We start from the raw sequence: 57,671 nt of genomic DNA on the forward strand, positions 1-57,671 counted from the left end.
TGACAGTTGCATGTCGCCATCCCCTAAAACGGTATTTCAGAAGCAGACTCTTTGGAAAAAAATCGAGTCCTATTGAAAATATGAAAAGCTCTACATAAGTCTCAATCATCCGCTACTCAATTCCCACGCAGCGTTTCTTGTTTTCTTACTTTCCATATCCTAATACTCCTGTCCAAACCTTTGCTTATTTTACAATTCAGATAATGCATGCTCCCCCCTTCAATCTATAAAAACTGCCTTCTCTGGTTGTTTGTTGGTTCATCCAATCAAAAATTTGGGGTGATTAATTAGATAAACAGTGGTGAATGTGATTAAGAAGCGAGATTTGGCAGCCACATAACAACTTGCGGGAAATAGGTAATCAAGAAGAGTACCGCTAAAATTGCTAGATAGAACGGAATAAGCGGCTTGAGCATTTTTTCAGCCTTAACCCCGCCGACACTGGCTCCAACATACAGGCCGGTTCCTACAGGCGGTGTGATTGAGCCGACACACAGATTCATGATGGCAAAAAGTCCAAAATGAACAGGATCTACGCCAACACTGGTTACAACCGGCAGAAAAATTGGTGTGAAAATCAAGATTGCCGGACCTACATCCATAAACATTCCAACTAATAACAATACAATATTTACCAGCAGCAGTACTAACAGTTTATTTGTTGTCAGACCTAAAATCGCTGCACTAATTGCTTGAGGAATGCCGGTAAAAGCCATTGCAAAGGACATCATTGAAGATGTTGCCAATAAGAAAGCAATCGTTCCCGTTGTTAACACCGCATCCTTTAGCATTTTAGGAATGTCTTTCACCGTTACTGTTTTGTAGAAAAACATCGCAATGAGCAATGAATAGGCAACCGCAATTGCTGACGCTTCGATTGCGGTAAACAAACCTGTTAAGATTCCGCCGATAATAATAACAATCAGCATCACACTTGGCAGCGCTTCTTTCAGCACTGTGCCAACTGCTCCAATTTCAGAACGAGTAACTGTTTTATAGTTGTTTTTCTTAGCATGGATAAATGCAACAATCATAATTCCGATGCACCATAGAGCACCTACCAGATAACCGCCGAGAAACAATGAGGAAATCGATGCACCACTGGCAACCAGCGAATACATGATAAATGCTGTACTGGGCGGGATAACCATGCCTGTTGGTGCAGAAGCAATGTTCACTGCTGTTGCAAACTTCCGGTCATACCCAGCCTTTACCTGCTGAGGAATCAACACTCCGCCAATGGCTGTTGAAGCAGCAATCGCTGAGCTTGACATTGAACCGAACAGCGCATTACCTAAAACATTCGTATGTGCTAAGCCTCCTGGTACCCGACCGACAAACAACATGGCAAAATTAACGAGCTTTTCCGCTATTCCTCCACCATTCATAATAATTCCCGAGAGAACAAAGAACGGTATTGCGACCAACGAAAAGCTATTTAGACTGGACACCATTTTTTGAGCAGAAGTAAATACTGCAATATCAAATGGAACAACTAACAATAATGTGGCTATAGAAGAAACGGCGATACTGATTGCAATCGGCATTCCTAATATCAGCAGTATGGCAAAAACGATAAATAGTATTAAACCAGCTTCCAACGCCATCTTTTATTCCCCCTCCTGAACACTTTCTTCTACTGGTTTTTCCAGTAGATTCAATAAGCTGTAAATAAACATAATCACTCCCGATATTGGAACTGCCAGATAGACATAGCCCATCGGAATAGAAAGCGATGGCGAAATTTGTCCCATAGTTACTGTTACAGCTTTCCAGCCGCCGAATACCATGATAACTGCAGCAAACAACAAGAATAAAATTTGTACAACAATTTCTAAAAGACGTTTGTTGCCGCCCTTCAAATGATCACTTAGCAGCGTTACTGCTAAATGACTTCTTTTTCCCACTACATAAGCAGAGGCCAGCATCGACAGCCAAACTAGACCAAATCGAACAAACTCTTCGGTAATTGTATTAGGATTATTCAGCACAGTTCTGGCAAATACTTGATAGAGAACGACTAAAATCATAACTGCCAGCAGCACAGCTCCGAAAACCTCTAAACATTTATCTAAAATATTCCTTACCGTTTTCATAGTGACCTCCTAGTTCATTTCGTCTGCTACAGCACGAATTTTCTCGTATAAATCGCTGTAGTTTTTATCATTTTTGAATTGATCATGAAGCGGCTGAACGGCTTCCTGGAAAGGCGCACTGTCTACATCGTTATAAACCACACCATACTCTTCCTCGGCAATTTTTTTCTCTTCCTCAACCGCCTTTTTAAATACTTCTTTTTCAAATTCAGTGGATTCTTTAGCAGCTTCAACAACTGCTTCATACTGCGCATCTGTAAGACGTTCTTTCACATCATCATTCATGATTACAATATCCGGTACGCGAGTATGCTCATCATAAGAGTAATACTTCGCAACGCCGCCGTGTCCTGCTGTATATAGTACGAACTCATTATTTTCGGCGCCATTAATTAAGTTTGACTGCAATGAAGTATAAACTTCCGAACTGCCCATGGGAACGGGTGATCCGCCTAAGAGCTCCACCATCTTAATCGCTGTTTCACTTTGCATCACTCGAATCTTTTTCCCTTTTAAATCCTCAGGTGTATTCACAGGACCGCCTGTCATATAAAAGCTTCGCTGACCAGAGTCATAGTAGGTTAGACCAATGAATCCTAAGTCTTCAGTTGAGTGATAAATCTCATCCATGATTTCCTGATTCTCCATCACTTCAAAAAAGTGCTCTTCATTATCAAAGATGTAAGGTACAGCAAAGATTGAATAATCCTTTGAAAAGCTTTCCAGTGCAGAACCGCTAACCTTTGTAAAATCAATTCCGCCCGTTTGAGTCAGTTCAATCAGCTCAGTTTCCCCACCTAGCTGTCCATCGGGAAAATACTCAATACTTACTTCTCCGTTTGTTTTTTCTTCAACTAAGCGGCCAAATTCCTGCATAGAATCGATAACCGGCTGGCTGTTACTGGCATAAGCATACCGCAGCACAACCTTTCCATCGTCAGCTGCTTCGGATTGACTACAGCCGCTTAATGCTATCAGACCAGCTGTTGACAGCAGCAGCCCCGTAATAAGATGTTTCATTTTCATCATTTTTCCTCCTGTTTTTAGCAATAAGAAACAAGCAGTTCTGTCAGACACAGAATCGTCAATGACTGTCCATAAGGCATTGCTGTCATACCAATGTTGCGGTAGAAGTCCAAATCATCACCCATCCCTGTTCCGATTGAAACATGCTGAACTTCTCCTTTTTCATCAATCTCTTCTAATAGACCAGCCATCGCTTTATAAGCAACCGCTTCATAGTCACTGCTGATATAGCGTTTATGAACAGCTTTCAAAATACCATATGCAAAGCCGGCAGTCGCAGAGGATTCCAGATACGAATCAGGATCATTCAGCAATGTATGCCACAGTCCTGACTCATGCTGGTAGTCTGCAAGAGATGCTACCTGAGCGTTTAGTGTATTAATTAGGAAGGCTCTTAATCCATCTCCTTCAGGAAGCTCTAAAATTTCAATAATTTCAGGAATTGCAATCGTAATCCAGCAGTTACCTCTGGCCCACAATGCTTCGGCATAGTTATGATTGCCTTCAAAAGTCCATCCGTGATACCAAAGGCCAGTCTTTTTATCCATCAAATATTTGATGTGAATCAGAAACTGGTGCCTTGCCTCTTCCAAATAATGAGGGCGATTTAAGAGCTTACCAATTTTCGCCAGCGGCAGAACAGTCATCATCAACGTATCATCCCAAAGCTGATTAGTATTTGGGGGACCATAAGTCGCATGCTGCAGTCCGTTTTCGTTTGTTCTAGGCATATCATGCATGACCCATTCCGCCCATTGCTCCAAGTAAGGAACGTATTTAGGATCTTTCGTATCCTCATAGAGATAAGCCATCGTCAGCAGCGGAGCCATTGTGTTGACATTTTTAGGCGGTGCTCCTTCTTTCATGCGGGCATCAAACCAATCATTTACAACTTGTAAAGCCTTTTCATTTTTAGTAATCCGATAGTTCTTATAGATCCCATACAAGCCGACACCTTGAGGCCAGTTCCAAATTGTCCAGCTCTTATCATCAACCTTTAATCCATCAAAGTCCAATAGGAATTCTCCACTGTTATCTTTAATAGTTGTCAGATTTTCAATCATCAAATCAATTTTTTCTTCAACCGTTTCTTTCGGTACAAATAATTCCTGTTTAATAATCATCGCTGCATTAACTCCTTTTCGATTCTTTGTTCTATTATTACTCGAGTTTTTTCAAAGCGCTTTCAACACTAGGTATGTACTTAGTTTAACAAGTCAACAAAATTATTTATATAATAAAAATTGCTAAATTACTGTCAAAAATTGCATATAAAGCCTTTTCAGTGTATTTTTAGTGTATTATAGAAGCGGATACATTTTTGAAATAAGGGGGAGTTCATTTTGACAGACTCTAAATTGATCAATACTTCACTAGTAAATTCGATGATTTCCAATGACTATGAAGTCTTTCATGTTAAGGATTTTGTCATCCAAGAGAAAACGCTTTATCATTACCATGATTTTTATGAGATTCATTGTACCTTAATGGGTACAGCCGAATTTTATTTGGATGGTCAACAGTATCTTTTAAAACCAGGTTCGGTAATTTTTATCCACAACCTGGACCTTCACCGCATCGTCAAACAGAACTCTGATTTTTTTGAAAGAGTTTATATGTTTATTACGCCAAGCTTTCTAAAAAAACGCTCTAGTAAATATACGAATTTGGAGCGCTGTTTTCATCCAACTGGCCGTACAAAGAGCAAAATTATTCAGACTGATCCGGAAAAGCTGCGTTATTATCTTTCACTGATTGAAGCACCAGCAGATAAGAAAGAATATGGATTAGATTTAATGTATGAACAACAGTTTGTAAACTTTCTCATTTATTTGAACAAGCTGGTAATGAATGAGGAAAAAGAGGTTCAACCAAAACAGGCCACGGAAAATACCTTGATTGAAGACTTGATGAATTACGTCTCAGAAAATCTCAGCGAGCCTCTAACCTTGGACGATGTAGCAAAAGAATTTTTTGTCAGTAAATATTATATTTCCCGTACCTTTAAAAGCAGCACAGGTTTCACCTTTCATAATTATGTCTTAAAAAAGAAATTGCTCTATGCCAAGCAATTGTTAGTGACTTATAAGAATTCTAATGAGATTTATCTGCAGTGCGGCTTCAAATCTTATCCTCATTTTCTTAAATGCTTCAAAAAAGAATTTGGTATGACACCAAAAGAATTTTTGAAAAGGCATCATACTCAGGAAGTTGTGTTTTTTGATCATCATCAAGCATAATTAAGGTTAAAACAAGAGATTGCTTTCGGCATATATGAAAGTCTCTGTGAATAGGAAGGATCGTTTTAGATGAGTAAAAGGAAATCATAGAAATGATTGCTCAGATTTCTGTGAATCCCTCTTATTTTGTTGTGGAGTCTGTTTCTTCATTTATACGTTTACTTAGCTTCTTAATGGATAAAAAATTTACTGCTGCTGCTCTTTTTTAGACAGAATATCTATCTAAAGGAGTAGTTCTATAAAAAAACAGAGCTGTTTATTCCCTTCATTCACGCATATGAAAGGACAGCTCTGTCGATTTTATTTACTTAGGAATTTTTTTAGTTTCAGAAACATATTACTTAGAAAACCATTCATACATATTTTCTTTTACTTAGGTGATTAAAAGCTGATTATGGTTGTTTACCAATGTAAGCTAGAATACCGCCGTCTACATACAAAATGTGTCCGTTAACAAAGTCAGAGGCTTTCGATGCTAGGAATACAGCAGGCCCAGCAAGATCATCCGGTGTACCCCAGCGAGCTGCCGGCGTCCGGCCAACAATAAATTGGTCGAAAGGATGACGAGAACCATCCGCTTGCTCCTCACGCAACGGTGCTGTTTGCGGTGTTGCAATGTAGCCTGGGCCAATGCCGTTACATTGAATATTATACTCACCATACTCAGAAGCAATATTCTTTGTCAACATTTTCAGGCCGCCTTTAGCAGCTGCATACGCACTAACTGTTTCCCGTCCTAACTCACTCATCATTGAGCAGATGTTGATAATCTTGCCGCTGTTTTGCTCCATCATTCCCGGAAGAACAGCTTTAGACATAATGAAAGGACCATTCAAATCAATATCAATGACTTGACGAAAATCTGCAGCTTCCATTTCATGCATTGGTGTACGCTTAATGATACCAGCGTTGTTTACCAGAATATCGATAACGCCAACTTCTTCTTTAATTTGTTTAACCATTGCCTGAACCTGTTCTTCATTGGTTACATCGCAAACATAACCTTTTGCATCGATTCCGACTTTTTTATAATTTTCAATCCCGTCATTAACTGATTTTTCATCAATATTGTTAAACACGATTGTAGCACCTGCTGCAGCTAAAGAGCTGGCAATCTCAAACCCGATACCATATACTGCCCCAGTAACTAAGGCGATTTTTCCATCTAATCTGAAGCTGTCCATCTTAAAATCCATAATTTCATCTGCCTCTTTTCTTTTTTATTAAAGGGAGCAAACTAAGTGCTCCATTATTTCTATCCATTTAAAACTTTAAATACATTGCTTTAGCAGCCAGTTGTCTATTTTAATTGATCCATCGGCACCATATCCATGTCAGTATATGTGATATTTTCGCCGCACATTGCCCAAATAAATGAATAGTTACTAGTTCCAACACCAGAATGAATAGACCAGCTTGGTGAAATTGCTGCCTGCTCATTGTCCATTACTAAATGTTTTGTTTCATCTGGTTTGCCCATCATGTGAAAGACACGTGTGTCCTGCTCCATATCAAAATACACATAAGCTTCCATCCGTCTTTCATGGGTATGACACGGCATTGTATTCCAAGAACTACCTGGTTCTAAAATCGTATATCCCATTTGAAGCTGACAGCTTTCGCAGACATTTGGGTGAATGTATTGATAAATTTTACGTTCATTTAGTGTTAGCGGCTCACCAGTTTCCATTGGTTTAATGTCATCAATACTAATTTTCACATTAGGATATTTGTGATGTGCCGGTACACAGCTGATATAGAATTTTGCAGGATTGGCAGCATCCTCAGAAGAAAAGACAACATGGCGAGTTTCTTTTCCAATATAATAGCCATCTTGTTTCTTCATTGATTCTTTTGCGCCATCGATTTCAATAAAACCTGGTCCGCCAATATTGATTACCCCTAATTCACGGCGTTCAAGAAAATAATCCACGCCTAGCTCTTTATCTAGTTTAATTTCCAAAGCCGCATTCGTTGGCGTTACTCCACCAAAAATCATTCGGTCATTATGGGTATAAGTCAGACTGATTTCACCAGGAACAAACACCTTCTCTACTAAAAATTCATCTCTCAGCTGTTCAGTAGAATAATGACGAATATCCTCCGGGCTATGAGTATAACGAGTTTCCATATTTTGCATGTTTCATGCTCCTTCCTTTAATTAGCAGCATTCAATCTTTTGAAAGAAAAAATGCTTAGTTATTTTATCGAACAATTTTACCTGAACCTGCCGCAAGAAAGCTTTCAACCTCTTCACAGCTAAATTGATTGCAGTCGCCGTGAACCGTATGCTTCAATGCTGAAGCAGCTGTAGCAAAACGAATCACCTGCTGATAGTCGTAGCTGCTTAGCAGCCCATGGAGAACTCCGCCAGCAAAAGCATCTCCTCCACCAACCCGATCGATAATTGGATTGATTTGGTGGCATTGGGATTCATAGTAGGTTCCAGCTGCCCAAAGAGTTCCTATCAACTCGTTGGCACTTGCTGAATGGACTTTTCGTCTGGTGGAATAAAAAACAGAAATGTTGGGATATTTTTCCTGCATACTTCGATAGTAGTAAATGGTTTCTTCCTCATCAGCAGTTTTATCATATGCTGGAATTTCCAGAAAATGCTGAGCATCCAGATTCCCGGCAGAACAATAATCTACATATGGCAGGATTTGACGAATCGTTTCACCAGCTTCTTCTCTGCTCCACAGCTTTCCTCGATAATTCACATCAAAGCTAATTTTACAACCAGCATTTTTAGCACTAGTAATTAGTTCAAGAGTTAATTGCTTCCATGAATCAGAAAGTGCAGGCGTAATGCCTGATACATGAAAAATGTCTACACCATCAAACAATTTCTGCAAATCCCATTCACTGGTTTCCATCGTTGCGAAGCTCGACCCGGCACGATCGTAAATCACACTGGCAGCCCGTTCTCCTGCTCCTGATTCTAAGTAGTAGGTTCCCAGTCGGGCACCACCGCTCAGTAATGCCGAGGTATCTACTCCATAACGATTAAGGTGTTTTTTTACCGCTTCACCCAGTCCATTTGCCGGAACTTTGCTGGCAAATGAAACCTGATGTCCATAATTAGCCAATGAAACAGCAACATTCGCTTCTCCGCCACCATAATGAGCAGAAAATCCTTCGCTTTGTGCGATGCGAATCCCACCATCAGTAGACAAGCGCAGCATGATTTCTCCTAGGGTTACAACTTTTCCCATAGCTATGCTCCTTTGATTTCGTGGTATTTCGCCATATACTCGGCAGCAACTTCTGTTACCTTTTCAAAATCACCTGTCGCAGCTGGTGCCAGCAAATTACCGCCAACCCCTACTGTCACTACTCCAGCTTTAAACCAGTCTGCCATATTCTCAAGACTAACTCCGCCTGTCGGCATGATATTAAGATGAGGCATTGGTGCCTTAAATGCAGAAATGATACTCGGTCCATAAGCACTTCCAGGAAACAGCTTGATAATATCTACACCGCTCTTCAGGGCTTCCTTCATTTCGGTAATTGTCATGCAGCCCGGCAAATAAGGGATTTGATAAAGATTACAGATTTCTGCAGTCTCGCGGTCAAAAGAGGGGCTTACAATATAGTCAGCTCCAGCCATGATTGCCAAGCGGGCAGTTACAGCATCAAGAACTGTTCCAGCTCCAATCACAACCTCTGGCGAATCCTTATAATGGTCTGACAGCTCTCTAATCACTTCATCTGCACGTGGAACAGTAAAGGTCAGCTCCAAACCGTACATACCACCTTTGACAATTGCGTGACTTGCTTTAATTGCTTCTTCTTTTGTCTTTCCTCGAACAACAGCAATTACACCTGCATTTTCTAAACGTTGAAGAATGTTAACTCTTTTCAAAATAACCACTCTTTTCTTATTCGGAAATTATATTTTATTATTAGGAAATTCTTACTTTCATTATACATAGAAAAAAAGAAAATGCAAACGTTTTTTATACAGATTTCTTATAAAAAATGTTTATCCCGCTATTTTACAGCTGCTTAAAAACAATAAAATAGAGAGGGAGATTTTGACGTCTCTCCCTCTCTATACTCTATTTTCCTTTTAACACTCGCTCCAAGGCATCCTTTGTTTGTAAAACTGCTTGAATAATCATTTGTTTTGCTTCTTCATTTAAGCGGTATTTCGGCATACTAACACTGAAGGCTCCGATAATCTGCTGCTCCTTTTCAAGAGAAGCACCAATACAAAAAATATCCATTTCCATTTCTTCATCATCAAAAGCGATACCTGAACGCCGAACCTCATCCAGCTCTTTCACTAATCTTAAAGGATTAGTAATTGTATTTTCCGTATATGGCGTCAGTACATGATCAGACAAATAGCTTTGAAAGTCCTCATCGGAAAATTTCGCCAGTACTGCTTTCCCCATTGCTGAGCTGTACAACGGACGAGTAATCCCGACTTTAGAAGACATGCGAATCGTTTGATGCTTAGGCTCCAGCTTGTTGATATATAATATCTCATTATCATTTAGTATCCCTAAATGAATCGTTTCATCAATTGTCGCCTGCAGCTTTTCAAGATAAGGCAAAGTGATTTCTGCCAGATCCAGCTGCTCCAATCTTTGGTTTGCATAGCGTATCAGCTTAGAACCTAGACGATAGCTTTTATCTTCATTTTTCTGAACATAACCAATCAGCACTAGGGTATCTAATATTTTGATTGTTGTTGAAGCTGTCATTTCAGTATTTTTGGCAATTTCCTGCAGTGAGTGATTGGGATTTTCTGCCAGATAATCCATAATTTTTGCCGCTTTAATCAGTACAGTTCCATAAGGTTTCGCTTCGCTCATCAGCCTCACCCTTTCTATATAAGAAATTATATAATATAAATAGGAAAATGCAACTATTTATTTTTTTATTATAAACGCCCGCTCTTTTAAACCTCGTTTTGCTAAAAAAAGACTAGAACAATAGTCATGCTGACTATGCTCCAGTCCTTAAAAGCTGAATAAACGATACTACTATTTAGCGTATGAATAAAACTCAATCATCCACAAGCGACAAGTCGAAACGTCCTTCAAGTAAAGAATAAACATCTAACTTCGCTTTATTCTTCCTCTTCAGGATATTCGTCTTCTTCCTCATCATCAAAATCACTGTCTACATCTTCATCATCGATGATTGTCAGATCTTCTTCAATACTGGATAAGTCATCATCTGCATCCTCATCCGCTCCGATTTCCTGAAGATCACTATTGTAGGCTTTGATTTCTTCATCGTCCTCTTCTTCTTCATCCTCATATAAAATATCGATATCATCATCGTCATCTGCAGTTAATTCCGCATCTTCCGGATCGTCATCATTATAGTCGATGGCATCTTCATCATTTGTATCCATGATAAATGCATTGACTTTCTTGCGTTTTCTACGACGTGGTTTATCTTCCTCATCTTCATCCAAGCCATGTGTTACTTCTTCATCGATTGAATCAATTGGATACCATGAACGAAGACCCCATTGGTTGTCGCCTAGAGAGATGAAACTTCCATCAATATTCAAGTCAGTATAAAATTGCGCAAGAGAATCACGAATATCGCTATCAGACTTTTCAAGATAGTTTTGGATTTCATTAGCCAAGTCGGAAAAATCCATGACATCTCCTTTTTGTTCCAAAATTGCGTGAGCAACTTCAATCATGGACAACTCGTTTTTATTCAATCCTTCAAATACATTAATTTCCAAGCGGTACACGTCCTTTCACAGTCTACTCTTTATCATACAAAAACAAGCAAAAAAAAGCAATTGATTCTTTAAGAATTACGCAGTAAATTCCAATTCTAAATGATACTCGCCAATTTTTGCATTTTGCGAAGATAAATCATAGTCAATAACAATTGAACCGGAAATTGGCTGGTCCTTTAAGCTGAACCTCAAATTATGCGTATAAGTCGTAATTTGGAATAGTCCGTACGGGGTACGATAAGCTGTTTCTAAATGTTCACGATAGCCGAATTTCAAACGCATGCGCAAGTCTCCAGCGCGAATCAGCTGGATTTTGCCATCTGGTTCTACTTTGATTGTCACAGGGACTTGCTCGCCATCCTCTTGTTCTTCCTTATAACGGATATAAAGCGTATCACCAATTTTAACCATTTGACCAGTTAAATCAAAGTAAAAATTCTTTTTTTCCCCTTCCTGGGTTACCTCTGTTTTCAATTGAATCGAAATATCTGTTCCTTGCTTTAAATCCATAAGAAACACTCCTCCAGTACGATGATTAAGCATATTATTTCTTAAGCAGATAGGTTTGAGACTCTTGAACTTGCTTATCTGCCTTACTAAAGCGTGCTTTCAAACTGATAGACTCTAGCTTCAGCCCACTTAGTTCTTTACACAAGAAACACCTTAATCTCTAAATTTTATAAAATCAATCATTTTATGCGTATATTTATTTTATAACCAGAACAAAGTAAAATGCAACTTTTTCTCTACGACAACAGTAATTCAGCGGTGGTCTGATTAGTTACTAATATTGAACAGTAGTTTCCGATTAACAAAGGACGAATACTCTCGGCTTTTTCCTTTCCGCTTCCGATGACCATCACCCGAGAAATATTAGCCAAATCCTCGACCTTGATGCCAAGCATCCGCTCGCTAATAGTATTGTTCACTGTCTGACCATTTTTGTCAAATAAGGAGGCTACTGCATCTCCCTTGACGCCGTCTTCTGTTATCTTATTGATATCCTCTTTGGTGAAATATCCCAGCTGATTCCAAGTAGAATGCTTAATCGGATTGCCCACACCGATAATCGCCAAGTCTACTTTTTTGGCAAAATCCATTGCGGTGTTCAGCAGCCTGCTCTGATTCAGACTTTCTGCCAGTTCTCTGCTTTCTGCTAAAGCCGGGATATAGGCATACTGACAGCGGCTGTTCAGCTTTTCCGATAGCTGGAAAGCCAAGTGATTGGTGTCATAGTATAAATGCTCGCTGGAGACACCCCCAACTAGTGGACAAACGTTCACTGTAGGAAAAGAATAGAAGGGCAGCGCATCAATCATATCTGCCAGCGTCGTTCCCCAAGACAGCCCAATCGACATGTGCTCTGTCAAGATGCTTCCCAGATAATCAGCGGCTGCTTCACTAACCTTCTGCTTTATTTTAAGTGCAGGAGTGTATTCGTTATCCGGCACCACAATAACCTCATCCAAGCCGTAGTATTCCTCCAGCTTCAAACTAAGCTTGACAGCATAGGCAGAATCATCTCGAATTGAGATTTTTATCATTCCCTCTTCTCTTGCCTGCTGCAACATTTTAGAAATAACCGGTCGTGAGATTGCCATCTTTTTTGCAATCTCCGCTTGCGTTAAACCAGAATCATAATACAGCGTGACAATCTTCAACAGTTTCCTGCGGTCTTCACTAAGTTTCATTCGATTCCGCCGCTTTCCTTCATCATTTTCTGAATTTCATTTACCAAGGTTTCCACTTGGGGAACAGCTCTTTGTTCCAGCTTCTGCTGTGCAGGCATTGGCACAAACTCGCCGCCTAAGCGGACAATAGGATAAAGCAACTCACGGCTGATTTTTGACTCGGCAATAACGGCGGTGAGTTCCGCACTAAAACCGCTGTTTTTCACAGCCTCTGTTACAACCAGTACACGGCGTGTTTTCATAACTGAAGAAAGAATCGTTTCTTTATCCAATGGTACCAAAGTTCTCGGATCAACGACCTCGATTTGAATCCCTTCCTTAGCCAGCTGTTCTGCGGCTGTCAGGGCCTTATCCACCATGATTCCTGTTGCAACTACAGTCACATCCTGTCCTTGCCTCTTAACATCTGCTACGCCAATCGGCAGGCTGTACTTTTGTTTTGGCACAGCCATGGCTGTTTTATACAATAATTTATGTTCATAAAACATCACTGGATTATTGTCTTCAATCGCTGCGTGAAGCAGTCCTTTTGCATCATACGCATTAGAAGGCTGAATCACTTTTAAGCCAGGAATATGTGCCATCCAGTTTTCCAGACTTTGCGAGTGTTGTGCTGCCGCTCCTGTACCTGAACCGCCTGCTGTCCTCATCACCATAGGTACAGAGGCTTTACCGCCATACATATAATGAATTTTGGCAGCCTGATTGACCAGCTGATCAATTGCCACTGTGATGAAATCAGAGAACTGCAGCTCCATTACTGGACGCATGCCAGTCATTGCAGCACCGACAGCGGCTCCTGCGATGGCACTCTCAGAAATAGGTGTATCCCGCACCCGTTCAGGTCCGTATTTTTCCTGAAGTCCCTTGGTCGCTCCAAATCCGCCACCGTATACGCCAATGTCTTCTCCCAGAAGAAATACTGTTTCATCCAGCGCTAACGCTTCATCCAACGCTTCATTGACAGCATCAAGATAGGTTATCTCTCTCATTTTCCAATCGTTCCTTCCTGATAGACGTCTTGCCATAACTCATTCAAGTCAGGCTCTGGATCTGCTGCTACTGAACGAATCATCTCATCCGTCTCCTTTTGCACCGAAGCTTGAATCCCGCGTAATTCAGCTAGACTAGCTGCTTTCTCTTTTAATAAATAGTTTTCCATCCGTAAAATCGGATCGTGATTTTCCATCCAATAGCGGCATTCTTCTTCTGAACGATAAACAAGCTTATCTGATTTAGAATGCCCCTTATAACGATAGGTAATCGCTTCAATTAAGGTCGGTCCCTTGCCGCTACGGGCCTTTTCAACTGCGCTTTTAACTGTCCGGCTCACTTCAAATAAGTCGTTCCCATTAATCGTGAGTCCCTCTATTCCGTAACTTTCTGCGCGTACTGACAATCTGTCTACATTTACCATTTGCTTAATAGAGCTGCTCATTCCATACTGATTGTTTTCAATTAGATAAATAACCGGCAGATTCCAAATAGAGGCTAGATTCAGTGCTTCATGAAAGCTGCCTTCATTTGTGGCACCGTCACCAGCGTAGCATAGAACAACTTGGTTAGTTTTATTCATCACAGCACTAAGAGCCGCCCCGGCTGCAATCGGAAAATTCCCTCCAACGATTCCGTTTGAGCCAAGATTTCCCACCGCTAAATCAGCGATATGCATACTGCCGCCTTTTCCGTTGTTTGTCCCAGTTGCTTTCCCCAGCATTTCGGCCAACATTGCACGGCGATCCGTTCCTTTGGCAATAGCATGTCCATGATTGCGGTGAGTAGAAAGCATCCAGTCATCCTGACGTAAGATACCGGCACCGCCAACGGCGGTGGCCTCCTGACCGATACAAAGATGCATCGTACCATACATCTGTCCGCTGTCAAAAAGCTGTTGAACAGCCTCCTCAAATATTCGTATCTCCCACATCTTCCGATAGCTTTCTAAACTGCCGTTTGAAAGAACTGTTGATGTTTCTGACTGATCGATTGGATGAATCATACCTATCCCCTTATTCTTTATGTATTTTATTTATCTGAATTTTTGTAAAGATCTTCATTTTATGAGCAATGGCTTTTGTCCATAGCCTAAACAAAGAAACGCATTCTTAATACAAATCCTTTATGGAATGTATACATGCCTGAATAACAGCCATTGCTCTTTTAGCTGACGCTTAGCTATTAACCATATCTTTACATTTGTTCTAGAGTAAATCATATGTAAACAGTTTAGCTGTTTCTCACTATTCTGGCAAGACTACTGGAAAAATTCTCTATTTATCTTAAGAAAAATAAAAGTTTCTTTATACTTTTACTACAAGACTTTTGCTATAAATAGTTTATAATAGAAATCGGGGGTGGAAACAATGTTGTTTCATGATGAAGAAGCAATGCTCTTCTGCATGCATTGCCAAAAAGAAACACTCCATGACATCCAATACCTGAATGAAGTCATTTCCAGTATTGAATGCGAAGAGTGTCACAATAAAATGAGTATTGATATTGATGCAATGAAAGAGTTCTATCATTATTTATATGAACGTCTGGTTTCCAAACCTGGACGGCTAACAGAGGAAGCTCGTAAAGATTTCAGCCGCTTCTTATCCTCTATGCCGATGCGGCTGCTCAGCAAACCAGTCAGGTTCAGCAATGAGTATTCACAGATGAATAAAGAAGTAAAAAAATACGTTTCAAAAACACAACAGGATGATGACACTTATGACTAATTTGAACCGGCTCCTTTTCAGCCAGCCAGTTGCTCTGCTTGATCAGAATATTCTTTCTTCTGGAGATACACTGGTTCCTTTCGCTTTGACAGATACATTAACCGCTTTTGCCGAAAAGCAGCAAAAACCAATTCTACATTTTTGGCAGTTCAGTCAGACCATGATTTTAGGGATGAAGGACACTAGAGTCCCTCATTTTTCCGAGGGAATAGCTGCATTAATGAAGCATAATTATCAACCAGTAATCAGAAATTCCGGCGGTCTGGGCGTTATTGCCGATCAAGGTGTTTTAAATCTCTCTTTGATTCTGCCGAATCCCCCAGAACACAAATTGACCATCGATAGAGCCTATCTCATCATGTCTGACTGGATTGCTTCAGCCTTTCAGACAAAAGAAAAGCGCATTGAAGCGTACGAAATAAGCTCTTCATACTGCCCTGGAACCTTTGATTTAAGTATTGACGGGAAAAAATTTGCCGGGCTTGCTCAGCGGCGTGTAAAAAACGGTATTGCTGTTATGGCCTACCTAAGTGTTGAAGGAAATCAACTGATGCGTGGTGAAGTCGTTCGTCAATTTTACCAAGCCGCTTTGAAAGATGGTTTTGGACAAAACGGCTATCCGGCTGTTGATCCAACAGTCATGGAAAATCTGGGTACTTTAATTGGGGAGGAATTAACTGTTGCAGAAGTCAAAAACAGACTTTTATTTTCCTTTGAAGAACACTTTGGAAAATCTTTACATGAAGAGCCGCTTGAATCGTGGACGGCACTCGCTGATTTTTCAGAGGATTATCACAAGCAGCTTGAAAAAATGGTCCAGCGCAATCAACAACTAAAGGAGGAAACGAATGCCTTATTCTTATAAAAATCAATATCTGCCTATTGAAAAGGTCTTTCGAGATCCTGTACATAGCTATATTCATGTACAGCATCAAGTCATATTAGATTTGATTGATTCCAGTGAATTTCAGAGACTGCGCCGCATTAAGCAGCTGGGAACTTCCTCTCTGACCTTCCATGGAGCAGAACACAGCCGTTTCTCTCACTCCTTAGGTGTTTATGAAATTACGCGCCGAATTTGTGATATTTTTCAGCGGAATTACTCTGTTGAACAAATCGGTGAAGATGGCTGGAATGATGAAGAACGTTTGGTTGCCTTATGTGCCGCCTTGCTTCATGATGTAGGACACGGTCCGTATTCCCATACCTTTGAGCATATTTTTCAGACGGACCATGAAAAATTTACAGTTGATATCATTACTTCTCCTGAAACAGAAGTATTTCAGATTTTAAACCGTGTTTCAGCGGATTTTCCAGAAAAAGTGGCTAGCGTCATTACGAAGGAATATCCGAATCCTCAGGTTGTTCAAATGATTTCCAGTCAAATTGATGCCGATCGAATGGACTATCTGCTTCGAGACGCCTATTTTACAGGAACAGAGTACGGGACTTTTGATTTAACTCGTATCCTTCGAGTTATTCGTCCCTATAAAGGCGGAATTGCCTATACGATGAACGGCATGCATGCTGTTGAAGATTATATTGTCAGCCGCTATCAAATGTATGTTCAGGTCTATTTCCATCCTGTTTCCAGAGGGATGGAGGTTATACTGGATCATCTGCTGCATCGGGCGAAGGAGCTCTACGAAGAGCAGCCAGAGGACTATCTCTTACATTCCCGCCTGCTTGTTCCTTTTTTCAAAGGTGATTATACCCTGCAGGAATACCTAAAACTGGATGACGGCGTACTAAGTACGTATTTTACTCAGTGGAGCGAGCTGGGGGACTCGGTTCTAACTGATTTAACTAACCGTTTTCTGAAAAGAAAACCGTTGAAATCCGCTACTTTTTCAACTGGAACAGCTGATCAGACAATTGAACATCTAAAGAACTTGATAGAAAAAGTCGGATTTAATCCCAAATACTATACAGCTATTAATTCCAGCTATGACTTACCTTATGATTTTTATCGCCCTGAAAAAAACAGTCACCGGACTCAGATAGAAATTATTCAAAAAGACGGCACACTTATCGAACTATCAAAGGTTAGCCAGCTGGTTGCAGCGTTAGCCGGACAAGGTCAAGGGGATCACCGCTTTTATTTCCCTAAAGAAATGCTTCAGCCTGCCAAGCAGCAGCATCTGGATTTATTTGAAGAGACATACCATGAATTTCAATCCTTTATACACAATGGTGCAATTATTGAAAAGAACTAAATACTCAGGAGGACACTATGACTATTAAACTTGTAGCAATTGACATCGACGGGACACTATTGAACTCTAATCGCGAGATTACTCCTCGTGTAAAAGAAGCAGTAAAAAAAGCCAACGATCAGGGTGTTTACATTGTATTATGTACGGGCCGCCCAATTCCTGGAGTGGAAAATTTTTTACAGGAGCTGGATCTTTATAAAGAAAATGATTATGTCATCACGTATAATGGCTCTCTGGTACAAGCGACAAAATCAAAAGAAGTAATCTCGGAATATTCTCTTCCCTACGAAGATTTTCTTGAGATTGAGCTTATGGCGAGAAAACTCAATGTTCATCTTCATATGAGCGATGAGCAGTCCATCTATACCTTTAACCGTGATATTGGAAAATACACGGTACATGAAGCTTATCTAGTCGATATGCCTCTACGCTACCGTTCAGTTGAAGAAATCACACCGGAAATCAAAGCTATAAAGATGATGATGATTGATGAACCTGAAATACTTGATGAAGCAATCAGTAAAATTCCTGAATGCTTTAAAGAAAAATACACAACTGTGAAAAGCACTGAATTCTACTACGAAATTTTAAATAAAGAAGCCAGCAAAGGGAACGCATTGAAAAAATTAGCTGCTCATTTGAATATTCCTATCGAAGAAACTATGGCGATTGGAGATAATGAAAATGATCTTTCCATGATTGAAGCTGCTGGTATTGGTGTGGCCATGGGTAATGCAACTGACTCCGTTAAAGCGGCGGCTCAAGTTGAAACGGCCTCTAATGACGAAGATGGTGTTGCAGAAATTTTATTTAAATACTTGGATTAAGAAAAAGTAGGATTTCCTAAAAAATTTTCATTCTATAAGTCCTTCTTTACTTTTAGAAAACCTTACGAACACAGCTGGTCTTTGTGAGTTTGGGCCAAAAGTGTTTTGCTTCAAGCAATAAGCCGTATTATATTGAAAATGTAGCATTTTCGTATAGTACGGCTTATTTCTGAAGAAGGACCTTTTATTGGGATTTAGACATGTAAAGCGTCTGGAAATTGATTGTTGTCCTATATTCATAACCAATTAAAAAGGCGTATGCACGAACTCCTGTCTATTTGACTAGAATTCAGACATACGCTCAGCTATTTTGCTTGAATCTTATTCTTGGTTTTGCTTTTGCCACTCTTTTACTGCCCATTTGTGGCTTCCGCGTTTTAAAAGCTCCGTGCCTTCTGTAATAGAAACCCAGCGAATCGTATTGCATTTTTCCAGTGGTTCACTCAGCTGCTGCCATTGAGCTGCTACATAAAAATACCCCGGATTATAATAATCTGTACTACGATGGCGGGAATGGAAATACTCATCCGCCTGACCTAAGTACTTTTCGATTTCAACTTTAATCCCTAACTCTTCAAGCATCTCTCGATCAATCGCCTGTTCTTTTGTTTCCCCTTCCTCTATCTCTCCCCCAGGAAGGAAATAAGCCCCGTTCGGCGCCTGAATCAGCACCATTTCTTTTTCTTCATTTCTAGTGACAATAATATAAGCCCCTAATCTTGTTTTATACTCCCGCTGATTTAATTTTTCTCCAAAAGTGGGAATTTTCATAGAAACAACTCCTTTTAATCCCTTTAATTTTACATGAGAAATTTCTAATGAACAAGCAAAAACTTATCATTTTTAGTGGTCTATGCTAGTATTGAAGAGAAGGACTACCTATTTATTCGTTTTATATAGAAAGGATGATTTATCAATGAAAATGGCACATACCTGTGTTCGTGTGAAGGATTTGGATGCTTCACTAGCATTTTATAAAGAAGCTTTTGGCTTTGAAGAAAGCCGCCGACGTGATTTCCCCGAACATAAATTTGCTTTGGTCTACTTAACCTTACCAGGCGATGATTATGAACTTGAGCTAACGTATAACTATGACCACGAAGCTTATGATCTTGGAAACGGCTATGGACATATTGCTATCAGTACAGATGACATTGAAGCACTTCATGAAAAACAAAAAGCTGCTGGCTTTAACGTAACAGATATGAAGGGTTTACCTGGAACACCTCCTTCTTACTTCTTTATTACTGATCCAGATGGATACAAAGTTGAAGTTATCCGTACGAAATATTAAGCCAATTACAGCTATTTTTTGAGTCTATGACAAAAAACTTAATGCCGAGACGTTCGACTTATCTTTGAAAAAACTATTCTTGCTGCTACTCGCTGCAGTTTAGTACTGGTAAATCCTTTTGTCTCACTATTTTGTTCAGATTAATAGAGAGCCGGCAGAAATAGAAGCCGGTTCTCTATTTCTTTTAGACTAAAAAATAAATAACTGACTGCTGAGTAAAAATAAATCAATGCTGGTTGTTTTTTCCTGTCTTCTTTTATACTTTTTCTGAAACAAATCTCATTGCTCTTGGGATTGAGACGCTTCAATAGCCTTTTCAGAAAAAAATGATAGAATAAGAAATAGAAAGAATAAAGGAGTGATAAGATGACAAAACCAATAATCGGAATTGCTGGAAACCAGCTGATTCATGCTGCTGACGTTTTTCATGGCAATCAGGTATCCTACACCCCACAGGGATTTGTTGCTGGTGTTCAACAAACCGGCGGTCTGCCCTTCGTGTTGCCAATCGGGGCACCTGAATCAGCTTCCGCATATATTGAAAAAATCGATAAACTCTTACTAGCTGGCGGTCAAGATGTTTCTCCCGAATTTTACGGTGAAGAACCACATCCCAAGCTTGAGGAAACAAATAAAAATAGAGACAAATTTGAATTAGCACTTATTTCAGAAGCAATAAAGCAGAAAAAGCCCATTTTTACCGTATGCCGAGGAACACAGCTACTGAATGTTGCTCTGGGCGGAACTTTATATCAAGATCTTTCTCAGTATTCAGACTGGAAAGTTAAACACAGCCAAGAACCAACTGCTCCTGAATTTCCTACACATTCTATTACAACTGAAAAAGGCAGTATATTGAGCCGCTTATTAGGAGAGCATTATCAAGTTAACTCTTATCATCATCAGGCGATTCATACATTGGCTCCTGATTTAACTGTCACCGCCCGAGCTGCTGACGGAATTATTGAAGGTGTGGAAGGAAAACAAGCGGATTCCCGCATACTGGGCGTTCAATGGCATCCTGAATTGATTTTTCATAAAGAACCAAAAGAACTAGGACTTTTCGACTATTTCGTTAATGAACTATAAAATAGTTCTACATTTAATTGCTTTTATAGAATTAAAAAACTGAATGAAACCTTAAAACTTGAAACAAAACCAGCTGTTTTTGTTTTAAGTTTTTTTATTTTTGGAAAAATCTTTTTTTGATTCCCACTTGTTTTTGAAGATTTTATTTTATCAATCAGTTATTTAATTTTTTTGTTTTTAACTATTCAAAAAGATGTCGGCAATTTTTTTTGCTGACACAACATAGTAAAATAGAGAAAAACAGCTGGCTATGATTCGCCAGCTGTTCTTTAATTAAAAGTTAAAATTATCTGGATCAGCACCTAGTCGTTCATTACTGTTTAATCCGTCAATTTTCTTCATATCTGCTTCACTTAATTCAAAATCAAACACATCAAAGTTTTCTTTGATCCGGTCTTCATGAACAGATTTAGGAATCACAATAATATCACTTTGCAGATGCCAGCGGATAATTACCTGCGCTGCTGTTTTTCCGTATTTTTCTCCAATTTCAATTAAATCAGCATTTTTTAAAATTGTTCCTTGACCCAGAGGAGACCATGCTTCAACAGCAATGCCTTCTTCTTTCAAAAATGCCCGCAAGGGTTCTTGCGTCAAGGTTGGATGCAGTTCAATCTGATCAACCATCGGCTTAACCTTCGCACTAGTCATTAAGTCTTCAATATGGTGCTGATGGAAGTTAGAGACACCGATGGCTTTTGCGCGACCACTGGCATAGATTTCCTCCATTGCCCGCCACGAGTCCTTATATTTATCTTTCACAGGCCAGTGAATTAGATATAAATCCACATAATCCAGACCTAATTTTTTCAAGCTTTCATCAAATGCTTTTAGTGCTGATTCATAGCCTTGATCGGCATTCCACAGCTTGGTTGTAACGAAGATTTCTTCTCTTGGAACACCAGATTGGCGAATCCCTTCTCCTACACCCTCTTCATTTTTATAAACAGCTGCTGTGTCAATCAAGCGATACCCTGCTTTTAATGCCCACTTCACAGAATCAATCACTTGATTTCCATCTTCTACTCGCCAGACACCTAGTCCAAGCCGAGGAATTTTATTGCCGTTTGCCAGTTCTTTGGTTTTTTCAAAAGTCATAGTATTAATCCTTCCTTTCTAAAAATCCACTACATATTTATTATACGCTATAAACGGTAAAGTTTGAAAAAATTAGTTTACCTATTTCTTATGTGAGTGAAGCTATCTGAAAGCAGCCTTCATTCTACGCTTAATTGATTGGGGGAAAAATCTTTAGGCATAATATAAGTATGGGTGTCTGCATTTACTTTATCTATTATTCGATAGGAGACTACATTCAAACCGATTACGTTCATTTCAGAAAGCAAGATGCTGCCATTTTCGTAGACATGCTCTACGAAAGCAACGTGCCCATAAACAGCATCTGCCCCAGCAGCTCTTGGTTGAAAGCTGACCACAGTTCCAGCAGCTGGATGATGGGAAACTTCATAACCTCTTACAGCTCCCGTCTGCCCCCAATCCATGCCGTTTCCCATGTCTACATCCAGATACCCTCCTAACTGTTTCACCCGATTATAGGCATACTGCGTACAATTACCAAACGCATAGTATTCTGCTCCATCATAGTTTTCACCAAAATACTGGATAAAATCACTGTCCACACTTTCTTCTGATACAATTCTGCCAAAATCTGTTATCACTGATTCCGGTAAATCATAGTTCATTAACTCGTAAGCTTCTATTAGAGCAATTAATTTTTGATCATAGAGAATGTCTGTCGCATAGACTCCTGTTAACGCTTTTGCTGCTTCTTGATAGCTCTGTGCAGAATCTTTCCATGCTTGCTGATAGATAAAAGGGTTCCAGTCAGTCCCCTCTTTTAAAAGTACTGCATAATCCTGAAAAGATTCCTCATAACCTGGATAGCGTTTGAATGCAGCTTCAATCTGATACCAACTGCCATAGCCATCGTCTTCATAGGTAGGAAATGCAACAAAGCTTCCATTATAAGCTCCCTTCACTCCAAACAAGTTATAATAAGGGCTTTGACTAAGCTGACTATTCCCAGATCCGCTCTCCAAAATTGCCTGTGCAATCATCACTGAGCTGTACAAACCATATTCCTGACCTATTTTACGGGCCTGCTCGCCGATTTCTTGAATAAATACTTCAGTTTCATTCGTTCTTTCAATGGTAATTGACTCAGGTAACCATTGATTTTCCTCATAATTTAATATACTGCTTCCCGTTGTTTCATCTTCTGTAGTTTTTGTCTCCTCTTCAATAACTGACGACTCAATTGCTTCTGGCTCTACTGCTACTCCTGACTCTACCCCATCAGAAAATTCATTGGTAGGACTTAAAGATTGCTCTACAATCAGTTCATTCGTAGTATCAGTATAAACGGTTCCACTCTCCCCATTAGAACTTGGGATTTCCATTTCCTTTGAACTCTCTATTCCACTTTCCATACCATGCACAATAGGAACATTTCCTGCCATCCCCATTAAAATTATCAATAGTACCATCAGTTGTTTTTTTATCATTGCTGTTTTCCTCCAATCATTTCGCTACTTTAATTTTTCATACAAAAAAGGCTTCGTCATTAATATACGAAGTCTTTCTGGTTTTTATTTTTTTAGGTGAACGATATTGGGGTTATATTTACAACATTCCCTCTCCTGCTTTCTTAAAAACAACATATACAAATAACTATTTATAATAGAGGCTGATTTCAACACCGCCGCCTTTCATATCAGTATAAGAAGTCACTTCACCCCAACTTCGTTTGAATATAATGGCTGTAGCAGTCTTTTCATAAGGTTTTCCAAGCTGTTCTTCCAACCAAGTATCATGGCTCAACCGCTTTAACCGATTGCGTTCATTTGACCAGTCAGCATAACTATTTTGAAGATTTTTATCTGCATTAGATAAATTGATTCCTTTGAGCGTATCTTCCTTAAATACAGCGGTAAACCAAAAGAATAAGCCTGAAATAAGAACTGGCTTATTCAACATTTTCACACCAGAATAATTATCTCTTCTTAACAGCTCCTTAAACAGCTGGATAAAATGTTGCTCTTCCATAAATGGATAAATCCGTATATCTCCAATCAAAATACTACCATCTTCATTATTCATATTTTTTGCCCCTCTTTGTCCTGAATCAGAAAATATAGATTTAATATCCGTAATATTTAGTTTAATTATTTCGCTATATTAATGATAATCTAGACCGTCTGATTTTTTCCCTTCACTCGCTAGAATGTTTCAAGTAATACTTCAATTTGTTTTTTCTCTATGCCATAGTTCACTGGAAAAACAGCCATGATTTCTTCAAAAAAAGTGAATCCTGCGGTCAAAAGAACGCTTAAAAAAAGCTGTTCCGGTAATACCCACTTGCTTTTTTCTTTTCCTTCTTTAGTAAAAAGAAGCTGCTTTCCAGGTAGCTTTTTAAAGCTGATTCTAATTGGCTGATCCGGAAAATAAGTTTCTGCCTGTCCCTCTTTTAAATAATCTTTTCGTTGTATTTCGTTGTTACATTAAAATTTTCATTTGACACATTTCCTCATCACCTTATATTTATCTGAATCCTATCTAAATTCATAACCAATAATATTAATCCTATTTTATTTTAACATTTTAGCTGCAATTATTTAAGAAAATCCAAGGGTTTTAGAGCTATTCACTTACATTTTTATGCCAGCAAAAAACACCCCGAACATGACTTAACTCTTGAAAGTTAGCTTATAGTCTAACTTTTTAGGTAGGTCAAATTCCGAGGTGTTTCACTGTTTTAAGTATTAAACCAGTCCTCTGGTTTAATACTTAAAATGTAGTCTACTCTATATTTTGTATCAAGGCTGGTCTCTACAATCTCATACTCTTTTTTCTCCAATAATTGTTTGTAAACTAGAACATCTGCCTTTAGCAAATCAAGCTCTGGATTTTCAAGATTTGAGATAACTTCATCAATGTTATTCAACTTTTCAAGTAAATAATCAGCTATTTGTCCTCTGTTCAAGCTTTCAATACCCATTCGAATAAAATGAGCATACATGACAAATGTATTCAAATTTATTAATCCAGTGTAATCATCAATTGATTTTGAAGTAGCCTGAGCAACAGTCCAATCCATTTCATCAATATATTCTTCAAAATTAAAATATACGTTATCTCTTATTTCTTCATAATTCATATTCTCTGTTCTACCCATATTATTAATTACTCATCCTCTAGTATTTCAGGTGTTATCCTGACACAGTTCATAACTTTAAATAAAAGTTCATTGAATGAGTTTGCTTCATAATCTACAACAAAGTTATTATTACACCCATAAAAACTTCCATTTTTCGCAATAAAAAGCAATTAAACATCTTTCTTTTTTCTGAATCTCGTACAATAGGCAGAAATTCTTTATCAGTTTCTTTAATGCTTAACTTATTATTTTGCTTTAACAATCTTAAGAAATTCATATATCAACCTGTCTTTTCGATTGCACCTTTATGAGATGTAACTAAATTCCCATAATCTACCATTCCTACTCGTAAAACTATCCATTTTGATGATTTTCAACAAAATTTAAAGTTACTTTTTCATTATTCAATAGTGTTGGTACTGTAATTTTATTAAAAACACTATTTTCAGAAAAAGCATGGGTATAAATCGTAACGAAGCCTTCAGCAGCCTCGGCGAATCGCTCTTCTAAATTTATCCAAGCCTGCTTTACATCTTCTTTACTAATTTCATTTTCTGGATTAAACAAATCTAATGATAAAAATTGTTCCCCACCTTCAGTACTTTCTACAGTACCTGGTTGAACGTCTGATTCTGATTTGTCTATTACTTGCAAAGACATATCAGCAAATATGAAATCAATTTCACGATTCCATGAAATACTTGACAAAATTTCCGATAAACGTTTTGCCGTAATCCCATTAAACTCTCCTACTTCCGGCACCAAAGTAACATCGGGCTCTCCTATCCTTTGCTCAATCGGTAAAATCAACTTCTTATCTCCGTTCGTAATCGATATAAATGACCAACCCATCCTTATAAGTAGTTCTTCTTCTTTTTCCATTAATTTATACATTATTTCACTCCATCTCCAGTAAAGGCGTATTTAAATCATGGGGTGGTTCTTCAATAAAATCTAAGCTTTCTTCATAAACCTGTTTATTCATTTTTTTTATAGTCATATAGTTAATACGTCTGAATAACTCTTTATTTTGTTTGGAATTTAATTTCACATTTTTTTTAGTCAATTTATTTTCTACATAACTCAGCCCTACCCAAAGTACTTCATCTCGAAAATCTACAACATTACAGTATGCTATACAAGATAAATCCTCATACAATAAGTTAATCTTTTCATTGTATTTCGTTATTACATTAAAATTTTCATTTGTCATGTTTCATCATCACCTTATATTTATATGAGTTACATTCGGATTAGCCCTTAATTGTGGAAGTTCTGTCGACCAAAAGATTGTCTTAGGTTTATAAATATCAGGTACATTCTTAGTGAAAGCTGTAACTGCTCCACTTGCTCCGTCCGCATATCTTGAAGATAAATTTGACCATATTTTATTTGCATCACTTTCACTTAGTCCCCATTTACTATATTCATAGGTACCATCAGAAAGTTCTTTAAAGAGCTGTAAATCATCCATCCATTTACCACCTGGAGTTCTTTCCAAGGTTAATTTTGTCACACCTTTATTTTTAAATAATTGATCCGCATAAGCTTCTGCCATTTCTCTCGCAGTAACAGTTTTCATTTGTCCAGTAGCTTTATCATAATATTGAGTTCTTCCAGCATAGAATATCGATTTATTTTTCTTCGTAGAAACGTCTAAATTTTCTGATAGCTGCAGTAGATACTCTCCTTTTTTCTTTGGATCTTTAATCTCATTGAGTCTCTTTGTTACATTATTTATAGAATTCATAGACTTTATGTTTTTAGCCATATGAGTTAAATCTTTATACTTCCCTCTGCTAGAGTTTTGCATCATCTTCACGATATGCTGCGTCTTAGTATCAGAGACACCCTTCACTAGATTCACATTCTTACTAAATGAAGTCAGTCCTTTCACGCCACCGACAACTCCGATTGTACCAAACACACCTCTCGTCCAGCGTTCTCCTGTACCAAGCTCACGTCCGCTGACAAAATCCTTACCAAATCCTGCACAGGCTAATTCATAGGCACCAAATGCCGCACCGAGGGCGAAGCCTGCTGGTGGAAATACGAAGCCGACAGCCACTGTCACAACAGTAGAAACAATATTGAATATCAGTTCTTTCTTGTTCTGCTTGTCTCGAATGGATTCATACTCAAACGCACCTGAATGAATTGCACTGCTTTTATAATCGGCATAAGTCATTTCAGTGTCTGGATTGGAAGCTTTATAGTTGGCCCATTCTGTCGACATCATATCCGAAACTGGATTGGCGCCGTTAAAAATATCGTTTAGACTGATACTACCTTTTTCGAATAACTGTTCTTCTGCCATACTGGAAGAAACCTGCACGATACGCTTTTCTTTGATTCCCAATGTATTTTTGGTTGTATAGCTGTCAATATTCAGCCCTTCCATTGTTTCTACGTAGTCATCAATCTGCTTGTAAAATTCATCATCAATTTCGTCGCATAGGACTTGATTTACTTTACTTGTAAATGTTTTTAATACATTGAATTTTTCTGCAATCTCGCTGTATTTTGATGTGTAGCTCGTATGAGAAAAGCTGATAATTCCATCCTCATCATAAGTATCGATGTCAGATTCGGCCTTTTCAAGATTCTTGGTGACATCCGTCAACTCATCTGTGACACCTCGACCCCAACCGGAGCCTATCAAGGTACCGATGGTTGTGCCCATCTTTTCCCAACTGCTTTCAGTATACTTTACATCTGCCATTTATTCACCCCTTTTCTATGGTCTCACCGGTCCAATTTGTTTTGCCAGTGTTCCATCAGCTTCTGCCATTGTTACCCAAGTCATCTGCAGTAGTTGACCCAGGCGAGTATAATGCTCAACCGCGGCATTATATTTTCCAGGCACATTTGCTAATGCTTTCACCGCACTATCTGCCTGTCCGTCTTTATAAAAATTTAGCTCACCAATTTTAACTGCTTCCTGTGTTGCTTTTTCCAGCAAAGCTGCGATTTCTGATAACTCATTAAAGAAACCTTCAATTTCGCTTTTATCAAAACTTATCTTTTCAGACATTTTGCTCACCTGCCCCATATGGAATTTCCAAACTGTCAAACAGCTCTTTCATCAGCCAATACTGACTTGCCCGATAATAGCTTTCATCTTCAACGGATACACTATACAGCTTGTCTTCCTCTACAAAACAAAGCCAAGCACTTTTTTCATTTTTCTCAATGCTATAAACTTCTAAAGACAGCGCATTATCTGGTATGTCCTTATCAAGAAAGCTTCTTCTTTCACGATTACGCGCCTTTTTCAAGACAAATTCTGTTTCATCTGCCAACGGTTCTCTTTTTACAATTGCCAAATGGTCAAATAGCTCTTTCATTACTAGATATTTGTCAATCACACGTAGTACATAATATTCCTGAGGCTCAATTTCAGTGAGTACAATGCACATATCTTCTTCAAGCTCACTAAAGGCAATCATTAGGTTATTAATCTGAACATATTTTCTGGAAGCCGCATATTCCTCAATGGATTTAATAATTAAGTAGCCGCCGTCCGTTAGATGACCTGCTTCATCCAAAATCCCTTTTTCCTGAATCTTGGCTTTTGCTTCGTCTAAATAATTTCGATCCATCATGCCATAAAGTGAACGATCAGGCAGTCCAAACAATGCTTTCGCCTGAATCGCATCACTTAATAAAAAGAGTTCAGTTACATGGAAAACGTCTTGCGTATTTAAGCCTTCAACCGTTGTACTCATAGGCTCTTCACCTTTGCGACCTCAGCGTTGCTTCCATAGCTGCTAATTCCTTTCGTGATTTCCTTCAATGCTTTTTTCTGCTTTTTACTCGCACTATACAAATCTGCATGGTATTCCTGAAGGAGGGTTAGATAGGCTGTAAATGATTTTTCAGCGTCTCCTTCCCAGCCAGAGCCCTTTACTTTGCTAAGCAGTGTCTTTGCCTTCTGACTCGATTCTTGTAAATAGGTGGTCATATTTTCAGCATAACCAATTGCTGTTGTTACTTCTGCTTCTGTGATTTCCAGTTTCGACAGTCCCATACTATGCCCTCTCCTTCATGCGCTCTTCTCGTTCTTTCGCTTCTTTTCTAGCTTTGGCTTCCTTCGCAGCTTTCTCCTGTGCCACTTCGGTATTTACTTTATCGATATAATAGTTTTTACGCTCTAAGGCTTTACTTTTGGCTGTAGCCAAGCTCTCTCTCTTCTCCGATTCTTTTGCGATATAGTCACTAAGCTTACCTGTCAGCTCTTCTCTTTTTGGATCGAAATCATTAGAAGGTATTTTGCTATTGGAAAAATTAGAAACATTGCTTTTATAGGTATTAAAAATTGATTTGGCTTCGCCTATTTTTTCATCATGCTTTGAAAGTCTTTTCGTCAACTTGTCATACAGCTTTTCATACTGATTTGCTTTTCTTTCACTTTCTCTCGTAACTATCCAATACATACAGTTACCCCTTTCTTTTAATCAAAAAGACACGCCAAAGAAGTCTTTGACGTGCCCAAAAAGATTACAACTTACTTATTTACTTCACTCAACCTTTTTATCCAACGTCAACCTATTATTTTTGCTTTCTTTTCTATCTACTCCCAAGATTTGAAAAGCTGCTTCAATCGATTCAGCCTATTTCGGTGTGATATAGGTCATGATATCGGCTGTGTTTTTATCCAATAGACGGAAGGAAACCATTCCCAAGCCCGCTACATTCATTTCGGAAATTAGGATTGAACCATCCTCATAGACATGCTCCACAAAAGCTACGTGACCATAAGTACTGTCTGCTCCAGCTACTCCAGGCTGGAAACAAAGCGCAGTCCCGGCTTTTGGTTCATGGGATACTTCATAGCCTCTGGCCTTACCAGTTGCACCCCAGTCCATACCGTTCCCCATATTCACATCTACGTAGCCATCTAGTTGAATGATTCGATTATAAACATATTGCGTACAGTTACCAGCTGCATAATACTCCGCTCCTGAATAGCTCTCACCTGCATAATCCTTAAAATCACTATCTGGATGATTATCCGTAATAATGATTCCTGATGCAGCTGCTGAAGGCTCAGCCTTGTCGTATTCAGTCAGTTCATATTCCTCAATAAAGGCTATTAATTTTTGATCATATTGCGTATCCGTTGCGTAAACTCCAGTTAAGGCCTTAGCGGCTTCCTGATAGCTGACCGCATGTTCCTTCCAGGTGCCTTCATAAATCGTTGGATTCCACTCTGTTCCTTCTTTAAGAAGGTTGGCATAATCTTCAAAGGATTCTGTATAGCCTGGATATTGTTTAAAGGCCGAATTGATTTGATACCAGTTGCCTGATCCATCATCTTCATAAGTCGGAAACGTCACTGATTGCCCCTCATAATCTCCCTTGATACCAAATAAGTTGAAGTACGGTTCCTGACTCAGCTGACTGCCGCCTGAGCCTGTTTCCAAGATTGCCTGAGCAATCATTACCGAAGCATACAGCTCAAATTCCTGTCCAATTCTTCTAGCCTTTTCACCAATTCGACGAACAAAGCTCTCTGTTGTTTCATCCCGATTGACATTGATTGGACTCGGCAAATTCAAGATTGGATCCACTCCAGCTCCCGTATAGTTTGGTGCTGGACTAACTGGAGCAGGCGCTGCCGGTTGAGCAGGTGCAGGTGCCGCAGGCTGTGCAGGTGTATCCGGTACTGGTGCCGGTGTTTCTACCGGCGGTGTTGGCTCTGCCGGCACACTTGGTTCAGTACTTGAATCTGTCGTCCCAGTCTCTCCCGGATTACTCTCTTCTGTTGTATCAGAAGTATCTGTACTTTCTTCCGTACTGCTGTCTGTCGTTTCGGTAGACTCTTCTACCGGATTTGCATTTCCAAGCTCTGATCCAAAAACCAGAACAGGATTAAAGGCGCTGCTTACTATAATTGCTAATGCACCTGCCATAAGTATCTTTCGCTTCATAATTGTCTAATTACTCCTTTTGTCTTCGCATTTTTCATGACTATCTTACAATAAGTACACGTTTATTCTTACTAATCTTTTTATGTAGCTTCTTTTGAAAATACATAGTTTTTGATAGTTGTTTAATTACAATTATTTTTAATCATCCAATCCAACAACTTTCGAATCTCTTCCCATTCAACTATTATCTTTTTTAGTTTCAACGTTTTTATACAAATAGGGGGATATAATTCGTCAGCTTCAATGAGACCTTCAAACATATCAGAAATAGTAGTATACTCTTTTTCAATTTCTAAAAGAACTCGTTCGTTGCCAATTGCTTCAAAATTACTTTGCTTCTTTTCTACTTTCACAATTTTTTGCATAATATCAGTCAATGAAATCAAAGAACTATCAACATTAAGCAAATCCTCTAGTCCAATATACGCTGGATTTTCAAAACCGATTACAGGTCGTTTTTTGAACCCTTCAACATCAAAAATTTCATAGCTAATTTTCATTTATCGCTCCTGTATTTCCCACCTAAATCACTTGATACATTCCAGAAAAATCAAATGATTTTAATGGTTTCAGTGCTGAAAAGAAGCCTCTTTCCCGCAACTCTTTAATTGTTTTAATAATGTCTTCTTCCTGACACTCATTGACTAAGATGAGGTTAGGAACCATTTCATAAAAGCCGTAATCCTTTATTTCTAATTCAAAGTCTTGTTTTAAGCGAATCATTGTATAAACATTTAATTGATAAGCTTTGTTTTCAATAACTACAAATACATCTTCTCGATAACCCTTATTAAAACTTTCATAGGTCATTACCTCTGAATTATTTTCAAAATAGACAATCATTTACTTCCTCTTACTCACATAAAATCTAAAATATTTTCAATACTTTCTTTTATTCCTTCTGAAAAGTCTGAAGAGTTAGTTTCCAACCTTTCAACTATCTCTTGAAATTTAGCTTCGAGAACTTTTTCTTTTTTATCTGTTAAATCCAAATCTAACAACTGAATGAGATTTAAATAATCTGTTAAAACTTCTCTATTTTGCTTTATTTCTTCATTTCTATCTTGAACAATATATTTGCTTTCTGGCAATACATGTCGGCTCGAATTTCTTAATAAAAAACCAAGTAGTTGATTTTCTCTAAGAACAAAAGAAAAGTCTTCAGTTAATTTTACTAAAACAACCTGATTAAAATCTTTTAGCTCCTCATTGTAGGAAAGCAATATATCCTGATTTTTGTAATAAATCGTTTGATCACTGAGATGCATGAATAAATTTCCTTTATCTTCCAACTCTAGCGTTCCTTCAATTGTTTCTAGAGAATATGAGAAGTTGTTGCTTTCGACAATGATTGGTTCACTAATTTTGATTATCGCTGAAGTAAGCAGCATACTTTTTCTGTCAAATAATAGAGTATCATCCTCAGAGAAAAGCCATTGAAAACTACCATATGATTTAGGTATCTTCTCTTCAATTTCTTTATAGTTCTTTTCTTCACCAATCCATATTTCCTGACTAGCTGGATACCATCTAACGATTGAATAACCAATTCTTTTACTCTTCAATTTACTAATTGATATTTTCATCAATGAACCTACTCAAATAAATTATTAACAACATTTTTTCTTTTCATCTTTCTAAATCTCTATTTCAAGTGCACCTTCAACTTTTATAAATGTACCAACGTCAATACTGACATCGTTCTCAAAATCAATAGTTAATTCATCAGAAAGTCCTTGAACACTGCATAAGAGAGAATCTTCATCTAGCACTTTTTCTACTTTAGCTATTGTTGTTATACTGGATGAATCTTCAATCGTTTGCACAAAACTACTTTGCTTCTCAATAACTCGTTCATAGTTTGTTACCAAATTTATTTTAAGCTCACCAATCAGTTCATCTCCAATATAGCGTTGACTTTCCATATCAGTCTCTAGGTACTCCTCGTACTCGATAAAATGAGCAACTATCTCTTTTTCTAAATTATCATTAATCAGATGAATCCATCTTTCATAACCATCAGCACGAATAGATAAAACTTTATGATTTTTCACTGCTAATCTCACCTAATTCATTCTTCAGAAAATCTTTAGTTATATATATCAACTACTTCAAGCCTCATTTTTTCACCTGAATACACCCTATTTTCTGGTCTATTAATTAACCAAACTTTCTTGCCATCATTTTATCAAAATCAGTTGGCTCTTTTTTTTCATCGATAATTTTTCCTTCTTGATTATACTCAACAAAAGTCATCAAAAATCCGCCTTTTCGTTCTTCAACTCGCTTGATTTTACCATCTTCGTAAAACTCAACTTGCTCTCCATCTGATACATTTTTATCCATGTTGTTAATACTTTTCACATGTCCATTTGGATAGAACTCCACTAAAGGCCCTTGCTTCAAACCATTTTCAACAGTCATATACATATCAATATTTCCATTATCAAACAAATCATAGGTTAAGCCAGTAAAAATAATCTCATTGTCTTCTTGGTCGAAGCTAACTATTTCTAAATCATGCTCCCCTCCATAAGCCAGTTCTTCGTCAAAATTTATACCATGTTTGAGTGTAGATTCCTTAGAAAGAAAATCGTAATCTTCATTATTCATATCTCACTACTTCCAATGAGTAATTAAGTGAATGTTGTTTTTATTTCAATTCAGTAATTTAGGACATTTTTCTACTAAACGACCTATCATAAAAATCTATTTCTTATTACAATTTCTCGAAAAACTTGCCATCCTGATTCATTATTACACTTTTAGGATATTCTTTTTTTAAACCAGAATAAAACTTTTGTACCAATACTTCACTTTGTTCATCGCTTCCTACTTCAACATCTAAAATATAGTTAATTTTCAGTTGATATTCAGAAAGAATTTCAGCATTTTCAGATGCATAATAGTCTAAATCAGAATCAAATTCCGCATAATTAACCCAGATTGTCGCTTCACCATCTTGAATAGTATAGTGACCGTTACTTGTCTCATATCCTTCTAAATGTTTTACAATCGAATCCATTTTTTCTTTTGAAATATGCTCTTCTAAAAAAATTTGATAGCTCTTACTCATTTAAAACTCCATATTATTTTTGGTGTAATTGTGACTATTTTTTAACAATACTATTAATACCTTCGAAAATGACATCACGTAATACTTCGTTGTAAGTATCATAGTTTTTGTCAGCTTTAATCTTGTCAAATACTTGTTTTATTACACCATCCACCATTATGGTTAATCCTTCAACCTGTTCCTCAGAACCTTCTTTATTAAATAATTCGTTCATGATTGTCAAATTATTATCGCTCATTTGTCCATCTCCTCAAACTTTCTTTTTTCTTGATTAAACTTTTTTGAAATTAAATCAATATCATTATCCATCCAGTATTGATTTGACTTCTCTATATACTTAGCAATTCCTTCTGTTTTTCCTTTCCAGCCATCAGGAACATATTTTTCATAAGGAACAGCTTCTGGATACTCAGAAATTAGCTCATTATTTATAAAATCTACGTATAAACTTGGCTGTAATGACAAAATAGTATCATCATAGTGATTGTTCAAAACCCATTCATTTAAAACCTCTGTTTCAATAGAAAAAGATTCATAAGGTTGTAGGTATTTTTGGTAATTATCTTCATCAACTACTGCTATATTATTTCTCAAAGATAAAATATAGTCTAAATCTACATCATAACCCACGTTTTTATAAGCCTTTTGATACTTATAAATATCTAAAATCCATATATCTTGAGGAGTTAAATACCAACGGAAGCCATTCAAACTGTTCACACCAACAATTATATTTTCAGCATATTTTGGTTGTAATATCTTCATCATCTCCTATACTTATTCCAGTATTTTAGCAGAATGTGCATATTCTTCAAGCCATTCTATCCAAGGATCCGAAGGAAGTTCATAGCTTACTCCAGGTGTTGTAGGATCAACCAGTTTAGGTGCCATTCCCCCTTGATTTTTCGGATTTGTTTTATAGCCGTATTGATCAACCATGTTTTCTTTAATAATATCATCTAGTTCTTTTGGAACTTGAAATTCAACAATTTCTCCACCAGGTCTAGCAGTATCTCTAAAATATTGAGCGTGTTCTAAATCATAAGCACTAACATTTAAATCCGCTGTTTTATTTGGAATAGAAATTGTTCCATCAGCATTTACTTTTATCCTGTATTGGCTTGTTTTCCCTCCAGAACCTCCGCCTTGAACTCTATAGTATTTAACAGTTTCATCTGCGTTACTTACTCTACTAAAATTACTAACTTTATTCTTCACATAATTTGTCGCACTTTTGACATTCGTCTTAACCGTATTATACCCGTTTTTAAGTTTTGCTGGTATCGATGTCAATGCATTTTTAAAGTTGGTAATGCGTGTTTTCGCCATATTTTTAGCCGCCAAGGTCATATCTGATAGATGCTCCAGCTTACTGGCACCACCTTTAAACGCATACTTCATAGCATTGGCTTGCTGAGTTGCCTTACTAAAGGAACGCAGCGCAGATACATCAAAGGCGATACTGACAACGGAAAGGGCTCCTCGTGTCCAGCGCTCCCCTGTATCCAGCTCTCTGCCGCTAATCCAGTCCTTCCCCGTCAGGGCGCTTCCCAGTTCAGCAGATGCCAATGCAATGCCCAGAACTGCACCGGCTGGTGGACAAACCAGACCGACTACTAGGGTCACAGCGGCCAGTCCCAAATTGACCCACATTTCTTTTTCCATTTGCTGATCTTTAATTGATTTATAGTCGAAAGCACCTGTATTTAAGGAGGCAGTTCTAAAATCACTGTAGTTGTCGATCATATCATCTTTATCGCCAGTGTAGTTCACCTTGTATTTATCAAAATCGGCTTTCAGCTGCTTACCCAAAACAGTGTCTTCTGCAAACAAATCATCTGCTGTGATACTGTCTTTTTTCTTTGTAGATGTTTCAAAATTGTAGCCATCCTTAGTTGTCACAACTATTTCTGTTGAACCAATAGTATTATCGGTAGAATAATTATTAATCGATAAAGCTTCCATTGCTTCTACATAGCTGTCAATATCCACATGAAAAGGATCATCAATGTGTTCATCAACAAGGTCATGCGCTTTCCCGCTGTATGTATGGAGCACATCCAACTTGTCGAAAAGATCATTCAGCTTGCTTTTTTTACTAGTATGGGAAAATGAAATCACACCATCGACATCTTTTTCTCTGATTTTTTCTTCTGCTTCTTCCATGTATTTGTTGATATCTTTCAAATCATCAAATACTCCGTCTCCTGCGAACCAGCCTGTACCAATCAGGTTTCCCAGTCCGCTTCTCATTTTCTCCCAGCCGCCAGAGCTGGTTTTTACATCAACCATGTAACGTTTCACCTCCGCTATCCTTGTCCGTATCTGTTCATGATTGCCTGAGCCAGACCTTCGTCTGTTTCAACTGCTTTTTCTATCGTTTTCGTTACCAAACCTGATGCGCGGTAATAATGTCCAATAATCTCTTCTGTCTTTCCAGTCACCTGTTCCAAAGTTTTACAGGCATCTTTAGCTTTTCCATTGATATAAAAATTTGATTGAGCAACTTTTTCTGCTGCGGGAACGATTGTCTCTGTAAACTCAGTTAAAATCTCTTCGAGTCCATCAACAATATCCAGCATTCCCTCGATATCAAATTTCACCATTCCTGCTCCGCCAAGTGCACCAGCTACTGCTCCAACTATTTTGTTCAGCCCGCCTTTCGTACCAGCAATTCCAGCCGCAACGGCAGCTGCTGCGGCGCCTCCTGCCGCTACAGCACCAGCGGCTGCTTCTCTGGCTACTGGGTTCGCATGAGCAGATGTCCATACCGGTTGGGGCATACTACCATAATATGGAATAGACTGATAACTGCCTCCTGACGGATAATTTTGATAGCCTCCACTTGATTGCGAAGTATAACCTCCTGAACCTTGATTAACTGGTCGAAGGCCAGAAGCGGAGCCAGAAGCGGAGCCTGACGCTTGTCCTCCTGGGCGATAGATAGGGTTGGCCTCAAGTGTTTGTCCGCTTGAGCCAGGACGAGTCATTTTATCCGTTGGAACTGCTTGACCACCGGGCCGATCGAATGTATCGGCCTCGAAGGTCTGTCCGGTCGGCCGCTGCATTTTATCCGTTTTTACATTTTGTCCTGCCCCTTCAGTTACATTATGTGCTTCTAAGGTTTGCCAGGTTTGTTTGGATTCAAATGTCTGCCCGCCGGGCCGATACATTCTATCAGCAATTCCTTGATTTATTGGTTCTTGACGAACATATTTGGCTTCAAGAGTCTTTGCACCATTAGTAGAAGCCGACCCTTTTTTAATATAGCTAAAGCTGTTTTCTTTCACATTCCCTTTATAAATCAATGGATTTAAACCGTTCTGCGTACCTGAACCAGTCTGATTAGACTGATATAACGGTCGCTTTAAATCTAATGTCTGTGCAGGCCGCTTATTGATTGATGATAAAATATCCTGTCGGTTATGCCCTGTACTCGGTCGGCTAAAACCAAAATTCTGAGCAGGACGTTTCCCACCATAAAGCATTCCCTGAATATTTTGCCGGTCACTTGAACCAAACGGCTTATGCATTGTTGCTGTAGAGCCTTTACTTATCCCTTTATATTCGACTGTTGCTCCTTTAATGACCTTTGTCATAATGAATTCCCACCCTTCTATTTTTGATTTTTGACAACCTCTTCTATGGAGATATGCAGCGCCTCAAAAACTGTTTTCAAAAAATAGTATTGGCTGAACTGATAATATTTCTCTTTGGTCACATCAATCCCAATCAGCTTTTCTTCTTTTTCAAAAAATAGCCATTGAACATGCTTTTCTTCATTTTGAATATCTTCCTCTTTGAAGATTTCCAGATTAAATATGTCTTCCGAAAACAACTCTTTTTCCCATTCACGCCTTGTTGCATTACGCAATCGTTTAGTACTATACTCCATGTCTTCCGGCAATGGTTCTCTGTTTATCATAGGAACTGTTTCATACATCTCTTTAATAAAAGACAGCTGATCATAAACAATCAATTTATATTCTTTGGTACTTTCGATTTCAGATAGCACAATTAGGTGTTTTTTATCATTGGAGAAGGCAATCATTATATTGTTAATTCTAAGATACTCTGTGCTGACACAATATTCCTCCAAAGCCTTAACTACGTAAAATCCGCCTTCGGTTAATCGGCTTTCTTCACTTAAAATTTTCTTTTCTTTTAATCTTTTTTCAGCTTCCGAGGCAAAAGCAGAATCAAAAAGCATCTCTGATTTTTTATCCGGCATGCCAAAAATAACTTCTACTTCAAAAGCCTCCGCCAGTAAACTTAACTCTGCAAATGAAAATGTTTGATTATTCATTTTATAGACTCCTTACTTTAGAAGGCTCTGAAAGATTATCAAAAGAAGAAATATTACTTTTTAAATTTTTCACTGCTGTTTTTTGAGCTTTCATTGCTTTATTCAAATCTTCATGGTACTGATAAATTAAATCCAGATAGGCAACAAATGCTTTTTTATTTTTTCCAGTCCATTCTGTAGCCTCTACTTTTGCCTTTAAGCTTTTGGCTTTCGTCAGTGTGTCTCCAATTCCTTTTTTCATCGTTTCAGCTGCTTCAATAACCTCTTCCAGTTCGTTACCTTGAATTTCAATTTTAGACATACTACCAACTCCTTCTTATTTTCCAGCCGCTGCTTGCTTTCTTTTTTCCTGCTCTTCTTTTTTCTTTTTCTCTTCTTTGGCTTTGCGATCTCGTTCCTCTGTAATCGCCAGCTGTTTATATTTCTCATATTGTTCTTTAGCTTTATTTTTTGCTGTCACTAAATCCTTCTTTTTTTCCTTTTCACCCTTGATATAGTCATCCAGCTTTTCTGTATACTCCTCACGCTTCTGATCAAAATATTGCGAGGGAACTTTCGAATTAGACAAATTGGGAACTGCCGATTTATACGTACTAATACTTGATTCAGCTGTCGCTATTTTGGACTCAACCTTTGATTGATAGCTTTTCAACGAGTTATAAAGCGACTGATAGGTATCTCTCTTTTCCTCAGTAGGTGTCTTGCTAAACCATCCGAACATAATTATTTCCTCCTTTATTCCTATACAACTAGCTTTCCTATCTTCTAAGTATTTATCTATCTGCGAATCTGTTATTCACTTGGCTAAAGATAAAGGCCATAGTGCCTTTGCCACAAACTTTTCAAAAACGGTTTTTCTTTGCAGGAAGAAGGAGCTGAAAGCATTCAAATTTTCAAGCTACTGCCTTCTCCGTTTGTTCCTATGTATGGGGTGAGTCTCTAAAGAGATTCACCCTATTTTTTTACTTTATAGACAACGATATTTTCAATTTATCAGCAAATTCGCTTTCTACCAGATAGCCTTCTGTATCATCTGGCGCCGGCTCTTTATAGCCAAGATTAGAAGCTTTCAGCTGAGACTGATCTGCAACTTTTCCAAGAACAATTCCTTTGTCGAAAGATTTCAGAAGCTTGCTTAAATCGTCGTAGCCGTTCACTGCATTAAAGACTGAACCATACAAGAGATACACGCCGACCTGGGCGCCATTTTGTATGATTTGAATAAATAACTTCTCTGCTTCCTTATCAATATCTGCAAGGAAATAGGAGATGTTAGGGATAACGAGAACCAAAGGTTTTACTTTTAGGAGGAACTCCTTCAGATTTGCAACCTCGCCGCTGTCCTTCATATCCTCATAATCATCTTCTCTGTCTTCAATAAATTCGATGATTTTTTGACACATTGACAGGAAGTTTTCTTTTTCAGAGCTGTAGCCAAAAGCTGTTTCCTGATATTCTGCCAGATTTTCTTCCTGATCATCAAAAATCATATAATCATAATGATTTGATTCAGCAATAAAGCCTTGCAGACTATGCATACAGTTCACTAAACGTTCATACTTTGGTGCAAAAACTGGTAAATGCTTGTAGGCTGCAAAAGAGACAGTGATTGGTTCTACCGTTTCATAATGCAGACCAATCGGCATATGACCTTCTGAAATAAGCTGCTGCACACGTTTTTTCTGCTTGAATTCTTCAAAATAAAGAACTTCCGGCACCATTGGTATTTCTTCAGGGCGTTCACCTGTCCAGTAGGCATCCATTTCCGCAACCTCGTCTTGAATGGCTTCAATGATTTGTAGTGTATCCTCCCCTGCAGCCGGTAGAGCTGTTTGGAATAGCTCAGGTTCTTCCAGCTTAATCAGTCCACGCCCTGGCAGGTCGTCGATAGTCAATGTTGTACGTCCCACAATTGAGCGCGGCTCTGCATCATCAATCAGCTTCAACGCAATTTGCAGCTTGATGTTGCTTGAAAGGTTCATCCGCATAGAATTTTGACGTCCAGCCGACAATACCAGATGAAGGCCGATACCGGCTCCTTCACGGGCAACCTGTGTAATCACTTTGTCCAGAAGCTCTTCAAACTTAGCTCCCTTCATCCCTTCGTATCCATCCAACAGGATTAGGATAATCGGCTCTTCTTTGCCGCTGGCTTTTTCATACATCTCCAGACTGGCTACAGAAAACTCACTTAGCAATTTCTTACGGCGTTTCAGCTCATCGCTGATTCTTCGTGCGAATTTAGCAATTTTTTCTTCTTCATCAATGCTCATCGTATCTGCTACATGAGGCAGCTTCTTCAAAGGCAATAATCCATTGGTTCCAAAGTCCAATAGATAAACGTTCAGGCGTTCCGGATTGTGCGTACGAGCAAGGTCCATAACCACCGTCTGCATAAAAGTACTTTTTCCATAGCCTGGACTACTGAATACAGCAATATGTCCTTCGTGCGTCATGTTCACGTTTAAGGTTTCCTGCGCCTGCATACTTGGAATATCAACTACACCAAGGGTAGGTTCTAACTGTTGTTTCTCTGTTACCCAAGCTTCCTTGAAATTCGTTGGATGCAGCTCGCTGACAATAATTCTTTCTTCCAGCGGCGGCAGCCATGGTCTTGGCAGCGGCGTAATATTTTCCTGATTTGCTACATCATGAATTCCATCGATAATTGCATCCAATTCAGTTGGAATCTGTTTGACATCTTCTGCATTTTCCAGTCCGCTTAAATCTTCGCTTAGGATTTCGTACTGTCCCAGCTCATTGACTAGATAAATCGTATGATCCTCAATCTGCTGATCGTCTTTATCCGGCTGATAGTCCGCCCCGCTCCATGCACTTTGGAACAACTCATAAATTTCGTTATTCCCAACTTGAAGATAAGAACGTCCTGCCTGTGTGATTTCAGCAGCATCTGCTGTTTTCAGCATTTCCATACTATCGGATTTGTCGGCAACCTTCAGACACAGCTTGAATTTCGAGTTACTCCAGATTTGATCATTTACTACCCCAGAAGGCTTCTGAGTTGCTAAGATTAAGTGAATTCCCAAAGAACGACCGATACGGGCTGTTGAAACCAGCTCCTTCATAAACTCCGGCTGTTCTGATTTCAGTTCGGCGAACTCATCACTAATCAGGAATAAGTGAGGCATTGGTTCATCGACATCACCGTTTTTGTATAGCTTCTGGTACTGGTTAATATGGTTTACGTTGTTCTCTGAGAATAAACGCTGGCGTCTTTTTAACTCGGCATTGATAGAAATCAAGGCCCGCATACTTTGTGCGCCATCCAGATTGGTAATGCTTCCCAGCAAATGAGGCAGGTTTCTAAAGAGATTGGCCATCCCCCCGCCCTTATAGTCAATCAGTAGAAAGGCAACATCATACGGGTGAAAATTCACAGCTAAACTTAGGATATAGCTTTGAACAATTTCCGATTTACCTGAACCTGTCGTCCCGGCAACTAGTCCGTGTGGTCCATGCGCTTTTTCATGGAGATTCAGATAAACAATATCATCCTTCCCGCGAAGTCCCAGTGGTACCGCCAGTGTTTTATGCGGTGAATTTTGTGCCCAGCGCTGCGTTACATTGAACTCATCGAAGGTTTCAATCCCATACATTTCTAAGAAAGTAACAGATTCCGGAATGCTGGATTTTAGATTTTGTAAATGATTCAATGGCGCTAGTAAACGAGGCAGAGCCTCCTTATCAAACCCTGCCGGGAAATGATCCAGCTTAAATGCCGTGTTCATCAATTTTCCTTGTTCCAGCAAAAGAACTCCGGTATTTCGGTCGCGGATATCAATAACTGTCTTGATATTATCTGATAAGCTGCTCATAACATCTTCTACAAAAATCACGCTGCAGCCTAATGCACTAGGGTCCTCATTAAAGAATTCCATAATGACATGGTCAAGAATCAGCTTCTCATCCGTAATCATAACTACATAGTGCGGGGTGAAAATTGTACTATCGCGACTTCCTTTGTTTTCTTCCATCGCATTTTTACGATTTTTCAGAATCTGATTCAGACTGTTTAGTACCTGATCCCGACTTCGCTGATTATAAACAAATCCACGAACATTAACGTCCTGCAGCTTCGCATGAGGCAGCCAGCGCATCCATTCCCACTGGTCCTTCTCAGCCTCAGGAAAAATCGAAATAAACTGTAAGTCATGGTAGCTGTGGAATAACGACAGCTGATTTACCAACAGATGAAGCTGCTCCAACACAAGATTTCTCGGGCCAATGTAGCCTACTGGTCCGTGAACCAGATTAGCCAGAATCGGCATATCCTCCAATTGAAGACTTTTGAGATACAACTCATAGCCCAGCTTTTCAAGTGCATCTGTTTCTTTCCCACGCTCACGGTTGGAGTAGTCAATGTTGCTTGTACTATCTACTCGTCCTAAACCAAGACGATAGTATAGAAAATCAAAATGCAGTGCTGTTTTTTCATAAATTCTCGGGCTATATGTTTTTCCCATTTCCAAAATCTCTGAAACATTCGGATAATGGTAGTGCTGACCTTGCCGCTGTTTTTCATTCAGCTGATACATTTCAACTGACTTATCGACTAGGTATTGGTTGTATTTGACTTCACGATCAATCAAGCTTTGCTTATGTTCCCTTTTATTTTTAAAATAGTTCTGAACAGAAAAGATAATCGTCATCAATGTAGTAGCCGCACTGGCAATGACCAGCATCCCGCTGGAACGCATGAATGCCATTACCCCAGTTACCGCCAGCATAGCAAGAGGCGGAACAATGATTTTTATCAGTTGTTCTTTGGGTTCTTCTTTTGGATCGCTAGGCGCATTAATAATGACCTTTTCTTCTGGTTCCCTGTAGATAATCCGCGGCGAGCGGTGAAAATCAGGATACTCATCATACATTTCATAACGGGAACGATAAATTTCACAAAAATTAGAATTTAGTACAGTTCCCTGCGTTGCATGAATTTCATGTGCGTAGACTTTCAAGGTATGTCTGTCAAATGACAACTCGTCCCCTTTTTCCAGCAAGTATTCTGTACCCGTTATCAGCTGATTGTTCAACGTAATCGTGCCGCCCAGCAAGGTCATTTTCCATTTTTCGCCGGATTTTTCTAAAACTGCTGAAAACTCAGAGTCAGCAATCGTTAGTGATGCTCCTTTTTCATTTCCGATAATAATTTCTTTTTTATCCAACAAATCAAAAATCTTCATTTTTTCAGCGGCTGTCAGTAGAATCGTTAGTTCTTTCCCACTATTCAGCGAAATTTGATGACGCTCATTTTTTGATACTGCTTGTTCAGTATCACCATTTTTCAACAACCATTCACCATCGTAGCGTAGAGAAAGCTGCTCCTCTTCCGACAGCGGCAAGTGAAGATCGGCCTGATTATCATTAGAAAGCAAAAACTCTTTCTCTTGATCGAGTAGGAGCTGATAGCGATAGCCTTCAAAATAGATGACCGCTTGCATTTTTCCCATCTAATTGCCCTCCTGCTGCGTGCTTTCCGTTGTCTGTTCGGCTTCTTCTACACCTAGGTCACGTTTTTCACGATATTTTTGATAATCATCTTCCAGTTTAGAAATTGTTTCTTCTTTTTCAGTTCCTGACATAGCAGCATCATTACGAACTTGTTCAATTTTCTGTGTAATACCATAAAGAATCAAATCAGAATCCTCTAACTTTTTCGCTACGTCCAATGCTTCATCCAAATTTCCCCGGCCGTTTTCAATCCAGTAATCCAGATAATTTTCATCTGAGCGCAGGGTAATATTGTTTAAAACAACTGTTTTCTGTTTATCTTGTAAAGCTTCTCCCTGGACAAAACTGTATGCTAGTTCATATTTTTGCGTATAAGGAATAGCATCTGTTTTTACCGGCTCCAACGTTGTAATAACTGCTTCATAGTCATTTTTCAAAAAGGCGGTATCTGTGTCCTGCATCCGATCTAAAAACGGCATTCGGAAAAACAACAGATAAATCAGCGGAATAGCCAATGCAACAGCTAAAATAGGCAACCAAATCGACAGCTGTTTCATCACTGTAAAACGTGTCTTACTGACCTTCCGCGTCGTTTTCTCTGTATGCATCACTGTTTGGTCATAATTTTCAATCAGGTACTGTCTGATTTCTTCAAAACTGCCCAAATTAATAACTGTTTGAATAAATTTTGACCCTTTTTTGATATCCAGCTGTCCTTCATACAGCTTAGAAAAATCTTGATTCCCTTCAAATAGAGTAATAATCAAGCTTTTGTACTGACGCAGCAACAACTCTTCATTAATTACTTGAGGCGGCATTTTCCCTTCCAGCCCCCGATAAGCAATAACCGGCATTAAATTGTAATCAAAAAGAATATTTTCTGGATGGATAAAAAATGTCAGCGGTAATTCCAACAGCTGCTTCACTGTTGCCACATTGACCATTGCCCGTAACTTATCTTCCTTTGAATGAGAAGTCAGCTCAGAAAATGTGATTTTTTCCTTTGGCAGCTGATAAGTAAACGACACCGCATCCTCTTCCCAATGAATCTCTGTTGCCATCAATAAAGGATGGGCCACCTTTAATAAGGCTAAATCTTTTTCTTCATGCACCTGTACCTCTGATTTGCGCAGCGTAAGCAGCCAGCTTGCCGCGTTCTTTGTATATTCATACGTATGATTCTCAATCGTTACTGCTGCCAATGTTTCTTTAGCTGATTCCATGTACTTGCTCCTCCAACACTTCTATAATATCCCCGTCCGTAATCGGGAAATCTTTAAGCCTTTTTTCTTCATCTAAAAGTATTCCTTTATTTGAAACCTTCAACTGATACTTTTTCAACTCTTTATTTCTCCCAAATATCTGGTTTAGCTCTCTGATAAAACGATAAACCGTAATATTATTGGGAATACGTAAATCAACCATTTTCTCTTTATTATCGTTATAAACTAATGTGATATTAATATGCTCTTTGCTATCTGCCATCTGCTTTTCCTCTTTTTCTTGAATGATACAAAAACAGTGCTGCACCAGTCAGTATCGCTGTTCCTATAAGTAGCGGAAGCAGCGAAGGCGGAGCAGCAGCGGGTGTTCCCGCTGTCTCCTGCTTTGCCAGTTTCACTGTTTCCCCATCGGCAAACAGCTCCTCTGTATCAAACTCCTTCACTGCCGGCGCCTCAACTAAAAAGTATTCAGCTTTTTCCTGTTCTTTTGCTTGTGCCTGCACTTCTTCCGCATGCTTCACTCGTTCTATCATTTCTGCATCAAATAGACGGTCTTCAGCAATGAAGCTTTGTGTCTTATTATCTGCTCCCTGCTCTTTGTTAAGACGGTCTGTTTTTAAATCCAGCTCATTATCCAACAGCGTTTCTTTAGCTGCAGCAGTTTGCGAAAAGGTTCCCAAACCAATAATCGAAATTGCTAAAATCAGCCATTTTTTCATTTCTTAGCCACTTCCTTTGCCTTTTTCCGAGGCTTCCAGATGAAGATGTTAAACGCTACTAAGGCAGCAATAACCAGTACATATAAAATGATTTTCATAACATCCAACGGATTATTGGATAGGATATCTGCCAGATTATTTTCACCTATCGACAGCGGATTAATCTGTCGGATAAACCCAACCATCGGATTGTTTTCCTTACTCTTACCAATCGCATTCGTGACAAACACGTAGCTGATAAATAGGAAGAGACTCAATCCGAAACCAGCAACATGGAATTGTTTCAATGCATAATGGTTCATCAGTGAGAAAATCAGCATGAAAATCAGCACCATCATAATCCAAACAATCTGTGCCTCCTTGGTAATAGCAAGCTCACCGATGCTTAACAGCGCCAGTATCAGTCCAACTAAAACAGCACTTGTACTCAACAAGATAGTTTCCATAATATTGTCTTTGAACCATAACTGATCACGTTTGAATTTATCTTTAATTCGACGGACAACCGGCTGTGTAGCAAAGAGATAAGCAATAAATAAGCTCAAGGTGAACATTATCAAAATCCACGTAAACGGCTGATTAACTTCCGTTGTCTGAATGGTTGCCTCTGCATTACCAGTAACTGGATTGGCAATAAACTGCAGCAATGTGTTGTTCGGTACACCGTCTTCATACGCATTGTTTAATACTTTGACAAAGGCATCTACAAAGCTGGAATTATTTTCCAGTTCTTTATTCAGATCCTCCATGATTAAATCGGCATTGTTCGACAAATCTTCACTATTTTTCTGCGCATTAGCAACCTCTTTGTTAAAGCCGTCAAAGACGCTTTTCACGCCATTTGCTTCTTCCACATTTTGCTGAGAAGATTCTTTAACCATTTCTGATTGTGCCAAAATGGCTTTTAATGTGTCATTAATCGAATCAATTTCAGTATCCGTTTGATCGTTCATTGATTTGACTAGATCTTCGCTGGATTTTAATGATTCAGAAGTTTCCTGCCAGGTACTCAACAATTCCAACTGTGTAGCTACTGAAGAATTTAGGGTACTTGTATTACTTTGAATTTCTCCAAGGGTTTTATTAATTTGCTCATTTTTTGTTTCCATAGATACAGCAAGATCTTTTAAGGTATGCAGCTGCGTCCATTGCTTTTCAAAATCACCTTCACTGTTCATAAATGACTGATTCAACACAGACTTGAAAACGTCAGTTAGCTTCATATCAAGGAAGGTATGGAAAGTGATAAATGGATAATCTGAATATTCTTTTAGTTCTTCATCTACCGTTTTATAGAGCTCTAAAATTTTTCCAATTTCTTCAGAGTATTCGCGTTTGGCATTTTGATACTCTGTCGAAAGAAAGACAGATGTGTCTAGGGATTGCTCCCATTCAACATAATAACCAGCCTGAGCTCTCGTCAATGCATCTGCTGAATGAGGAGCTATATCTTCAAGAGATTCTGTGCTATCTCCTGTTTCAGTTTCATTCTCTGCTTCATTCTCACTAACTGAGCTCTCATCGGTTAAAAGGTCCGTTGATTCTTCAGACATTTCTTCAAGTGAGTCATCCGTGACTCCCTCAATTTCATCTGAGTTCGTCGTATTCATTGGCTGAATAAGTATGTTTTGCTCATCTTGAACTATTTCATATCTAACTGGTTCTACTGACCCTCCATTATCATCCACTTTTGACTGTACAGCCTTGATGGTCATAGTTGGGTCTTGTACAGATTCATCATACGCAGTTTCAAATTTATAATTAACTTTAAGCTCTCTCTTTGTTCCTTTAGTTACTATATATTTCTGTGGAACAACTCCGTCAGCCGTCATTCTTTTGGCATTATCAACTGACATGACATCCACACCAACTGGAGGATTAATATACAGGTAAGAATTTTCTCCGACATTTCTCCAAGTGATTTTAAAAGAACGGTTGTATTGAGAACGAGTAGATATATTCTCTCTAAGATTCAGTAGAGCATCATGTTTCTTCTTCAACTCACTATAGTAACTACCATATCCTGTGTCCACATCCGCATTATCTGCAGAAAAATCTAATAATGGCACTGCAATATAAGGATCAAGATCCTTCCACTGATCAACGCCATAATACTTATCATTTTCAGCAATAATCTGTGCATTGATATCATTGATTTTTTCATTAATTTTTCCTGTACCGTTTAAGTAACTTTCAATTTCAGTTAACGGATTTCCTAAGCCGCTAGTCGAATTCCAGTATGGAGCATTATCATAGTGGAAAATCGATGCAAAGGCATCAAACTCAGCAGTATTCCGAACTGGAAGTAAGTTTAATCGATCCTGCATTTTTTTAACATATTTTGTATTGAACTCAGAAATGTTTTTAAAGGCATCAGTTGATTCATTATTTTCTAAATCAGGATCAGAGTTATCATTTTTCTTCAGTACATCCCTCAACGTAATTTCCGGATACGTTTCTCCTTCTATAGGAGCTTTGTAGCCAAAGGAAAGATAAAACTGCTCTTCATAGGTTCCAAAGAAATTGTCCCTTAATTTATTCAATGCTTCAATTTGTTCTTCAATATCTAATTTGGATTGTTCGAAGTCTCCTGTCAGACCAGCCATCTGCTGGAAATACTCCCCTTCTTCCATTGAAATAAAATTATTCGTAAAGAATTCATTTACCTTGTCTACTTGTCCAAACAGCTGATTCGTTTCAGAATTTAAAATACTACTGTCTAATGAAAGCAATATCTCTACAAACTCTTCATATGTCAGTTTGCCATCTGCTCGCTGCTGCAGCAGCTGTTCCAGAATAGAAGAATAATCTTTATGGCTATCCACTAATGAAGTCGTTGTATCTGTAAAGCTCGTTAATAAATCAGCCAACAAATTATTGGACTGTAAAGCACTATCTGATTGACTAGTGATTGCTGGTAAATAGTTTTTAAAATCAATTGTCGGCTGATACAAGATATTCTGGAACTCGTCAACCGAAGCCGTTTGATTGGTATAAACCTTTTCAATATTTTTTTGCGCAGTAAACAAGTTATCGATAATACTAACAACATACATATCTACCAGCTGCTGATTCAGTCCGCTGACAATCCGACGCCCGACGCTCTTAGATTCATTCTCCAATGCACTATTGCCATTGGAATTAATTTTATAATTGATTTGAACCTTCTCTGGAGAAGTACTGTCTAACTCAAGTAATTTATCAGAAAAACTGCTGGGAATCGTTACTAATAAATTATATGTACCATTCTTTAGACCGCTCTCGCCTATTCCCCGAGATACTGTATACCAGTTATGATCGGTATCCTTCTCAATCTTCTTCACATAGTCAGCACCTAAATGATAGGTTCTGCCATTACGTGTTACCCCTACATCCTCATTAACTAAGGCTATGTTCAGTCTGGTTTCTTCTTCCTGTTCTTTTTTTGCAGAAATATCGGTGAAATCACGATTCATAAATATAAGGGTAATAAGAAGGATCACTACCATCCAAACAGACCTTAAAATATAATAAAGTTTCTTATTATTCATCTCCACTCTCCTAAAAATAAAATAAAAACTATTTATAACTAAAAATATAATTACATAAAAAACTAAATAAACTTCTATTAAAAAGATAAACTATTTTTTGGATAACAAAAAAGAATAGGGGGAGGTTGAACCCCCGCTCTATTCCTTCTGCGTTACTTTCATTCGTTACAAAAGTAACCGTTGTTTTTATTGTAAACCGTAAACTTTTGAAAGCTGTTCATCAGTTTCTCTCATGATTCTAGCGCTTTCGTTCAGTTGTGAATTGATATCTCTTAATAATTCAGCAAAATGTTGTACTTTTGGTGACAGTTCTTGGAATTGAGCATCAAATTGTCTCGCAGCTTCACCTTCCCAGATACCAAGGATTACTTGCTGTTCGTTTGTTAAATTTTGTAGTACTTGATCGATATCATCAGCACCTGTACCATATTTCTTTGCTGAATCTTCTAAGGCACCAAAATCCATTTTCATATTACCAGCCATTTTACATTCCTCCAATTATAATTAATATTTATATAGAAAGTTTCTTATTCTTTCTAACAGAGTAATTTTACCATACTTCTTTATTCATGGCATCTAAATGTAAAAACTTGCAGTTTATAAGTAAAAAATAGCGTATTATACAAATTTAATCATTTCGTTCAATCTGTTCGTTAGACGTTCTAAATTACTTTTTATTTTCACTAAAAAAACAAAAAAAAGCAGTACATTTTTTCTAGTATAGAAAAAATATACTGCTCTTTTTGATTTCTATTAAATAAATAGAAAACTACTTTATTGATTTTACTCTTCTTTGATTTACAAAAAAAGCATATTTTGATTTCAAATCTTCTTTAAAGGTTCTACTAATAGAAATAGCAGCTTCGCTGATCCCAGTTTCACTTTTCGTTCGAACGAATACCTCGCCATTGACCACTTTCGTCACATAGTTAAGATTGACTACATAGCTGCCGTGAATCCGGATAAACAAATCAGGATTTAATTTATTCATAATTTCAGACATTGTTAAATAACTCTTATAGATTTCATTTTCTGTGTGGATATAGGCAATTCTGCCTGACTTTCCGATATATGAAATATCATTCATTGAAAGAAGAAAGTTTCTTTTCTTAAAGGAAAACTCAAAATAAGGATGAATGGTATTAAAATATCTACGGGCCCGTTCAACTGTTTCTTTTAGCGTTTCAAATAGAACTGGCTTTAGCAGGTAGTCAAAGGTTTGAAATTTGAATACCGATGCCATCTTCTCCATATCCTCTGATAGAAAAATAATTAACGCTTCAAGATTACTCTCTCGTATAGCCTCAGCAGCTTCTATCCCTGAGAGCTGTTTTCCTTCAACTGCTAAAAAATAAATATCAAACCTTTCTTCCTCTACTCCTATTGCCTTTAACAAGTCTAGTCCACTATCAAATGTAGCCAGTTCATGTTCTTGACTTGCCAGCGACAATAACAGAGATTGTAAAAGATTCAAATCATCAATATTTTCATCAAATAATGCAATTCTCATTTCCCTCTCCTCCAGCAACCTTTTTCACCTTTTTAATTAGAGCTCCAACATGCTCTATATAGTTATAATACCACAAAAAGCCGAGAATTATTCTCAAAAAATGAAATCATTATCTTTTTACTTCGTTTATTTCACCTACAAAGGAAATAAAAAACAGTCTAAAGAAAATTTCTTCAGACTGTTGCAGTGATTTCATGTTTATAAAATAAAAAATATCTTATATCTTTTCAATCCAGCCTGCTGGTGCTTCCACATCACCAAACTGAATTCCCGTTAGTTCATCATACAATTTTTGCGTAACTGGACCTACCTCAGTTTCACTATAAAAAACATGGAAAGAATCAAATGTCTGGATGCCGCCTATTGGTGAGATAACAGCAGCTGTTCCACAGGCTCCAGCCTCTGAATATTGATCCAGCTGATCCAAATACACATCCCCTTCTAAAACTTCCATCCCCAGCCGATGCTCAGCCAGATAAAGCAAAGAATACTTGGTAATGCTTGGTAAAATCGACGGCGATAGCGGCGTTACAAAACGATTGTCCGCAGTAATACCAAAGAAGTTTGCCGAACCCACCTCTTCAATCTTTGTATGGGTTTCAGGATCAAGATAGATACAATCAGAGAATTTTCGTTCATGAGCCTGCTCTCCTGGGTACAAGCTAGCAGCATAATTCCCGCCAACTTTCACTGCTCCTGTTCCTTGTGGGGCTGCTCGATCATAATCAGAGACGATAAAGTTCGTTGGTGTCAACCCGCCCTTAAAGTAGGCACCAACTGGCATACAGAATACCGTGAATAAATACTCTGGCGCAGGATTTACACCAATCCCAGGACCAATCCCAATCAACAAAGGGCGAATATATAATGTCGCACCTGTCCCGTAAGGTGGAACATAATCACTATTTGCTCGTACCACCTCTTTTACTGCTTGAACAAACTTCTCTTCCGGCACTTTAGCCATTAATAAACGTTCTGCACTACGATTCATTCTCCTTGCATTTTCTTCCACCCGAAACAAGTTGATAGAACCATCTTTACATCGATAGGCTTTAAGACCTTCAAAGCTTTGCTGTCCGTAATGGAGAGCGGCGGATCCTTCATGAAGGTGCAGTGTATTGTCCTCCGTTAGTTGTCCTTCATCCCATTCGCCATCTTTCCAGATAGACAGATAACGGAATGGTGTTTTGATATAGTCAAAGCCCAAGTTTTCCCAATCGATCATTAATATTCCCCCTCATTTTTCAGAATATTGTAACATATTCTCTTATTGATTGTTAGATTTTTCTGAAAATTTTACTGAGAAAGCCAACAAAGCTGGCAGGTTTTCAACTTTTTGGGTAAAATAGAGAAAGTGTCATATTAAAGGAGGAAACACTATGTTTCTACTTCAACAAAGAACAACGTTACAGAGTACCACAGATTCATCAGGTCTATACATAACAGAAGAAACCGTAAAAAAAGTCAATGCTTTCCAACGGTACTGGCAGTCCATTGACTGGGATAAGATTACCGCAGTCATCATTGAAAAAGTCATTTATATTGCCTTTCTCATCCTTTTATTCTTATTAATTAATCGAATAGGTAAAGCCTTAATCAATCATTTATATAAAAATCAGATTGGTAAAAAGCAATCACTCAGCAATAGCCGTGTTAATACGCTGCATTTATTAACAAGAAATGCTTTTCAATACACGCTGTTTTTCTTTTTTATCTACTCCTTGTTAAGTGTCATTGGCGTACCGATTGGATCGCTGCTGGCTGGAGCAGGTATCGCCGGTGTCGCCATTGGTTTAGGAGCCCAAGGCTTTATGAATGATATCATTACTGGTTTTTTCATCATCCTTGAACAACAGATGGATGTAGGAGATTATATTCGTCTGCTAGCCTTGGATATTGAAGGAACGGTCACTTCTATTGGTCTGAGGACAACCCAGCTAAAGTCATTGGATGGTACCGTCCATTTTATTCCCAACCGCAGCATCGTAACAATCAGCAATCTTTCACGCTCCAATATTCAAGTTATGATTGATGTTCGCATTGTTCCAGAGGAAGGGATTGAGCAAATCCAACAAACAATCACTGAAGTAAATGAACGGCTTGCTGCCAAGCACGAAGAAGATATTCAGAATGGACCAACACTTTTTGGTATGGTTGATTTAGGTAACGGCAACTTTGCCATTCGTACGATTATGTATGTTCTCAATGGTAAACAGGCTTCCATTAAAGAAGATTTTCTTTCTCAATATGTCGTTGCTTTATCCGAAGCAGGCTTCAGTATTCCTAACAGCCCAATTACGATAAAATAAAAAAAAACTACCCATTGAAAAAGTGGGTAGTTTTTTAGCTGTTTTATTCAGTTTCTTTTTTCTTTAACAACAAGAAACCAGCGTAAGCAGCCATTGAGGTTCCAACAATCAATGCCACAGCACTCGACTCTTCACCTGTTGCAGGTAGTTGGTTTTCTGTTTTAGTAGTTGTATTCGTTAGCGGCAGAATGACCTGCTCTGGAGCGAGATTATTATGAACAACAGGTTGAACTATAGTCGCAGGAGGAACAACATTATTTATACCAGGCAATTCTTCTATAGTAGACAATGTTTTATATCTAAATACAAGTGTTTCTCCCCCTATAATAAACGTATATAAATAAGGAAAATCATTCGCTGTAATAGGATTACCTTCTATATCCAACAAATCGTCAAAACCAATTAATTCTCTATCAGAGAAAATTTGGGGATTAATCCAAATATGATCATCCCATTTTTTTCTGTGTGTCTCAGAATAAAACTGATTACCATTTTCGTCCACACATACAATATTCAAATCGTATTCCAATCTAGTATATTTTACATGGAATAATTCTGTTCCAGAATTACCGAAGATACCAGTTATAGGTCCGCCCTCATAAATATATCCTCTAATTTCCGGTGGATTAAATGTATACTTTTCTCCAGGAGTTCCAGTAATATATGGTACCGGATAACCTCCAGTAATGATATAATTTTGATCATCAACATAATTAAAGACAACACTTGTATCAGTTGGAAGAGATAATTCTACAGTTAGTACAGTCAAATCTGATGACAAATAACCTTGTACCGAACCACTAACTGCAGAATTATTTGAAGTAATACGTATATCTGAAATTGACGAAACAACATATCCTTTTGGTGCAGACATATTCCAAGGCTCTCCATCAAAACCTACAATTTCTTCCACATGAATCAAACTTCCATTGTGGATAAAATTAATTTTCATTGTTACTGCTGCAACTTTTTGAGTTGCAACTTCTTCAGCTGCCAGCTCTTCAACAACTTCCGGCAATACAGCTTCTTCTGTCGTTTCAGTTTCAACTGGCACCTCTGCCTCTTCTGTTGTTTCTTCAGTCGTTGTTTCTGTTTCTTCTGAACTTTCATCTTCTGTAGAAGACTCTTCTGTTGTTTCTGTCCCCTCAGTCAACTCAGAGCTTTCGGTTGTTTCTGTTGTTCCTTCTGGGAGTTCAGTCAACGAGTTTTCAATCGCTTCTTGTACAGCTTCACTGGAAGCTGCATCATAAGCAGGTGTTCCTTCAGCAAAAACTTGTTGTGCACTTAATACCGTTGGGCAACATAACGCTGCCAACGCAACACAATACAATACTTTTTTCATTTTTTCTCTCCTTAATGTCAAAGATACATATATTTTAGCATAGACATTTCCGGAAAGAAATAGATTTTTTACAAAATCACATTATAAACCGCCAATTTAAGCAATTTGTAGACAAAAAAGACCAGAGACACTTCATTAAGAAGCATATCTGGTTATTCTTTTTATAACATTTTACTCATTTATCTAATGACTGTAGAAAATTCCCAACATGTTCTACAGCAAATGGCAGGGCTTCTTCTTTGGGCTCAAACCGTTCAGAATGAAGCCCGTACAAGCTTTCCACTCCTAGCCAGAACATTGTTCCAGGCACTTTGGATAGCAAATAGCCGAAATCCTCACCGGTCATGGCAACCGGTGCCTTTTCAAATACAACATCCTGCTCATCCTGCATAAACTGAACAAACGTTTCTGTTGTTTTCTGATTATTAATTACTGGTAAATAGCCTTTCTGATCAAGAATCACATCTATTTCACAATTAAAAGACTGACTGATGCCGGCTGCCAGTTCTCTAATTCTTCGCTGAGTCAAAACATTGCTCTCATCAGTCAATGTGCGAATAGTTCCAGTGATCCTCGCTTCCCCTGCTATTACATTATTCGTTGTTCCAGCGTTAAAAGTACCGAACGTCACAACTCCGCCTTCCACAGGGTTAACGTTTCTACTGATAATCGTCTGCGCCTGCTGCACAAAATTAGTCGCTGCGATAATCATATCATTCGCTACATTTGGAAATGCCGCATGGCCGCTTTTCCCCTTAAAATGAAGCCTAACTTCACAAGTCGCGGCAAAAAGCGTACCGCTTCTGGTTGCCACCGTTCCTACTGGTAAATCAGGATTCACATGTAAGGCATAGAATTCATCTGGAAGCCAATCGCCAAAGACACCTGCTTCATACATCAGCATCCCTCCTGCTTCATTTTCTTCCGCAGGCTGAAAAAGGAATAGATAATTATTCTTCGGCTGTTCTCTAGACAGTTTTTCCATCAAGCCTAAACCAATGGTCATATGAAAATCATGACCACAGGCATGCATTTTCCCTTCATGTACTGAACGAAAATCTGATAGAACCTCTTCTGTAATAGGCAAGCCGTCAATATCCGCACGCCAGCCAATCGTTTTTTCAGGATTATAGCCCTGAACGAAAACTAGTGTACCTGTCTGCCAGGTTTTTATCTTCATATACGAGGTTTTAACAGCGTTAATCTCTGCCAATAGATAGCGCTGCGTCTCAACTTCTTCAAGACCAATTTCCGGAATTTGATGAAGTGCTCTTCTAATCTCACTTAACCGTTCCTGTATCACATTCTTTTCTCCATTCTAACCGACTATAATGGTATCTCCGATAGACAAATAGAGCATTCTTATCCCCTTGTCTCCCTAAAATCAAATAAACGGTGTGCCAGAAGCCATCTCTTCGGCAATAAGGCAAACTAACTATACTGAGAACTGGGGAAGCACCTGTTTGCTGTTAATCACCAGCTACTCGATTCCTTCACAGTGTCTCTTAACAATTTTCGATATAGTCCGCTTTATTTCTTGAGACAGAACACTCCGGTCACAACCTCTAGCTTTGATGCTTATAATTTTCGCAGTTCATCCATCATATTTGTCTTGCCTTTTGTTTTTTCATCAATGTCTTTAATCTTTCTCGCCGGCACACCAGCAACAACGGTATTTGGAGCAACGTCATCTACAACAATCGCTCCCGCAGCGACCACTGCTCCTGCTCCGACACGAATTCCTTCTAAAACGACTGCATTTGCGCCAATCAATACATTGTCCTCAATAACTACTGGCTCTGCACTAGGCGGTTCAATCACTCCAGCGAGCACAGTTCCTGCCCCAATATGACAGTTTTTCCCAACAGTAGCTCGTCCGCCAAGTATAGCACCCATATCAATCATTGTTCCTTCACCAATCACAGCACCAATATTAATGATTGCACCCATCATAACTACTGCATGATCACCGATTTCTACTTGATCTCGAATGATAGCTCCCGGTTCAATTCGTGCATTGATTTCTTTCGTATCTAATAAAGGAATTGCGGAATTACGGCTGTCATTTTCAACAACATAATCTTCTATTACTTCTTTATGCGTTTCTAAAAACGGCTGAATAACCGACCAGTCTCCAAACAAGGTTCCTGTTTTGCAATTTGTAAAAGCTTTAACACCTGTTGGATATATCAGTTCCTTCAATCGCCCTTTTAGCGTTACTTTAACTGGTGTTTTCTTTTCTGCATTCCCGATGTAACTAATAATTTCATACGCATCCATCCCGTTAACTCCCTTCAGTTTCTAACAAACAGCATAACAAATAAGCAGCTAAAAGTGAATCAGCAGCAACTAGATTGCCTGACCTTCCTCGTCTTCATTCATTTTAGGCAAAACGATATTATGCTTTTCCAATTCATGTGCCATATGGTTGACAGCCTTCAGCAGTTCTTTTCTAGTAATGATTCCTTTAAAGCATTGATTGTCGTCAACAACCGGCAAGAAGGGAGAATCTACCAGTAAATGCAGGATATCTTCTAAATCCCAGTTCTCGCCAATTACAGCTACACCGACTTCCATAACATCTGCAACAGTAAATTCCTGTAGTTTTTCCAAATCGACAGAAGTTAAATCGAACATCTTATCCACTACATCAGCTAAACTAATCAATCCAACGAAACGATCTCCTTTGTCTAATACAGGAATCTTCGAATACCTTACCTGTGATAAGACAAGCAGCGCGTGGTTCAGCGGATTTAAGCACATCACATTTGCAACATTCTCTGCTGGTATCATAAATGTTTCTTTTTTTTCAAGTAATAATTCTTTAACAGCATTTCCAATCATTGGAGTGCCTCCATTTCGTTTTTTACCCTACAAGTTACATTGTACAAAAAAGAAAGTCGAATGTCTTCAAATTCGCAGTTTTTTCACATTCGTTTAAAAAATTTTACATTTCAGTTCCCCTTGACTTTTTTACGGAAAAACATCTGTATTTCTTATAGTTCTTCATTTGCTGTTCTGATGGAAAGACAATTACTCCACAATATATATAATATAATCGTAGTAAAAAACTATTTTAAAGCGCTTTCTAGATAGCTGTAAAATACCAAACTATAATTTTGAGTGTCCTGTCGTTTAACTATAAAAAAGGGAAAA

At 38.4% G+C, this 57,671-nt stretch carries 60 protein-coding genes; 8 read left to right on the plus strand and 52 right to left on the minus strand.

Annotated elements, in window-relative coordinates:
- Positions 1 to 311 precede the first annotated feature (311 nt).
- From AC1Z3K_RS00290 to bglB, 4 genes are read right to left on the minus strand one after another with little or no spacing between them, the layout of a single operon-like run.
- Positions 312 to 1,607 (minus strand): TRAP transporter large permease, encoded by a 1,296-nt coding sequence (locus AC1Z3K_RS00290; protein ID WP_426081720.1) that lies wholly within the window; start codon positions 1,605 to 1,607, stop codon positions 312 to 314.
- A gap of 3 nt (positions 1,608 to 1,610) precedes the next feature.
- Positions 1,611 to 2,096 carry a TRAP transporter small permease gene (locus AC1Z3K_RS00295; RefSeq protein WP_426081721.1) on the minus strand — a complete coding sequence of 162 codons (486 nt, stop codon included), beginning with the start codon at positions 2,094 to 2,096 and terminating at the stop codon, positions 1,611 to 1,613.
- A 9-nt stretch (positions 2,097 to 2,105) separates the two neighbouring features.
- Positions 2,106 to 3,122 (minus strand): TRAP transporter substrate-binding protein, encoded by a 1,017-nt coding sequence (locus tag AC1Z3K_RS00300; protein WP_426081722.1) that lies wholly within the window; start codon positions 3,120 to 3,122, stop codon positions 2,106 to 2,108.
- A gap of 17 nt (positions 3,123 to 3,139) precedes the next feature.
- Positions 3,140 to 4,246, minus strand: a complete 1,107-nt coding sequence (gene bglB / locus AC1Z3K_RS00305) for a beta-galactosidase BglB (protein WP_461731453.1) — start codon at positions 4,244 to 4,246, stop codon at positions 3,140 to 3,142.
- A gap of 261 nt (positions 4,247 to 4,507) precedes the next feature.
- On the opposite strand from bglB, the gene AC1Z3K_RS00310 reads away from it, so the two are divergent.
- Positions 4,508 to 5,362: an AraC family transcriptional regulator gene (locus AC1Z3K_RS00310; RefSeq protein ID WP_461731783.1), complete on the plus strand. Its 855-nt coding sequence runs from the start codon at positions 4,508 to 4,510 to the stop codon at positions 5,360 to 5,362.
- A 392-nt stretch (positions 5,363 to 5,754) separates the two neighbouring features.
- Here AC1Z3K_RS00310 and AC1Z3K_RS00315 read toward each other — a convergent pair whose 3' ends face one another.
- The 10 genes from AC1Z3K_RS00315 to AC1Z3K_RS00360 form a co-directional block, all read right to left on the minus strand.
- Positions 5,755 to 6,558 carry a gluconate 5-dehydrogenase gene (locus AC1Z3K_RS00315; RefSeq protein ID WP_426081725.1) on the minus strand — a complete coding sequence of 268 codons (804 nt, stop codon included), beginning with the start codon at positions 6,556 to 6,558 and terminating at the stop codon, positions 5,755 to 5,757.
- A gap of 104 nt (positions 6,559 to 6,662) precedes the next feature.
- Complete coding sequence (kduI, locus tag AC1Z3K_RS00320; protein ID WP_426081726.1) at positions 6,663 to 7,502, minus strand: 5-dehydro-4-deoxy-D-glucuronate isomerase; 840 nt, start codon at positions 7,500 to 7,502, stop codon at positions 6,663 to 6,665.
- Between the two features lie 64 nt (positions 7,503 to 7,566).
- A complete protein-coding gene (locus tag AC1Z3K_RS00325; protein WP_426081727.1) occupies positions 7,567 to 8,577 on the minus strand; it encodes a PfkB family carbohydrate kinase in 1,011 nt (336 codons plus the stop codon).
- 2 nt (positions 8,578 to 8,579) lie between these two features.
- Positions 8,580 to 9,227 carry a bifunctional 4-hydroxy-2-oxoglutarate aldolase/2-dehydro-3-deoxy-phosphogluconate aldolase gene (locus tag AC1Z3K_RS00330; RefSeq protein ID WP_461731454.1) on the minus strand — a complete coding sequence of 216 codons (648 nt, stop codon included), beginning with the start codon at positions 9,225 to 9,227 and terminating at the stop codon, positions 8,580 to 8,582.
- A gap of 196 nt (positions 9,228 to 9,423) precedes the next feature.
- Positions 9,424 to 10,185: an IclR family transcriptional regulator gene (locus tag AC1Z3K_RS00335; protein ID WP_426081730.1), complete on the minus strand. Its 762-nt coding sequence runs from the start codon at positions 10,183 to 10,185 to the stop codon at positions 9,424 to 9,426.
- Between the two features lie 257 nt (positions 10,186 to 10,442).
- The gene (gene rpoE / locus AC1Z3K_RS00340; protein WP_426081732.1) at positions 10,443 to 11,078 is read right to left on the minus strand and encodes a DNA-directed RNA polymerase subunit delta; all 636 of its coding nucleotides are present in this window, start codon (positions 11,076 to 11,078) and stop codon (positions 10,443 to 10,445) included.
- 75 nt (positions 11,079 to 11,153) lie between these two features.
- Positions 11,154 to 11,588, minus strand: coding sequence for a YwiB family protein (locus tag AC1Z3K_RS00345; RefSeq protein ID WP_426081733.1), 435 nt, complete (start codon positions 11,586 to 11,588; stop codon positions 11,154 to 11,156).
- A 236-nt stretch (positions 11,589 to 11,824) separates the two neighbouring features.
- Positions 11,825 to 12,769, minus strand: a complete 945-nt coding sequence (locus AC1Z3K_RS00350; RefSeq protein ID WP_426081734.1) for a sugar-binding transcriptional regulator — start codon at positions 12,767 to 12,769, stop codon at positions 11,825 to 11,827.
- A complete protein-coding gene (locus AC1Z3K_RS00355) occupies positions 12,766 to 13,761 on the minus strand; it encodes an alpha-ketoacid dehydrogenase subunit beta (RefSeq protein WP_426081735.1) in 996 nt (331 codons plus the stop codon). Before AC1Z3K_RS00355 ends, AC1Z3K_RS00350 begins: the two co-directional genes overlap by 4 nt.
- Positions 13,758 to 14,768 carry a thiamine pyrophosphate-dependent dehydrogenase E1 component subunit alpha gene (locus AC1Z3K_RS00360; RefSeq protein WP_461731455.1) on the minus strand — a complete coding sequence of 337 codons (1,011 nt, stop codon included), beginning with the start codon at positions 14,766 to 14,768 and terminating at the stop codon, positions 13,758 to 13,760. The genes AC1Z3K_RS00355 and AC1Z3K_RS00360 overlap by 4 nt, the downstream gene beginning before the upstream one ends.
- Positions 14,769 to 15,132: 364 nt before the next feature.
- Between AC1Z3K_RS00360 and AC1Z3K_RS00365 the strand changes: the two genes are divergently transcribed.
- Genes AC1Z3K_RS00365 through yidA form a run of 4 tightly spaced genes read left to right on the plus strand, consistent with a single transcriptional unit; the run spans position 15,133 to position 18,535 of the window.
- Positions 15,133 to 15,492, plus strand: coding sequence for a hypothetical protein (locus AC1Z3K_RS00365; RefSeq protein ID WP_426081737.1), 360 nt, complete (start codon positions 15,133 to 15,135; stop codon positions 15,490 to 15,492).
- Positions 15,485 to 16,357, plus strand: coding sequence for a lipoate--protein ligase family protein (locus tag AC1Z3K_RS00370; RefSeq protein WP_461731456.1), 873 nt, complete (start codon positions 15,485 to 15,487; stop codon positions 16,355 to 16,357). The genes AC1Z3K_RS00365 and AC1Z3K_RS00370 overlap by 8 nt, the downstream gene beginning before the upstream one ends.
- Positions 16,341 to 17,708 carry an HD domain-containing protein gene (locus tag AC1Z3K_RS00375; protein WP_461731457.1) on the plus strand — a complete coding sequence of 456 codons (1,368 nt, stop codon included), beginning with the start codon at positions 16,341 to 16,343 and terminating at the stop codon, positions 17,706 to 17,708. The genes AC1Z3K_RS00370 and AC1Z3K_RS00375 overlap by 17 nt, the downstream gene beginning before the upstream one ends.
- 17 nt (positions 17,709 to 17,725) lie before the next feature.
- Positions 17,726 to 18,535: a sugar-phosphatase gene (gene yidA / locus AC1Z3K_RS00380; RefSeq protein WP_461731458.1), complete on the plus strand. Its 810-nt coding sequence runs from the start codon at positions 17,726 to 17,728 to the stop codon at positions 18,533 to 18,535.
- A gap of 321 nt (positions 18,536 to 18,856) precedes the next feature.
- Here the strand turns inward: yidA and AC1Z3K_RS00385 are convergent, their stop codons facing one another.
- Positions 18,857 to 19,306, minus strand: coding sequence for an NUDIX hydrolase (locus AC1Z3K_RS00385; RefSeq protein ID WP_426081741.1), 450 nt, complete (start codon positions 19,304 to 19,306; stop codon positions 18,857 to 18,859).
- Between the two features lie 145 nt (positions 19,307 to 19,451).
- Here AC1Z3K_RS00385 and gloA point away from each other — a divergent pair, with 145 nt between their 5' ends.
- Together gloA and AC1Z3K_RS00395 are read left to right on the plus strand one after the other, a co-directional pair.
- Positions 19,452 to 19,829, plus strand: coding sequence for a lactoylglutathione lyase (gene gloA, locus AC1Z3K_RS00390; RefSeq protein WP_426081742.1), 378 nt, complete (start codon positions 19,452 to 19,454; stop codon positions 19,827 to 19,829).
- Between the two features lie 366 nt (positions 19,830 to 20,195).
- Positions 20,196 to 20,918, plus strand: a complete 723-nt coding sequence (locus AC1Z3K_RS00395) for a gamma-glutamyl-gamma-aminobutyrate hydrolase family protein (protein ID WP_461731459.1) — start codon at positions 20,196 to 20,198, stop codon at positions 20,916 to 20,918.
- A 273-nt stretch (positions 20,919 to 21,191) separates the two neighbouring features.
- On the opposite strand, the gene AC1Z3K_RS00400 is transcribed toward AC1Z3K_RS00395, so the two are convergent.
- From AC1Z3K_RS00400 to AC1Z3K_RS00560, 33 genes are all read right to left on the minus strand, one after another.
- Positions 21,192 to 22,016: an aldo/keto reductase gene (locus tag AC1Z3K_RS00400; protein ID WP_426081744.1), complete on the minus strand. Its 825-nt coding sequence runs from the start codon at positions 22,014 to 22,016 to the stop codon at positions 21,192 to 21,194.
- Between the two features lie 119 nt (positions 22,017 to 22,135).
- Complete coding sequence (locus tag AC1Z3K_RS00405; RefSeq protein ID WP_461731460.1) at positions 22,136 to 23,443, minus strand: glucosaminidase domain-containing protein; 1,308 nt, start codon at positions 23,441 to 23,443, stop codon at positions 22,136 to 22,138.
- Between the two features lie 166 nt (positions 23,444 to 23,609).
- Positions 23,610 to 24,038, minus strand: a complete 429-nt coding sequence (locus AC1Z3K_RS00410; RefSeq protein ID WP_461731461.1) for a hypothetical protein — start codon at positions 24,036 to 24,038, stop codon at positions 23,610 to 23,612.
- Between the two features lie 655 nt (positions 24,039 to 24,693).
- A complete protein-coding gene (locus AC1Z3K_RS00415; protein ID WP_461731462.1) occupies positions 24,694 to 25,113 on the minus strand; it encodes a hypothetical protein in 420 nt (139 codons plus the stop codon).
- Positions 25,114 to 25,449: 336 nt separating this feature from the next.
- Positions 25,450 to 25,989, minus strand: coding sequence for a hypothetical protein (locus AC1Z3K_RS00420; protein WP_461731463.1), 540 nt, complete (start codon positions 25,987 to 25,989; stop codon positions 25,450 to 25,452).
- A gap of 4 nt (positions 25,990 to 25,993) precedes the next feature.
- The gene (locus tag AC1Z3K_RS00425) at positions 25,994 to 26,308 is read right to left on the minus strand and encodes a hypothetical protein (RefSeq protein ID WP_461731464.1); all 315 of its coding nucleotides are present in this window, start codon (positions 26,306 to 26,308) and stop codon (positions 25,994 to 25,996) included.
- 9 nt (positions 26,309 to 26,317) lie between these two features.
- Positions 26,318 to 27,817, minus strand: a complete 1,500-nt coding sequence (locus AC1Z3K_RS00430; protein WP_461731465.1) for a hypothetical protein — start codon at positions 27,815 to 27,817, stop codon at positions 26,318 to 26,320.
- Between the two features lie 15 nt (positions 27,818 to 27,832).
- A complete protein-coding gene (locus AC1Z3K_RS00435) occupies positions 27,833 to 28,129 on the minus strand; it encodes a hypothetical protein (RefSeq protein ID WP_426081771.1) in 297 nt (98 codons plus the stop codon).
- The gene (locus AC1Z3K_RS00440; protein WP_461731466.1) at positions 28,122 to 28,823 is read right to left on the minus strand and encodes a DUF5081 family protein; all 702 of its coding nucleotides are present in this window, start codon (positions 28,821 to 28,823) and stop codon (positions 28,122 to 28,124) included. The genes AC1Z3K_RS00435 and AC1Z3K_RS00440 overlap by 8 nt, the downstream gene beginning before the upstream one ends.
- Positions 28,820 to 29,125 carry a WXG100 family type VII secretion target gene (locus AC1Z3K_RS00445; RefSeq protein ID WP_461731467.1) on the minus strand — a complete coding sequence of 102 codons (306 nt, stop codon included), beginning with the start codon at positions 29,123 to 29,125 and terminating at the stop codon, positions 28,820 to 28,822. The genes AC1Z3K_RS00440 and AC1Z3K_RS00445 overlap by 4 nt, the downstream gene beginning before the upstream one ends.
- A gap of 1 nt (position 29,126) precedes the next feature.
- Complete coding sequence (locus AC1Z3K_RS00450; RefSeq protein ID WP_461731468.1) at positions 29,127 to 29,531, minus strand: hypothetical protein; 405 nt, start codon at positions 29,529 to 29,531, stop codon at positions 29,127 to 29,129.
- Between the two features lie 177 nt (positions 29,532 to 29,708).
- Positions 29,709 to 31,028 (minus strand): glucosaminidase domain-containing protein, encoded by a 1,320-nt coding sequence (locus AC1Z3K_RS00455; RefSeq protein WP_461731469.1) that lies wholly within the window; start codon positions 31,026 to 31,028, stop codon positions 29,709 to 29,711.
- A 122-nt stretch (positions 31,029 to 31,150) separates the two neighbouring features.
- Positions 31,151 to 31,528 carry a hypothetical protein gene (locus AC1Z3K_RS00460; protein ID WP_461731470.1) on the minus strand — a complete coding sequence of 126 codons (378 nt, stop codon included), beginning with the start codon at positions 31,526 to 31,528 and terminating at the stop codon, positions 31,151 to 31,153.
- 22 nt (positions 31,529 to 31,550) lie between these two features.
- Entirely contained in the window at positions 31,551 to 31,871 is a 321-nt protein-coding gene (locus AC1Z3K_RS00465; RefSeq protein ID WP_461731471.1) for a hypothetical protein, read from the minus strand.
- A 14-nt stretch (positions 31,872 to 31,885) separates the two neighbouring features.
- A complete protein-coding gene (locus AC1Z3K_RS00470) occupies positions 31,886 to 32,614 on the minus strand; it encodes a hypothetical protein (RefSeq protein ID WP_461731472.1) in 729 nt (242 codons plus the stop codon).
- A gap of 51 nt (positions 32,615 to 32,665) precedes the next feature.
- The gene (locus AC1Z3K_RS00475; protein ID WP_461731473.1) at positions 32,666 to 33,082 is read right to left on the minus strand and encodes a hypothetical protein; all 417 of its coding nucleotides are present in this window, start codon (positions 33,080 to 33,082) and stop codon (positions 32,666 to 32,668) included.
- 106 nt (positions 33,083 to 33,188) lie between these two features.
- Positions 33,189 to 33,641, minus strand: coding sequence for a toxin-antitoxin system YwqK family antitoxin (locus AC1Z3K_RS00480; protein ID WP_461731474.1), 453 nt, complete (start codon positions 33,639 to 33,641; stop codon positions 33,189 to 33,191).
- A gap of 106 nt (positions 33,642 to 33,747) precedes the next feature.
- Entirely contained in the window at positions 33,748 to 34,104 is a 357-nt protein-coding gene (locus AC1Z3K_RS00485; RefSeq protein ID WP_461731475.1) for a hypothetical protein, read from the minus strand.
- Between the two features lie 34 nt (positions 34,105 to 34,138).
- The gene (locus AC1Z3K_RS00490; RefSeq protein WP_426081780.1) at positions 34,139 to 34,342 is read right to left on the minus strand and encodes a hypothetical protein; all 204 of its coding nucleotides are present in this window, start codon (positions 34,340 to 34,342) and stop codon (positions 34,139 to 34,141) included.
- Positions 34,339 to 34,872, minus strand: coding sequence for a hypothetical protein (locus AC1Z3K_RS00495; RefSeq protein WP_426081781.1), 534 nt, complete (start codon positions 34,870 to 34,872; stop codon positions 34,339 to 34,341). Before AC1Z3K_RS00495 ends, AC1Z3K_RS00490 begins: the two co-directional genes overlap by 4 nt.
- A 9-nt stretch (positions 34,873 to 34,881) precedes the next feature.
- Positions 34,882 to 36,396 carry a hypothetical protein gene (locus AC1Z3K_RS00500; protein WP_426081782.1) on the minus strand — a complete coding sequence of 505 codons (1,515 nt, stop codon included), beginning with the start codon at positions 36,394 to 36,396 and terminating at the stop codon, positions 34,882 to 34,884.
- Between the two features lie 17 nt (positions 36,397 to 36,413).
- The gene (locus tag AC1Z3K_RS00505; RefSeq protein ID WP_426081783.1) at positions 36,414 to 37,703 is read right to left on the minus strand and encodes a hypothetical protein; all 1,290 of its coding nucleotides are present in this window, start codon (positions 37,701 to 37,703) and stop codon (positions 36,414 to 36,416) included.
- A 17-nt stretch (positions 37,704 to 37,720) separates the two neighbouring features.
- Positions 37,721 to 38,410: a DUF5081 family protein gene (locus AC1Z3K_RS00510; RefSeq protein ID WP_426081784.1), complete on the minus strand. Its 690-nt coding sequence runs from the start codon at positions 38,408 to 38,410 to the stop codon at positions 37,721 to 37,723.
- 1 nt (position 38,411) lies between these two features.
- The gene (locus AC1Z3K_RS00515) at positions 38,412 to 38,711 is read right to left on the minus strand and encodes a WXG100 family type VII secretion target (protein ID WP_461731476.1); all 300 of its coding nucleotides are present in this window, start codon (positions 38,709 to 38,711) and stop codon (positions 38,412 to 38,414) included.
- A 15-nt stretch (positions 38,712 to 38,726) separates the two neighbouring features.
- A complete protein-coding gene (locus AC1Z3K_RS00520; protein WP_426081786.1) occupies positions 38,727 to 39,131 on the minus strand; it encodes a hypothetical protein in 405 nt (134 codons plus the stop codon).
- Between the two features lie 241 nt (positions 39,132 to 39,372).
- Entirely contained in the window at positions 39,373 to 43,881 is a 4,509-nt protein-coding gene (gene essC / locus AC1Z3K_RS00525) for a type VII secretion protein EssC (RefSeq protein ID WP_461731477.1), read from the minus strand.
- Entirely contained in the window at positions 43,882 to 45,105 is a 1,224-nt protein-coding gene (gene essB / locus AC1Z3K_RS00530) for a type VII secretion protein EssB (protein ID WP_461731478.1), read from the minus strand.
- Positions 45,092 to 45,367: an EsaB/YukD family protein gene (locus AC1Z3K_RS00535; protein ID WP_426081790.1), complete on the minus strand. Its 276-nt coding sequence runs from the start codon at positions 45,365 to 45,367 to the stop codon at positions 45,092 to 45,094. The genes essB and AC1Z3K_RS00535 overlap by 14 nt, the downstream gene beginning before the upstream one ends.
- Entirely contained in the window at positions 45,357 to 45,824 is a 468-nt protein-coding gene (locus AC1Z3K_RS00540; protein WP_461731479.1) for a hypothetical protein, read from the minus strand. Before AC1Z3K_RS00540 ends, AC1Z3K_RS00535 begins: the two co-directional genes overlap by 11 nt.
- On the minus strand, positions 45,821 to 49,354 hold the full coding sequence (gene esaA, locus AC1Z3K_RS00545; protein WP_461731480.1) for a type VII secretion protein EsaA: 3,534 nt from the start codon (positions 49,352 to 49,354) through the stop codon (positions 45,821 to 45,823). Before esaA ends, AC1Z3K_RS00540 begins: the two co-directional genes overlap by 4 nt.
- A 186-nt stretch (positions 49,355 to 49,540) precedes the next feature.
- Complete coding sequence (locus AC1Z3K_RS00550; RefSeq protein WP_461731481.1) at positions 49,541 to 49,837, minus strand: WXG100 family type VII secretion target; 297 nt, start codon at positions 49,835 to 49,837, stop codon at positions 49,541 to 49,543.
- Positions 49,838 to 50,123: 286 nt separating this feature from the next.
- Positions 50,124 to 50,864, minus strand: coding sequence for a LytR/AlgR family response regulator transcription factor (locus AC1Z3K_RS00555; RefSeq protein ID WP_461731482.1), 741 nt, complete (start codon positions 50,862 to 50,864; stop codon positions 50,124 to 50,126).
- Positions 50,865 to 51,081: 217 nt separating this feature from the next.
- Positions 51,082 to 52,089, minus strand: a complete 1,008-nt coding sequence (locus AC1Z3K_RS00560; protein WP_426081795.1) for a branched-chain amino acid aminotransferase — start codon at positions 52,087 to 52,089, stop codon at positions 51,082 to 51,084.
- A gap of 154 nt (positions 52,090 to 52,243) precedes the next feature.
- On the opposite strand from AC1Z3K_RS00560, the gene AC1Z3K_RS00565 reads away from it, so the two are divergent.
- Positions 52,244 to 53,173: a mechanosensitive ion channel family protein gene (locus AC1Z3K_RS00565; protein WP_426081796.1), complete on the plus strand. Its 930-nt coding sequence runs from the start codon at positions 52,244 to 52,246 to the stop codon at positions 53,171 to 53,173.
- 43 nt (positions 53,174 to 53,216) lie between these two features.
- Here the strand turns inward: AC1Z3K_RS00565 and AC1Z3K_RS00570 are convergent, their stop codons facing one another.
- The 4 genes from AC1Z3K_RS00570 to cbpB all read right to left on the minus strand — a co-directional run bounded on the left by AC1Z3K_RS00570 (position 53,217) and on the right by cbpB (position 57,359).
- On the minus strand, positions 53,217 to 54,515 hold the full coding sequence (locus tag AC1Z3K_RS00570) for an LPXTG cell wall anchor domain-containing protein (RefSeq protein ID WP_461731483.1): 1,299 nt from the start codon (positions 54,513 to 54,515) through the stop codon (positions 53,217 to 53,219).
- Between the two features lie 175 nt (positions 54,516 to 54,690).
- Positions 54,691 to 55,818 (minus strand): N-acetyldiaminopimelate deacetylase, encoded by a 1,128-nt coding sequence (locus AC1Z3K_RS00575; RefSeq protein WP_461731484.1) that lies wholly within the window; start codon positions 55,816 to 55,818, stop codon positions 54,691 to 54,693.
- Between the two features lie 275 nt (positions 55,819 to 56,093).
- Complete coding sequence (gene dapD / locus AC1Z3K_RS00580; RefSeq protein ID WP_461731485.1) at positions 56,094 to 56,795, minus strand: 2,3,4,5-tetrahydropyridine-2,6-dicarboxylate N-acetyltransferase; 702 nt, start codon at positions 56,793 to 56,795, stop codon at positions 56,094 to 56,096.
- Positions 56,796 to 56,864: 69 nt separating this feature from the next.
- Positions 56,865 to 57,359, minus strand: a complete 495-nt coding sequence (cbpB, locus tag AC1Z3K_RS00585) for a cyclic-di-AMP-binding protein CbpB (RefSeq protein WP_426083008.1) — start codon at positions 57,357 to 57,359, stop codon at positions 56,865 to 56,867.
- Between the last annotated feature and the right edge of the window lie 312 nt (positions 57,360 to 57,671).

Source organism: Enterococcus sp. LJL128, from assembly GCF_056924295.1.

Coding starts and splice junctions, on each gene's coding strand:
- AC1Z3K_RS00290 (WP_426081720.1), bottom strand. CDS start 1,607: ATGGCGTTGGAAGCTGGTTTAATACTATTTATCGTTTTTGCCATACTG.
- AC1Z3K_RS00295 (WP_426081721.1), bottom strand. CDS start 2,096: ATGAAAACGGTAAGGAATATTTTAGATAAATGTTTAGAGGTTTTCGGA.
- AC1Z3K_RS00300 (WP_426081722.1), bottom strand. CDS start 3,122: ATGAAAATGAAACATCTTATTACGGGGCTGCTGCTGTCAACAGCTGGT.
- bglB (WP_461731453.1), bottom strand. CDS start 4,246: ATGATTATTAAACAGGAATTATTTGTACCGAAAGAAACGGTTGAAGAA.
- AC1Z3K_RS00310 (WP_461731783.1), top strand. CDS start 4,508: ATGATTTCCAATGACTATGAAGTCTTTCATGTTAAGGATTTTGTCATC.
- AC1Z3K_RS00315 (WP_426081725.1), bottom strand. CDS start 6,558: ATGGATTTTAAGATGGACAGCTTCAGATTAGATGGAAAAATCGCCTTA.
- kduI (WP_426081726.1), bottom strand. CDS start 7,502: ATGCAAAATATGGAAACTCGTTATACTCATAGCCCGGAGGATATTCGT.
- AC1Z3K_RS00325 (WP_426081727.1), bottom strand. CDS start 8,577: ATGGGAAAAGTTGTAACCCTAGGAGAAATCATGCTGCGCTTGTCTACT.
- AC1Z3K_RS00335 (WP_426081730.1), bottom strand. CDS start 10,185: ATGAGCGAAGCGAAACCTTATGGAACTGTACTGATTAAAGCGGCAAAA.
- AC1Z3K_RS00345 (WP_426081733.1), bottom strand. CDS start 11,588: ATGGATTTAAAGCAAGGAACAGATATTTCGATTCAATTGAAAACAGAG.
- AC1Z3K_RS00350 (WP_426081734.1), bottom strand. CDS start 12,769: ATGAAACTTAGTGAAGACCGCAGGAAACTGTTGAAGATTGTCACGCTG.
- AC1Z3K_RS00355 (WP_426081735.1), bottom strand. CDS start 13,761: ATGAGAGAGATAACCTATCTTGATGCTGTCAATGAAGCGTTGGATGAA.
- AC1Z3K_RS00360 (WP_461731455.1), bottom strand. CDS start 14,768: ATGATTCATCCAATCGATCAGTCAGAAACATCAACAGTTCTTTCAAAC.
- AC1Z3K_RS00365 (WP_426081737.1), top strand. CDS start 15,133: ATGTTGTTTCATGATGAAGAAGCAATGCTCTTCTGCATGCATTGCCAA.
- AC1Z3K_RS00370 (WP_461731456.1), top strand. CDS start 15,485: ATGACTAATTTGAACCGGCTCCTTTTCAGCCAGCCAGTTGCTCTGCTT.
- AC1Z3K_RS00375 (WP_461731457.1), top strand. CDS start 16,341: ATGCCTTATTCTTATAAAAATCAATATCTGCCTATTGAAAAGGTCTTT.
- yidA (WP_461731458.1), top strand. CDS start 17,726: ATGACTATTAAACTTGTAGCAATTGACATCGACGGGACACTATTGAAC.
- AC1Z3K_RS00385 (WP_426081741.1), bottom strand. CDS start 19,306: ATGAAAATTCCCACTTTTGGAGAAAAATTAAATCAGCGGGAGTATAAA.
- gloA (WP_426081742.1), top strand. CDS start 19,452: ATGAAAATGGCACATACCTGTGTTCGTGTGAAGGATTTGGATGCTTCA.
- AC1Z3K_RS00395 (WP_461731459.1), top strand. CDS start 20,196: ATGACAAAACCAATAATCGGAATTGCTGGAAACCAGCTGATTCATGCT.
- AC1Z3K_RS00400 (WP_426081744.1), bottom strand. CDS start 22,016: ATGACTTTTGAAAAAACCAAAGAACTGGCAAACGGCAATAAAATTCCT.
- AC1Z3K_RS00405 (WP_461731460.1), bottom strand. CDS start 23,443: ATGATAAAAAAACAACTGATGGTACTATTGATAATTTTAATGGGGATG.
- AC1Z3K_RS00410 (WP_461731461.1), bottom strand. CDS start 24,038: ATGAATAATGAAGATGGTAGTATTTTGATTGGAGATATACGGATTTAT.
- AC1Z3K_RS00415 (WP_461731462.1), bottom strand. CDS start 25,113: ATGGGTAGAACAGAGAATATGAATTATGAAGAAATAAGAGATAACGTA.
- AC1Z3K_RS00420 (WP_461731463.1), bottom strand. CDS start 25,989: ATGTATAAATTAATGGAAAAAGAAGAAGAACTACTTATAAGGATGGGT.
- AC1Z3K_RS00425 (WP_461731464.1), bottom strand. CDS start 26,308: ATGACAAATGAAAATTTTAATGTAATAACGAAATACAATGAAAAGATT.
- AC1Z3K_RS00430 (WP_461731465.1), bottom strand. CDS start 27,817: ATGGCAGATGTAAAGTATACTGAAAGCAGTTGGGAAAAGATGGGCACA.
- AC1Z3K_RS00435 (WP_426081771.1), bottom strand. CDS start 28,129: ATGTCTGAAAAGATAAGTTTTGATAAAAGCGAAATTGAAGGTTTCTTT.
- AC1Z3K_RS00440 (WP_461731466.1), bottom strand. CDS start 28,823: ATGAGTACAACGGTTGAAGGCTTAAATACGCAAGACGTTTTCCATGTA.
- AC1Z3K_RS00445 (WP_461731467.1), bottom strand. CDS start 29,125: ATGGGACTGTCGAAACTGGAAATCACAGAAGCAGAAGTAACAACAGCA.
- AC1Z3K_RS00450 (WP_461731468.1), bottom strand. CDS start 29,531: ATGTATTGGATAGTTACGAGAGAAAGTGAAAGAAAAGCAAATCAGTAT.
- AC1Z3K_RS00455 (WP_461731469.1), bottom strand. CDS start 31,028: ATGAAGCGAAAGATACTTATGGCAGGTGCATTAGCAATTATAGTAAGC.
- AC1Z3K_RS00460 (WP_461731470.1), bottom strand. CDS start 31,528: ATGAAAATTAGCTATGAAATTTTTGATGTTGAAGGGTTCAAAAAACGA.
- AC1Z3K_RS00465 (WP_461731471.1), bottom strand. CDS start 31,871: ATGATTGTCTATTTTGAAAATAATTCAGAGGTAATGACCTATGAAAGT.
- AC1Z3K_RS00470 (WP_461731472.1), bottom strand. CDS start 32,614: ATGAAAATATCAATTAGTAAATTGAAGAGTAAAAGAATTGGTTATTCA.
- AC1Z3K_RS00480 (WP_461731474.1), bottom strand. CDS start 33,641: ATGAATAATGAAGATTACGATTTTCTTTCTAAGGAATCTACACTCAAA.
- AC1Z3K_RS00485 (WP_461731475.1), bottom strand. CDS start 34,104: ATGAGTAAGAGCTATCAAATTTTTTTAGAAGAGCATATTTCAAAAGAA.
- AC1Z3K_RS00490 (WP_426081780.1), bottom strand. CDS start 34,342: ATGAGCGATAATAATTTGACAATCATGAACGAATTATTTAATAAAGAA.
- AC1Z3K_RS00495 (WP_426081781.1), bottom strand. CDS start 34,872: ATGATGAAGATATTACAACCAAAATATGCTGAAAATATAATTGTTGGT.
- AC1Z3K_RS00500 (WP_426081782.1), bottom strand. CDS start 36,396: ATGGTTGATGTAAAAACCAGCTCTGGCGGCTGGGAGAAAATGAGAAGC.
- AC1Z3K_RS00505 (WP_426081783.1), bottom strand. CDS start 37,703: ATGACAAAGGTCATTAAAGGAGCAACAGTCGAATATAAAGGGATAAGT.
- AC1Z3K_RS00510 (WP_426081784.1), bottom strand. CDS start 38,410: ATGAATAATCAAACATTTTCATTTGCAGAGTTAAGTTTACTGGCGGAG.
- AC1Z3K_RS00515 (WP_461731476.1), bottom strand. CDS start 38,711: ATGTCTAAAATTGAAATTCAAGGTAACGAACTGGAAGAGGTTATTGAA.
- AC1Z3K_RS00520 (WP_426081786.1), bottom strand. CDS start 39,131: ATGTTCGGATGGTTTAGCAAGACACCTACTGAGGAAAAGAGAGATACC.
- essC (WP_461731477.1), bottom strand. CDS start 43,881: ATGGGAAAAATGCAAGCGGTCATCTATTTTGAAGGCTATCGCTATCAG.
- essB (WP_461731478.1), bottom strand. CDS start 45,105: ATGGAATCAGCTAAAGAAACATTGGCAGCAGTAACGATTGAGAATCAT.
- AC1Z3K_RS00535 (WP_426081790.1), bottom strand. CDS start 45,367: ATGGCAGATAGCAAAGAGCATATTAATATCACATTAGTTTATAACGAT.
- AC1Z3K_RS00540 (WP_461731479.1), bottom strand. CDS start 45,824: ATGAAAAAATGGCTGATTTTAGCAATTTCGATTATTGGTTTGGGAACC.
- esaA (WP_461731480.1), bottom strand. CDS start 49,354: ATGAATAATAAGAAACTTTATTATATTTTAAGGTCTGTTTGGATGGTA.
- AC1Z3K_RS00550 (WP_461731481.1), bottom strand. CDS start 49,837: ATGGCTGGTAATATGAAAATGGATTTTGGTGCCTTAGAAGATTCAGCA.
- AC1Z3K_RS00555 (WP_461731482.1), bottom strand. CDS start 50,864: ATGAGAATTGCATTATTTGATGAAAATATTGATGATTTGAATCTTTTA.
- AC1Z3K_RS00560 (WP_426081795.1), bottom strand. CDS start 52,089: ATGATCGATTGGGAAAACTTGGGCTTTGACTATATCAAAACACCATTC.
- AC1Z3K_RS00565 (WP_426081796.1), top strand. CDS start 52,244: ATGTTTCTACTTCAACAAAGAACAACGTTACAGAGTACCACAGATTCA.
- AC1Z3K_RS00570 (WP_461731483.1), bottom strand. CDS start 54,515: ATGAAAAAAGTATTGTATTGTGTTGCGTTGGCAGCGTTATGTTGCCCA.
- dapD (WP_461731485.1), bottom strand. CDS start 56,795: ATGGATGCGTATGAAATTATTAGTTACATCGGGAATGCAGAAAAGAAA.
- cbpB (WP_426083008.1), bottom strand. CDS start 57,359: ATGATTGGAAATGCTGTTAAAGAATTATTACTTGAAAAAAAAGAAACA.